Consider the following 57,198-nt stretch of genomic DNA (forward strand, 5'->3'; position numbering starts at 1 on the left):
CGGGGTCACCGAGTTGATCGAGACCTTCGGCCGGATCGGCCACCGCTGCACCGTCGAACTCTACGACCCGGACAGCGGCGAACTGCTCGCCGAACGCCCGGTCCGCCCGCCCGCTGGATCTTGATCAGCTGGAGCGGCAGCAGCGGTTGCCCGATGCCTGCCCGGTGTTCGGGGAGGTGGCGGTGGACGGCGTCGATCACGCCCCAGTCTCCGGTGCGGGAATCGGGCCGCTCGCCCCGCCGGCCCTCCGGCCCGTCGGCGTCCACGCTGTCGTAGCCGGCGTGGCCGCTCTCGTCGCGTGCGGTGGTGTCGTTGATCAACTCGCCCTCCGTGGCACGGTTTCGGCGCCCGGTGCGGGCGGACGGCGGTAAGGGTGCCACCGGGCGGGCCGGTTGAACCCTCACCCGGGTGGCCGGTGGCAGGGCGGGCGGCACGCGCCGCCCGTCCGGAGGTTTCCGGCAGGCAGCGGGGGGTCTCGGCGCCTAGGGTCTGTGGTGCGTCGACCGGGCCGCGCGCCGGGCGTACGCCGTCCCCGCCACGCGCCCGCCGCACGCCGGGGTGACCGGCCGACCCGAGAGGTGGACCCGCCCCATGTACACCGTCGTCCGTGGCGCCGGAGCGCTCGGCCTGACCGCGCTGCTGCTCACCGCCGCCACCGGCTGCCAGGGCGACGGTTCGTCCGCCGCCGAGCCCGCGCCCACCTCCCCGGCCTCCGGCACCTCCCCGGCTACCGGCACCTCCTCGGCCTCCGGCACCACCGCGATCGCCACCGGGGTGGGCGCCCAGAAGCTGAACTGGCATGCCTGCCCCGCGCCCAACACCGCCCAGGGCAGCGGCACCGCGCCCGCCGCCGACTGGCAGTGCGCCACCCTCAAGGCGCCGCTGGACCACGGCAAGCCGGACGGCGCGACGATCGACCTCGCGCTGATCCGCAGCAAGGCCAAGGACGAGCAGCACCGGATCGGCTCGCTGCTCTTCAACTTCGGTGGCCCCGGCGCCTCCGGCGTGGCCGCCCTGCCGGCTTTCGCCCCGCTCTACACCTCCCTCAACACCCGCTACGACCTGGTGAGTTTCGATCCGCGCGGGGTCGGTGCCAGCGCCGGGGTGGAGTGCCTGGACGACCAGGCGATGGACGCCACCGCCGCCGTCGACAGCACCCCGGACAACCCGGCCGCCGTGAAGTCCCTGGACGACACCAACGCCCGGTTCGTCGCCGCCTGCGAGCACAACTCGGGTGCGGTGCTGCCGTACGTGGACACCGAGAGCGCCGCCCGGGACATGGACCTCATGCGGCAGGTGCTGGGCGACCAGAAGCTCTCCTACTTCGGCATCAGCTACGGCACCCAGCTCGGTGGCGTGTACGCGCACCTGTTCCCGCAGCAGGTCGGACGGCTCGTGCTGGACTCGGTCGTCGATCCGACCAAGGACCCGCAGCAGTCCGCGCTCGGCCAGGCCCAGGGCTTCCAACTCGCCCTCGACGACTTCATGAAGGCCTGCGCCACACAGGCCGGCACCTCCTGCCCGACCGGCGCCGGCGGCGACGAGGGCACCGCGAAGGTCGCCGCCCTGGTGCAGAAGCTGGAGCAGTCGCCGCTGCCCACGAAGGACGGGCGGCAGCTCACCGAGACCCAGGCGGTCACCGGCATCGCCGGTGCCCTCTACAGCCAGGAGACCTGGCCCGTGCTGGCCGCCGGCCTCACCGAGGCGATGGAGCAGGGCACGGGCACCACGCTGCTCCAGCTCGCCGACGGGCTGAACGGGCGCGACGCGCAGGGGCACTACAGCAACCTGAACGCCGCGAACCGGGCGATCAGCTGCGTGGACGCGCGGCAGCGGTACTCCGACCAGGACGTCCAGCAGCAACTGCCGCAGTTCCAGGCCGCCTCCCCGGTGTTCGGCGCCTACACTGCCTGGGGCCTGACCGGCTGCACCGGCTGGCCCGTCCCGGGCAAGGGTGACCACCCGGAGGTCGCCGCCGCGGGCGCGGCGCCGATCCTGGTGGTCGGCACCACCGGCGACCCGGCCACCCCGGTCGAGGGAGCACACGCGATGGCGCAGCAGCTCGGTGCGGGCGTCGGCGTTACCGTCACGCTGCAGGGAGAGGGGCACGGCGGCTACAACACCGGCAACCCCTGCCTGAAGCAGACCGTGGACGCCTACCTGTTGGACGGCACGGTGCCGGCGGATGGGACGACCTGCAGCTGAGAGCGGGTCGCGTTCCGAAGTGGCCCAATGGAAACGGGGAAGATTGGCTCTGTCGGGCGGTCCACTTGACCGTTAGGCTCGTCGACGTGACGAACACCATGACGAACAGTGCGACCGACAACGCGACCGACAACGCGACCGCCACCGTGACTGCCAACGCGACCGACACCTCGACGAAGGCCACCAAGGTCGACTTCTACTTCGACCCCGTCTGCCCGTTCGCCTGGATCACCTCCCGGTGGATCCTGGAGGTCGATCGCCACCGCGAGCTCGACCTCACCTTCCGGGTGATGAGCCTGTCGGTCCTCAACGAGGGCCGTACCGACCTGCCCGAGCGCTACCAGCGGCTGATGACCACCGGCTGGGGCCCCGTCCGGGTCTGCATCGCGGCCGCCGAGAAGCACGGCCAGCACGTGCTGAGAGACCTGTACACCGAGCTCGGCACCCGCTTCCACGACCAGGACCGGCCCGCCGATGACGCCGTCATCCGGGAGGCCCTGGTCGCGGCCGGCCTGCCCGAGGAGCTGGCCGACGCGGCGAACAGCACCGAGTACGACATCGCGCTGCGCAAGAGCCACCACGAGGGCATGGACCCGGTCGGCGAGGAGGTCGGCACCCCGACCATCCACGTGGACGGCGTCGCCTTCTTCGGCCCGGTGCTGTCCGCGATACCGCGCGGGGAGGACGCCGTGCGGGTCTTCGAGGGCGTCCGGCTGCTGTCCGGCTACCCGAACTTCTTCGAGCTCAAGCGCACCCGGACGGGCTCGCTCGACTTCTCCTGACCCCGTCGGGGGCCGCGGTCCCGGCGCCCCCGAGCGGGCGGGCGCCGGGACCGGGGTGAGGACGGCGGGCCTTCGGGGTCCCATCCGGGCGCGGAGCGACCGACCATGGAGACGGAGGCTCGGTTGCCCCCGAGAGGCGGTGAGTGCGGATGATCGTACGAATCCGGCTGCGCGCTGCTTGGCACCCCGCGACACCACCGCACTCCGAGCCGCATTCGGAGCCGCACCCCGAGCCGCACTCGGTGCCGCACCCCGAGCCGGGGCCCGGCTCCGGGCAAGCGGCGAAGCGCGGCCCCGGTCAAGGCCCGCGCTGGGGCCCGGACCCAGGCCCGGGCCCCAGTCAGGGCTCCGGTCAGGGCTCCGGCTGGACCCCGCGCCCAGGCCAAGGCCAAGGCCCGGGCCAGGGCCCAGGATCAGGCCAGGGCCCCGGCCGGCGCCCGGGCCCAGGAGGCCCGCCCAAGCCCCCGCCGCCCTCGTGGCGCCGCTGGCTGCTCCCCGTCGCCGTCCTGGTGACACTGCTCCTGCTCGTGCTGTTCTCCAACCCCGGCACGCCCGGCACCCGCTACGGCTACACCGACTTCCTGAACCGGGTCGACACCGGCCAGGTGCAGACGGTGGACGTCAGTGACAACGGCGGGGTGAGCGGCACGCTCAAGAACGGCACCCACTTCACCACCCAGATCCCCACCGCCCTGGACACCTCCCAGCTCAGCCGGGCGCTCAGCGACCAGCACGTGACCGTCACCGGCAGCCGCGCCGGCGGCAGCTCGATCTGGTCCACGCTGCTGCTGTTCCTGCCGCTGCTGCTGTTCGGCGGGCTCTTCCTCTGGTCGGGCCGGATGGCCGCCCGGTCGCTGGGCGGTGGACTGAGTGCGATCGGCCGCTCCCGGGCCAAGATCATCGAGGCCGAGCGGCCGGCCACCGGGTTCGCCGACGTCGCCGGGTACGAAGGGGTGAAGCAGGAGGTCAGCGAGGTGGTCGACTACCTGCGAAGCCCGGAGCGCTACGCCGCCGCCGGGGCGAAGGGGCCGCGCGGGGTGATCATGGTGGGTCCGCCGGGCACCGGCAAGACCCTGCTGGCCCGGGCCGTCGCGGGGGAGGCCGAGGTGCCGTTCCTGTCCGTGACCGGCTCCGGGTTCGTCGAGATGTTCGTCGGCGTCGGCGCGTCCCGGGTCCGCGACCTCTTCGACGAGGCCCGCAAACGCGCGCCGTCGATCATCTTCATCGACGAGATCGACGCCGTCGGCGCCCGCCGGGCGGGCGGCACCCGGATCGGCGGCAACGACGAGCGCGAGCAGACCCTGAACCAGCTGCTCGCCGAGATGGACGGCTTCGACCAGACCACCGGCATCGTCGTCATCGCCGCCACCAACCGGCCCGACGCCCTCGACCCGGCCCTGCTGCGCCCCGGCCGCTTCGACCGGCAGGTCACCGTGCCGCTGCCCAACCAGGCCGAGCGGGCGGCCATCCTCGCCGTGCACACCCAGGGCAAGACCCTCGCCCCGGACGCCGACCTGGACCGGATCGCCCGCGGTACCCCCGGCTTCTCCGGCGCCGACCTCGCCAACCTGGTCAACGAGGCCGCCATCAACGCCGTCCGCGCCGGGCGCGCCACCCTCACCGCCGACGACCTCGACACCGCCCGGGACCGTGTGCTGCTCGGCCGTCGGGAGTCCTCCAACGCGCTGCTGCCCGAAGAACGGCACGCCGTCGCCGTGCACGAGTCCGGGCACGCGCTGATGGCCGCGCTGTGCGAGCACGCCGACCCGGTCGCCAAGGTGACCATCCTCCCGGCCGGCGTCTCGCTCGGCGCCACCGAGCAGCTGCCCGAGGCCGAGCGGCACCTCTACAGCGAGGGCTACCTGACCGACCTGCTTACCGTCCAACTCGGCGGGCGGGCAGCAGAGTTGGTGGTCTTCGGTGAGGGCTCCACGGGCGCCGCCAACGACCTGGCCAACGCCACCTCGGTGGCCACCCGGATGGTCCGCGAGTTCGGCCTCTCTCCGGAGATCGGCCCGGTCGGCTACTCCAGTGGCAGCCCGCACTACCTCGGCGACAGCCCCGAGGACCTGCTTCGCCGCCCGTACTCCGAGCAGACCCAGCGTGCCGTGGACGAGGCGGTCGCGGCCCTGCTGCGGCAGGCCGAGCGACGGGCCGTCGGCCTGCTGACGGAACACCGGCACCACCTGGACGAGTTGGCGAGCCTGCTGGTCGCGCAGGAGACCGTGGACGGCGGCTTGGTCCTCGGCATCCTGACGCACCCGGGGCCGTCGGACAGCCCGGGGCCGTCGCACAGCCCGGTGTCGCTGACCAAGGGGGACGGGTCCGGGGCGGCGGAGGCCTGAGTGGGCGTTCCTCGACCACGGCCTCCTTGAACTCGCCGGCCCGATCATCTGCCCGTGACGCCTTCGAAGGGCTGTGTGAAACGATCAGTCATGCCCCGCGGGTAGACCAGGCTCGGCGCCGAGGCCTCCCGCGCCGCTTCCTGCCCAGGCCGAGGACCCCCTATTGTCGGCGGCGGCTGAGAGGCTGCCAGGACAGGGGCGTTGCCCGATGCCCTGACAGACAGAGCTGACAGACAGAGGGAGACTCGGATGGATTTCGCCAAGGCATTGTTTGACCACCTCGCGGATGGGCCGCGGAGGAGCGGACAGCGTGATTCCTGGAGCTTCCACTACCTGGGTGAACTTGCGGTCCCATCGGGTGTGGCGAGCGTCTACGACCCCACGTCGGGCGAGGCGGACGACCTGGAGGTTCCTCCCGGCGATCACCCTGTGTATGCCGTGATGGACGCTTCCTCGCAAACGGCGCCGGTGGCGCTCGGAATCCTGCTGTGGTTCGGCGAGGCGCCGCCGGTGGAACTCGGCGAGTTCTCCGGGGTCGGCGTGCTGACGCACTGCGGCGTGGTCTGTCTGACCGGGTCGCAGGACAGTGACGATGCCTCGGTGGGCAGTCTGATGAGGCTGGCCGGGCAGGAGATTCGCCGTCGCGCAGCGAGCGGCCAGGACCGCGGCCTTCTGCCGGTTTTCGAGGACGCCTGCCGACTGTCCTGGCCGGATGCCCTTCAGATGCCCGACCGCGCCGTTCCCGACGCGTTCCGTACCGGATGGTGCGTTCTGCCGGACGAGGGGGCCCGGAAGAACGTCATCGCCCTGCTGGACAACGGCGAGGGCGGCGGCATCCACCCCTGCCTTGACGCGCACGGGCGCGAGGTTGCTCACCTCGTGCAGTTCGAGACGGAGTGACGACGCGCCGGTGCGACGTCCGGTGTCGCGCTCCTCGGCGCAGGCCCACGGCCCCGCGACGGCTGGGAAACTGGCCGTGACACCGGAACAGCCACGCTCTGCGCGGGCACGTTGTGTCAGACAACACCGGTCCGCAGCACGACGCCCGAAGAACGATCGCCTGTTCATCACCGCCACCACCTCGCTGAACTCGCCGGTGACGACGATGACGGGCCCCCACCACGTCACCTGCCCCAAGGAGTCGGAATGACCGAGCCCCTCACCGCCGATCTTCAGCGGGAGATCGCCCAAGCCCTCGGGGTCGCGCCCGTCCCCGACCCCCTGCGGGAGGCCGAGCGCCGGGTGGCGTTCCTGGCCGAGCAGGTCCGGGCCGCGGGCGCCCGCACCCTGGTGCTCGGCATCAGCGGCGGCGTGGACTCCACCACCGCCGGGCGGCTCTGCCGGCTCGCCGTCGACCGGCTGCGCGCCGACGGCCACCAGGCGGCCTTCTGCGCGATGCGACTGCCCTACGGGGTGCAGGCGGACGAGGACGACGCCCGGCGGGCGGTCGCCTTCATCGAGCCGGACGAGCTGCTGACCGTCGACGTCAAGCCCGCGACCGACGCCGCCCTGTCCGCCCTGCTGACCGCCGGCCTGGCCTTCACCAGCCCCGCTCAGGAGGACTTCGTCCGCGGCAACGTCAAGGCCCGCCAGCGCATGGTGGTCCAGTACGCGGCGGCGGGCGCCAACGGGGGCCTGGTCGTCGGCACCGACCACGCGGCGGAGGCGGCCGTCGGCTTCTTCACCAAGTACGGCGACGGCGCGGCCGACGTGATGCCGCTGTCCGGCCTGACGAAGGGTCAGGTCAGGTCGATCGCCGAGGCGCTGGGGGCGCCGGCCGAGCTGGTCAAGAAGACCCCGACCGCCGACCTGGAGAACCTCGCCCCCGGCCGCCCCGACGAGGAGGCCCTCGGCGTCACCTACGACGCCCTGGACGACTTCCTGGAGGGCCGCCCGGTCAGCGAGGAGGCCTTTGCCACCATCCTCGGCCACTACCGCCGCACCGAGCACAAGCGCAGCCTGCCGATCGTCCCGGGCCGGGACTGATGACCCCGGACACGGGCACCAGCACCGGCACGGACTCGGGCCCGGCCTGGCGTGACCGCGCGGCCGGGGCCGTCCTCGGCGCGGCGGTGGGCGACGCCCTCGGCGCCCCGTACGAGTTCGGCCCGGCCGGGGCCTACACCGCCCGCTTTCCTGCCGGTACCCCCGGCGAGATGGTCGCCGGCGGCGGCTGGGAGCGCGGCGAGGCCACCGACGACACCCAGATGGCCGTCCTTGTCGCCGAATCCCTGGTCGAGCAGGGCGGGTTGGACCTCCCGGACCTCTTCGACCGGTTCCGCCGCTGGGCCGCCGCCGACCCCAAGGACATCGGCATCCAGACCGAGGCCGTGCTCACAAGCGACCTCCCCTGGGACCTCGCCGCCGCCGTCCACTTCAACACCACCCTGCGCGCCGCCGGCAACGGCGCCCTGATGCGCGCCTCGACCTCCGCCGTGGCCTTCGCCGCGCCGGTCGGCGGGCCACCATGGACGCCGGCCGCCGGATCGCCGCCCTCACCCACGGGGACCGGGCCGCCTGGGAGGGCACGGCGATCTTCCACGAGCTGGTCCGCCTCGCCCTCGACGGTACCGACCCGCTCGACGGAATCCCCGAGGCCCTGGCCCACGCCGACCCCGACAGCCGCGAGCGCTACGCCACCGTCCTCGCCCCCGACTGGCACCCCGACCGCGCCACCGAGGCCAACGGCGCCGTCTGGCCCTGCCTGGGCTCGGCGGTCTGGGCGCTGCGCACCACCGACGGGTTCGAGCCCGCGCTCCGGGCCGCGATCGACCTCGGCGGCGACACCGACACCGTGGCGGCCGTCACCGGCGGCCTGGCCGGGGCGCGGTACGGCTCGGCGGCGGTGCCCGCGCGCTGGACCGAGCCGTTGCACCTGACGCTGCCCGGGTTCGGCGACCGGGTGTGGCGTGCGGCCGAACTGCGCAGCCTGGTAGATCGGTTGACGGCGTAGCGGGCTCCGGCGGCTCACCAGGGGATGGTGATGTCCGGCGGGTGGATCAGGAAGGTGATGGCCAGGATCGCCGGCAGCGCGCCAGGTGGCCCAGGAGCACGCCGAGCATCGCGCAGCGCCAACGGCGGTCCGGTGCTCGCCCGCTCGTGTGCCTCGCTACGGTACCGGGGAGCGGTTCGGAACCGAAGGGGCGGAAGTGCCCGGGCCGAGCCGCGCCGAGCGATGCGCAGGGGTGCGAGGGGGATGAAGTGACGGGGGAACAGCTCGCGGTGGTGTCCGGCGGCGGCACCGGGATCGGCCGGGCGATCGCGGCCCGGCTGGCCGGGGACGGGCACCGGGTGGTGATCATCGGGCGCCGGGCGGACGTGCTGGAGCAGGCCCGGGAGGAGATCGAGTGGACGGTGGGTTCGGGCCGGATCGTCCCGGTGGCGGTCGACCTGACCGACCCGGAGGCGGTCGAGGCGGCGGCTGCCCGGATCACCGAACTCGGCCCGGTGGACGCGCTGGTGAACAACGCGGGTGCCATCATCACCCCGCCCGAGGACGACGGCCTGGCCGCCCTGGCCCGCTCCTGGCGGCACGACCTGGACATCAACCTGCTCACCGCGGTGCTGCTGACCACCGCCCTGCAGGGCGCGCTGCGCCGCCCCGGCGGGCGGCTGGTCGTGATCAGCTCGGCGGCGGCCCAGCGCGGCGGCGCGGGCCCGCACTCGGCCGGCTCCTACGCTGCCGCGAAGGCCGCCCTGCACGGCTGGGCCTTCGGCCTGGCTCGGCAGTTGGGGCCGGACGGGATCACGGTCAACGTGCTCGCGCCCGGTTACATCGAGGAGACCGAGATCTTCGGTTCGGGGTGGAGCGAGGAGTTCCACGCCCGGAAGGTCGCCGACACCCTGGTCGGCCGGGCCGGCACCCCCGCCGACGTGGCGGACGCGGTCGCCTACCTCGTCTCCCCGGCCGCCGGGTACGTCACCGGGCAGGTCATCGGCGTCAACGGTGGTGCGGTCCTCGGGCGCTGACGCGTTCATCGATTGTCAATCGGGCGTGCCTACCGTGATGTCCGACCACGAACCGCGTTCGACCTCGGGAGCCTCCGCTGTCCAGGATCATCACCACCGCCGTGCCCGCCCACGGCCACACCAGCCCGCTGCTGGCCGTCTCCGCCGACCTCGTCGCCCGCGGCCACCAGGTGGTGTTCCTCGGCGGCTCGCGGTTCGCCGGCGCGGCGGAGCGGGCGGGGGCGCGGTTCGTCGCGCTGCCGGCCGGGGCGGACTTCGACGACCGCGACCTCGACGCGAGCTTCCCGGGGCGGTCGAGTCTGCCGCCCGGTCCGGAGCGGCTCGCCTTCGACGCGCAGCACGTGTTCCTCGACCCGATCCCCGTCCAGTACCGGGCGCTGCTCGCACTGCTGGCCGAGTTCCCGGCGGACGCCGTGATCGCGGACGCCTTCCTGCAGGGCGCGCTGCCGCTGGCGCTGAGCCGTCCTCGGCCGGAGCGTCCGGCGCTGATCGGCATCGGGGTGACCCCGTCGATGCTGCCGAGCGTGGACACCGCGCCCTTCGGGCCCGGGCTGCCGCCCCTGCCGGGGGAGGAGGGCCGGGCCCGCAACCGGGCGCTGCGGGAGGAGGCGTACCGGCGCGGCGAGCCGCTGCGCCGGTACGCCGAGAAGGTGTACGCGGAGCTGGGCGTCCGGCTGCCGGAGGGGCCGCGCGGGCTGGCCATGGTGACCGTGCCGGACCACTTCCTGCAGCTGACCGTGCCGGGCTTCGAGTACCCGCGCAGCGACGCCCCGCCCGGCTACCGGCTGATCGGCGCGCTGCCGGGCCTGGTCGGCAGTGAGCAGCCGCTGCCGTCGTGGTGGGGCGAGGTGACGGGCGAGCGGCCGGTCGTCGTGGTGACCCAGGGGACCCTGGCCAACGCCGACCTCGGGGAGCTGGTCGCGCCGACCGTCGCCGCCCTGGCGGAGCGGGACGTGCTGGTGGTGGCCGCCACCGGCCGTCCGGACGGGCCTCGGGCGCTCGCCGACCTGTTCGGCGGCGGCCTGCCGGGGAACGTGCGCGCCGTCGACTACGTCCCGTTCGAGCGGCTGCTGCCGCACACCGACGTGCTGGTCAGCAACGGCGGCTACGGCGGGGTGCAGACCGCGCTGCGGTACGGGGTGCCGCTGGTGGTGGCCGGAGCCGGCGAGGACAAGCCGGAGGTGGCGGCCCGGGTGCAGTGGTCGGGCGCTGGGCTGGACCTGCGGACGGGCCGTCCGGCGCCGGAGGAGGTCGGCCGGGCGGTCGACCAGGTGCTCGGCGAGGGCCGGTTCCGCGAGCGGGCCCGCGCGCTGGGCGCGGAGCTCGCGGAGTACCGGCCGTTCGACACCATCGCCGAGCTGGTGGAGACGCTCGGGGAGCCGGTGGAGTCGCCCGGGCGCTGAGCTGCCCCACGTCTCGGGCGGAATGCTCGGCTGCCGGAACGGTCTGCTGCCGAAACGGTCCGCTGCCGGAGCGGTCTGCAGCCGGAACGGTCCGCTGCCGAAACGATCCGTCAGTCCCCGTCGGCGTCGGCCTCGGCGGTCGGCGTGCCGCCGGACCTGATGCCGAGCTTGACCTCGGCCGTGGTCCAGTCGGTGGCGATCGCCTGCTGGGCGGCGGCGAGGGTGACCTGGCCCTTGCAGATCGCGGTGTGCAGGTGGGTCTCCACCGAGTCCTTGGGATTGTTCGGACCCTTGCCCGGGACGTGGCCGGGGGAGGGCGGCTGGATCCAGAGGTTGCGCGCGTCGTTGGGATCGCCGCCGAGCTGGAGGCTGATCAGATGGTCATACTCGGCGTCGCCCATCGGGCCGGTGTAGCCGTAGGACTTGGCGTTCTCGGCCTTCTCCTTGCCGGTGAGGTTCGCCGGCGGGCGGATGGTCGAGGTGTAGCCGCCCGGCTTGCAGATGGTGTCCTTGAGGCTGTCCTGGTTGACCGCCGGGCTGATCGCGCCCGGGGTGCAGCTCGGGTCGGGCAGCGGCTGCTTGTCCGCGGCGTAGCGGTAGTGGCAGCTGCCCGGCGCGGGCTGCGGCTGGACCTCGTAGGAGCTCTTCGGGCCGGGGCCGGTCACGATCGCGGCCGGGGCGGGCTGGGCTGCGTCCCCGCCCGGGGCGGAGCTGTGGCCGGCGGTCGCCTTGGTGGTGTGGCCACCGCCGGACGAGCAGCCTGCGGCTGCGGCGAGCAGGACGGCCGCGGCCACGGCCAGGGCGCGGCGGGCGGGAGCCGGCACGGGTTCCTCCATCTGGGTGTGCGTGAGCGGCGGTCACCCGGATGGCGGGGACCGCGCCAGCGGACACTACCGTGTCGACAGGCCCGAACGAGTGACGCCACGTCCGGGCGGGCGAAGCCTTTGCCGGGCGTGCGGAACCGTTTCAGCACCCGTACGCCCTGTACGCCCTGTACGGCCGCGCGGGCGCACGGCCGTACAGGGCGTACAGGCGGCGGTGTAGGCGGTACAGGGCGTACGGCCGTGCGCTACTGCGCCGCGATCCAGTCCGAGACCAGATCGTCCAGCACCCCCAGCGGCAGGCTGCCGTGCCCGATCAGCTGGTGGTGGAACTCCCGGACGTCGAACCGGGCGCCGAGCGCGGCCTGGGCCCGCTCACGGTGGCGGACCAGCTCCCGACGGCCGATCAGGTACGAGGTGGCCTGGCCCGGCCAGGAGATGTAGCGGTCGATCTCGTTGCGGACGTTGGCCTCGGGGGTCGCGGTGTTCTCCCGCATGAACGCCATTGCCCGCTCCCGGGACCAGCCGTAGTGGTGCATCCCGGTGTCCACCACCAGGCGCACCGCCCGCAGCGCGTCCATCGAGAGCATGCCGAAGCGGGTGAGGTCCGAGCTGTACAGCCCCATCTCGTCCGCGAGCCGCTCGGTGTACAGGCCCCAGCCCTCGACGTGGGCGGTCAGCTGGCTGCTCGGCTTCTGCCGGAACTGCGGCAGGTGGTGCAGGGTCTGTGCGACGGCGAGCTGCAGGTGGTGGCCGGGCACGCTCTCGTGGAAGGCGATCGCCTCGTACTCGTAGGTGAACCGGGTCTCCGGGCGCAGGGTGTTGATCCAGTGGGTGCCGGGCAGCCCGCCGGGGCCCGGCGGCTGGTAGTAGGCCAGCGGCGCGGTCTCCGCCTCGATCGGGTCGATCTCCTTGGTCACGCAGTCGGCGATCGGGTACGGGCGGAACCAGTCGGCCGAGGCGCGGCGGGCCCGCTCCAGAGCGGCGTCCACCAGGGCGATGATCTCGGCCGCGCTGCCGAAGCGCAGCGAGCGGTCCTCGCGCAGCGCGGTCAGCACGCCCTCGGGGTCGGTGATGCCGAGCACCTTGCCGCCGAGCTCGGCGAACTCCTCGCGCAGCGCCGCGACCGCGTCCAGGCCGGTCCGGTGGACCTCCTCCGGGGTGAGCCCGGGCCGGGTGAAGCGGGCGACGGCGTCGGCGTAGCCCTCGGTGCCGCCCGGCACATGGCAGACGCCGGCCCGGTCGTCGGGGCGGGCCTCCGGTGCCAACTGCTGGGCCAGCCCGGCCCGGTAGCGGGCCAGCGCCGGGCGGACGGTCTCGCGCACGATCGCCAGGGCGCGCTCGTACTCCGGGCGGCCCCGCAGCGGGCGCAGCAGCGAGTCCTCGTCCGGGGCGGTCGCGAGGTGGGTGTCCAGCTGGGCGACGGCGGCATCGACCCCGCTGCGCAGCGGGTGGCGGCCCTCGGCGGCGGCGTCCAGGGCACGGCGCAGGGCGGCGTCGAAGTAGCCGGGCAGGCCGGCGAGTCGTTCCAGGTAGGCGTCGGGGCCCTCGTGGTCGACGGGGACCATCGCGAGCGAGCTGAAGACCTCGTTGTGCGGGGCGACGATGGTTGCCGAGATGCTGAACTCGTGCAGCCCGTGGGTGAGTCGGCCGATGCCGTTGTCGATCAGCCGGGCCAGGAGCCGGTGGGTGATCCGGTCCTCGGTGTTCAGGCCGTCGAGCGGGATCGCGGCGTGCCGGGTGCCGAAGCCCCGCAGGGTCTCGCGGTACCGCTGATCGGCGGCGCGGGAGGGGTCGGGCAGCAGGTGTGCGTAGCCCTCGACGCCGCCGAGGGTCGCGTCGAACGGGTTGTGGGTGTTCTCGGCGTCGAAGTACTCGTCGGCCAGTGCGGCCAGTGCGGCGGGTTGCGGCTGCTCGATCATGGATCCCCCTGGTGTGGCGCGGTCGGTGCGACACGGGTTCCCTGTGGGGCGCCCCGATCCCGCCGATTATTCGGAGTGATCGGCGGCGCGGTCAACACACGGCGGAGGGAGGGAGTTCCGGCCGCCACCGGGTGCCGATCACGCCGCCGACGAGGGCCGACGAGGGCCTGCGAGGGCCGACGCGGATCGGCGATGGTCGGAGCGGCCGGAGTCACGCGGAACGTCAGCGGTAGGCCTCCGGGGCGGCCGGCTTGCCCCCGTCCATCACCTCGACCAGGTAGCGCCAGCAGTCCGGTCGGCTGCCGTCCCGGTCGGTGAAGCCGTACTCCCGGGCGAGCTGCCCACTGGACGTCGAGCGGCCGTTCCAGCGGGCGGCCTCGCCGTCGGCGGCCAGGGCGGCGACCGCCCGGCCGACGAAGTACGGGGACTCGGAGATGCCGAAGTGCGGCTCCCGGGCCACGGCGTCGCGCCAGTTCTCCTCGGTGACGCCGAAGTTCTCCAGCATGATCTCGGAGCGCATCCAGCCCGGGGTGAGCGCGACCGCGGTGGCGCCGCGCGGGCCCAGTTCGTGGCCGAGCGCGAAGGCCATCCGCAGCACCGAGGTCTTGGCCAGATCGTAGAAGAACGAGTTGCGGTAGGTGTCGCGGTTGTACTCGGCGGTGCCGTCCGTCATCTCCACGACCAGGCCGCCCGGGTGCTTCAGCAGCAGCGGGAGGAGGTGGTGGCTGGTGACGGCGTGCGTCTCCACCGCCAGGCGCAGCAGCCGCAGGCCGTCGTCCAGGTCGTGCTCCCAGACCGGGATGTTCCAGCCGAACAGCTTCTCCGCGCCCCAGATGTCGTTGACCAGGACGTCCAGCCGGCCCTGCTCGGCGTCGATCCGCTCCGCCAGGGCGGCCACCTGGGACGGGACCAGGTGGTCCGTCGGCACCGCGATGCCCCGGCCGCCCGCCGCGGTGACCAGGTCGGCGGTGTCCTCGATCGTCTCGGGACGGTCGTACTCCGAGCGGTGCTCCCGGGTGCTGCGGCCGGTGACGTACACCGTCGCGCCGGCCGCGCCGAGCTCGACCGCGATACCCCGCCCGGCGCCCCGCGTCGCCCCCGCGACCAGGGCGATCCGCCCCTCCAGTGCCCCTGCCACCTGTCGGCCTCCCTGTCTGCTGACCCCGTGCTGATCCCGTGCTGACCCCTGCGTACGACTGTGCCGACGCCCGTGGGAACGGACGTCGGCACCATCGTTGCGCAGGGGTCTGACAATCGCCGCCGCCGGAGCCCGGAAGGGCCCGAAGTCCGGAGCACCAGGGACTCCGGAGCACCAGGGGTCCGGAGCAGCAGGGAACCGGGGAGTGTCAGGGGCCGGGGAGGGCCGGGGCGGGGTCAGCGGGCCTGGGCGGCCTTCGCCTCCTTGGCGGCCTTGGCGGCGGCGTCCTTCTCCTGCTTCTCCTTGATCCGCACGGCTTCCTTGCGGGCGTCGACCTGGTTGGCGCGCTCGTGCTGCAGCCAGAGCGGGTTCTCGGCCTTGATCGCCTCGATCTGCTCGGTGGTGACCGCCTCGGTCACGCCGCCGCGGGCCAGGCCCGCGATCGAGATGCCGAGCTTGGCGGCGACCACCGGGCGCGGGTGCGGGCCGTCCTTGCGCAGGTCCTGGAGCCACTGCGGCGGCTCGGCCTGCAGCGCGTTGAGCTCCTCGCGGGAGACCACGCCCTCCTGGAAGTCGGTCGGCGCCGCGGCGAGGTAAATCCCCAGCTTCTTGGCCGCCGTGGCCGGCTTCATGGTCTGGCTGGTCTTCTGCTTGAGCGATGTCATGGTGACAAGGGTAAGGGAGCGCGCGGCCTCCTCCGGTCACGGTCGGTAGCCTTGCCCTGTGACAGACATGCAGGTGAACCCCTCCTTCCGGCTCGTGTACGTCCCGGGCGTGACCCCCGGCAAATGGGTCCGGGTCTGGGAGGAGCGGCTTCCGGACGTCCCGCTCGACCTCCTCGCGCTCCCGGTCGGCGACGGCGAGCGGACCCTGCGCGAGGGCGGCGCGGACGCCGGGCTGGTCCGGCTGCCGGTCGACAAGGACGTGCTCAGCGCGATCCCGCTGTACACCGAGACCACCGTCGTGGTCTTCCCCAAGGACCACTGGCTCGCCGCCGCCGAGGAGGTCACGCCCGACGACCTCGCCGAGGAGGTGGTCTTCCACCCGCTCGACGACACCCTGGGCCTCACCACCGACACCCTGCCCGGGCGACCCGCCATCGCCCGCCCGGACACCACGGCGGACGCGATCGAGCTGGTCGCGGCCAACGTCGGCGTGCTCCTGGTGCCGCAGTCCCTCGCCCGGCTGCACCACCGTCGGGACCTCACCTTCCGGCCGGTGACGGAGGTGCCGCAGTCGCAGGTGGCGCTGTCCTGGCCGCAGGAGCGGACGACCGACCTGGTGGAGGAGTTCATCGGGATCGTCCGCGGCCGTACGGTCAACAGCTCGCGCGGGCGCGGGGCCGGGCAGGCGCCGGCCGAGGAGCAGCCGAAGAAGGCGGCGGCGGGCCAGCGCAAGCCGCAGCAGAAGGCGGGCGGGGCCAAGGCGGGAGCGTCGAAGGCCGGCGGGCAGAAGGCGGGAGCGTCGAAGGCCGGCGGGCAGAAGCCGAAGCCGTCGGCTGGTGGCCGGGGTGCGGCGGCGGCCCGGCGCGGCAAGCCGAAGCGGCGCTCGTAGCCTCCCGTGGCGTAGCGTCGGCCCCGTTCCGTCGAGTGCTGGTGGGAGGAGCGGGGCCATGTGGCATGACCTGGCGGTCGTCCAGATTCCGATCGTCGAGAAGATCCTGCGTACGGTCGCGGTCTACGCGCTGGTCCTGGTCCTGTTCCGGATCGCCGGGAAGCGCGGGCTGGCGCAGCTGAACACCTTCGACATGGTGGTCATCTTCCTGCTCTCCAACGTGGTGCAGAACGCCATCATCGGCGACGACAACAGCCTGTTCGGCGGCGCGATCGGGGCGGCCACCCTGATCGCGGTGAACGCCGTCGTCACCCGCTGGCTCGCCCGGGACCCGAGGGCCGCCCGGATCCTGGAGGGCACGCCCACCACCGTCGTCGAGGGCGGCAAGCTGGTGCCCGGCGCGCTGCACGACCTGGCGCTGCGCCCGTCCGAGCTGGAGCACGCCATCCGGGTCCAGAACGGCGACAAGCTGACCGATGTCGCCAAGGCCCGGCTGGAGCCGGACGGGCAGCTGCTGGTCACCCTGAAGGCGAGCGAGCAGAGCGCCACCCGCGGCGACGTGGAGGACCTGCGGCGGCGGTTGGAGACGATCGAGCGGCTGCTCGCCGAGATCGCCGACGGGCGGGGGCCGTCGAGCTGACGGGGCAGCGGCGGCGGTGTCGCGAGCCTGCGTGGCGCAGGTGCAGCGTCAGTGCGGCCGGGCGGCGCCCGGGTTGCTCATCGGTGGATGATCACGGGTGGGCGTCCGCCGTGGCAAGCGCATCGGCCCGGCGGCGGCGCGAGGCCAGGGCGGCCGCGGTGCCGGCCAGGGCGAAGCCGAGGGCGGCCGAGAGCAGGTGGCCGACAGTGGTGAAGTCCGGTAGCGGGCCGGGCCATTCGCCGTCGCCGGAGAGCGGCCAGGCGACCACGAAGGCGGCCCAGGGGAGGCGGGCCCAGCGGGGCAGGGCGAGGGTGGCGAACGCGAGGGAGGTCTGGGCGCCGTAGCTGATGCCGTAGTCCGAGTCCTGGCGCACGCTCTCCGGGTACCAGCCGTGCCGCAGGGCGACCAGGATGACGGCTGCGGTGATCAGGGTGGCGCCGATGTGGCCGCCGAGGAGGACGGCGGCGGCGCGCAGTCTGCCGAAGCGGCGCTCCGCCCAGGCGAGGCAGCAGCAGATGCCGAGGCCGAGGGTGATCAGGGTGCCGCCGAAGCCGGTGGAGGCGATGTCGGTGAGCGTGCCGTCGAAGAGCAGCGCGCTGCCGAACAGTGCGGTGACCGGATGGTCGTGCAGGTTGTCGAGGTTGGTGCTGATGTAGGCGCGGAGGGCGTCCGCCCGGTCCGCGGAGAGCCGGTCCTCGACCCAGATGTGTCCGAGGACGAGCAGGCCGACGTAGCAGAGTGTCAGCGGCGAGCGGCGCGGATACGTCCGGACGGCGCGGAGCAGCCGGGCCGGGAGCCCCCGCGGTGATCGAGCGTTCATGTTTCTGATGCTGCCCCAGTCGAGCCGATAGTCCGACCGGCACAACCCCGCCGGCCCCCGCGCGACAGTACCGTCCCGGAGCCGCCACCCCCGCACTTCGCCCCACCCCAGCTCCCACCCGGCTCCAATCGGGCCCAGCCGGGCTCCTACCGGCGGGTCAGGGTCGCCGTGAAGGGGCGCGGGGACAGGGAGGAGCTGCGGGTGGGGCGGATGGGACGGCCGGGGGTGGGAGTGATGGTCCAGCGGGCCGCGATGGTGGCGATGGCGAGGACGGCCTCGGTGGTGCCGAAGGTGTCGCCGATGCAGCGGCGGGCGCCGAGGCCGAAGGGGGCGTAGGTGCCGGGGGCGGGGCGGGCGGTGGTGAGCCAGCGGTCGGGGTCGAAGCGGTCGGGGCAGGTGAAGACGTCGGCCCGGCGGTGCAGCAGGTACGGGCTGAAGAGGACGGTGGCGCCCGCCGGGACGTGGTGGCCGCCGAGCCGGGTGTCGGCGGTGACGGTGCGGCTGAGGATCCAGACCGGCGGGTAGAGCCGCAGGGTCTCGCTGACGATCCGGGCGGTGAGCGGGAGGGCGGGCAGGTCCTCGTGGCGGGCGGGGCGGCCGTCGAGGACGGCGTCGAGTTCGGCGTGCAGGCGCTCGCGGACGGCCGGGTTGGCGGCGAGCAGGGTCCACGCCCAGGAGAGGGTGGCGGCGGTGGTCTCCGTGCCGGCCAGCAGGAAGGTGACCACCTGGTCGTGGATCTCGGCGTCGGTGAGGCCCTGTCCGTCCTCGTCCACGGCGCTGAGCAGGGTGGAGAGCAGGTCGTGGTGGTCGGTGCCGGCGGCGCGGTAGTCGGCGATCAGCCGGCGGGTGATCTCCTTGAGGTCCTGCCGGGCGCGCCGGAAGCGGCGGTTGCCGGGGGTGGGGATGCGGTCGGCGCCGGGCAGCGGCATCATGACGCGCCGGCCGACGCCGCGGGTGATGACGTCCATGCACGCGTGCACCGGCAGCGAGCCGGCCCGTTCGTGGGCGGCGAACAGGCAGCGGGCGGTGACGGCGGTGGTGAGGCGGTACATAGCGGCGGGGACGTCGACCACCTCGCCGTCGCGCCAGGCGGCCGTGGTGCCGGCGATTTCCTCGGCCATCATCGCGGCGTAGCCGGGCAGCCGGTCGCGGTGGAACGCGGGCTGGAGCATGCGGCGTTGGCGCCGGTGGGCGGCGGCGGGGCAGGTGGCGAGGCCGTCGCCGAAGACCTCGCGGGCCTTGTCGAGGACGAGTCCGCCCTTGTCGTACGTACGGTCCTCGGTGAGCAGCCGGCGGACGAGTTCGGGGTGGCAGGCGACGTACGCGTCGAGCGGGCCGAGCCGCAGCCGGACGAGGTCGCCGTGGGCGGGCAGGCCGGCCACGAAGTCGAACGGGCGGCGGATGAAGGCGGGGGCGTGGCCGAGCAGGGGGAGGCCGCCGGGGGCGGTGGCGGCGGTGAACCGGGTGGTCGGGAAGAAGTGGATCGGCACGGGCGTCACCTTGGGTCGGGTGGGAAGGACCGGAACGGTTCGTGTTCGGGATCTTTCCCGGCGGCAGCCCGTGAAACGATCGTGGACGGGCGGGTGGGGTGAACACGGGGGCGCATGCCGAACGCTCGTGCGCCCTTGAAGATTTGACGGATCGTTTACCTGCTGACCGTGGCGGCGGGCCCGGTATCGCTGACGGACGCATACACTCGATGTCTTGTGCGACTACCGGTCAGTAGAATTGGGCAGTACTACCTGCCGGTGCGGAGCCGACGCGATGACCGGACGGCCGAAAGTCCGGCAGGGAGTGGGGAGTTCGGATGACCGACGAGAAGGTTCACGCGTTCGCCGACGACGCCCTCGGCCGGTACGACGCGGTGGCACTGGCCGCCCTGGTCCGGGCCGGCGCGGTCAACCCCCGGGAGCTGGTCGGCGCGGCCGTCGCCCGTGCCGCACGGGTGGACGGCAGGCTGCTACCGGTCGCCCACGCCTCGTACGACAAGCCGCAGATCAGCCGGGAAGGCATCGGCGGGCCGCTCTGGGGCGTGCCGACCTACCTCAAGGACAACGTCGACCTGCGCGGGCTGCCGACCTCGATGGGCAGCGAGGCCTTCCGTGCCCAACCGGCCCGCCGCAACGCTCGCTTCACCGACCAGTTCCTCTCCACCGGCCTCGCCGTCCTCGGCAAGACCCGGCTGCCCGAGTTCGGCCTCAACGCCTCCACCGAATTCGCCACTGCCCAGCCGGTGCGCAACCCGTGGAAGCCCTCGCACTCGGCCGGCGCCTCCTCGGGCGGCGCGGCGGCCCTGGTGGCCTCCGGCGTGGTGCCGATCGCGCACGCCAACGACGGCGGCGGCTCGATCCGCATCCCGGCCGCCTGTTGCGGCCTGGTCGGACTCAAACCCACCCGGGGCCGGCTGGTCGCCAACTCCCAGGGCGCCAAACTGCCGATCGACCTGGTCACCGACGGTGTGCTGACCCGCTCGGTGCGCGACACCGCCGCCTTTTTCGCCGCCGCCGAGCGGCACCGCCGCAACCCCAAGCTGCCCCCGCTCGGCCTGGTCGAGGGCCCCGGCGAGCAGCGGTTGCGGATCGGCCTGGTCGTCGACTCGCCGATCGCCAAGACCGACGAAGCGACCCGCCGGGTGGTCGAGGAGACCGCCGCGCGACTCGAGGCGATGGGCCACTGGGTCGAGCCGACCGCCCTGCCCTTCGGTGAGGAGTTCTCCCGGGACTTCGTCTCCTACTGGGGCTACATCGCCTGGGCGATCGCCTTCACCGGCCGGCTGCTGATCGACCCCAGCTTCCGCGCCGACAGGCTGGACGGCCTGACCACCGGGCTGCGCCGGCAGTTCCAGGCGGAGTTCCCGCACACCCCGGGCGTGCTACGGCGGCTGCGCCGGGCCGAGGGGGTGTACAAGCGGGTCTTCCGCAACCACGACGTGATCCTCTCCCCGGTGCTCGCCCACACCGCCCCGCCGATCGGGCACCTCAGCCCGAACGTCGACTTCGAGGAGCTGATGGACCGGCTGCTGCGCTACGTCGCCTTCACCCCGGTCAACAACGTGACCGGCGGCCCGGGCATCGCCCTGCCGGCGGGCTCGGCGCTCAGCGGGCTGCCGGTCGGCGTGCACCTGTCGGCGGCGCACGGGCAGGAGCGGGTACTCCTGGAGCTGGCCTTCGCACTGGAGGCGGATCGGCCCTGGCGGCGGATCGAGGACTGACCGGCGGCGAGGACCGGCCGGGCGCCCGGACCGGCCGGGGGGGTAGCGCTCACGACGCCGGCGCGGCCACCGACCGGGCCGCGTGCACCTCGTGGTGCAGCCGGGCCAGCGCGCAGTCCGGCGCCGGCGCGTCCGGCCCCGCCTCCGGCAGCGGCCGGCCGGTGCGCAGCGCCTCGGCGAGGTCGGCCAGCTCCCTGGTCACGGCGCCGACCTCGGCCGCCGTCGGGACGGGCGCGCCGTGCTCGATCCGCACCCGGGTGGCGGTGGTGGCGTCCACGATCCGCTCGACCGCGATCACCACCGGCCACCAGGCCTCCGCCCGGGCCCCGACCGGCGGCGGCTCGGTGAGCGCCCGCTGGAACTCGCTGCGGACGGCCGACAGGTCCCGGTAGAGCCGCCGCCGGTACCGGGCGCGGGCCGGCTCGTCCCCTCCCGGCCCGGTGGTGAACGCCAGCGACACGTACGAGGCGGTGTCCTGGACGGCTTCGGCGAGGCGGTCGCCGATCCGGGTGTGCCAGGACTCCGGCCACAGCAGGTAGCCGGCCAGCAGGGTGATGCCGCAGCCGATCAGCGAGTCGTAGAGCCGGGGGAGCACCAGGTGGAAGCCCTGGTGGTTGAGCAGGTCGGAGAGCAGCAGGATCACCGGGGTGATCGCCGCGGTCTGGAAGGCGTACCCCTTGGCGGACAGCGCGGGGATCAGCGTCGCCAACGCCGCCATCACCGGCACGTCCCACCAGCCGTGCGGCACCTCGGCGAGCACCGGAATGGCGATCAGCAGTCCGGCCGCGGTGCCGAGCGCGCGCAGCACGGCGCGGGAGAACACCGAGCCGAAGTCGGGCTTCATCACGAAGGTCACGGTCAGCGCCACCCAGTACGAGCGCGGCACCGCGATCACCGAGACCAGCACCTGCGCGGTGCCGATGCACAGCGCCAGCCGCAGCCCGTACCGCCAGGACGCGCCGGACAGCAGCAGCGCCCGGGTCGCCCGCCGGGCCCGGACCTCCAGGCCGGCGGGCCGGCCGAGCCGGTCGTCGACGGCGTACGGGTCCGGCGCGGCCTCGTGCACGACGGTGGCGGCGTGCCCGATCGCCTCGGCCAGCGCCCGGGTGGACGGCCCGGCGGGCACGGGCAGGTCGGGCGAGGGGGCGGGGCCGGTGCGGCCCTGCTCGACGGCGTCGGCCAGGGCGCGGACGGCGGCCGGGTAGGCGGCGGGCAGCGGGCCGTACTCGGGCGGGCGCAGGTGCGCCGCCGCGGCCCCCTCGACCACCGGGATCACCGCGTTGAGCTGGGCGAGCAGCCGCACCAGGGTGGGGGAGCGGCCGTGTCGGCGGGCCCGCCGGGCGAGCAGCAGGTCGTAGGAGTGGTTGAGCGACTGGGTGAGCTCGTGGCGCCGGCCGTCGTACCCGGGCGTGCCGGCGGCCGCGAGCAGGTCGGCGACGGAGCGGTAGGTCCCGGCGACCACCGCGCGTTCGGGGACGCCGATGCGCAGCGGCCAGGCGAGCAGGGTCAGGGCGAGCACCACCAGGCCGCCGAGCAGCAGCAGCCCGGGCGGCAGCCACCAGGGGGAGGGCAGCGGCAGGCCCGCCCCGACCACCGCGTTGAGCAGCAGGAGCAGTCCGGAGACGGAGGCGACCGCGCCGATCGAGGAGATCATGCCGGAGACCAGTGCGACGACGGTCAGCGCCAGGACGGCCGTCCAGCCGGTGCCGTACACCAGGGTGCCGAGCAGCACGCCGAGGGCGCCGAACAGCTGCGGCACGGCGATGTTGAAGATCCGCATCCGGTAGGCGTCGGCGGTGTCCCCGATGACCGCGGACAGCGCGCCCATCGACACCAGTGCGCCGTAGGAGGGCCGGCCGGTGGCGGTGCCCACCGCGAGCGGGGCGGCGAGCGCGACCGAGGCGCGGGCCACCGCCGCCCAGGGGATCGGGGCGGCCCGGGGCCGCAGGCTCTCGGTCAGCCAGTCGGGCGGGGCGAGTCGGGCGGCTCCTGGGCGCGGCACGCCCCCAACCTACGGCGGGCGGACTCCGCGGGCCCGGTCTAACACGCGGGGACAACGGGTCCTGGGGCGGGTGGGGTTCACCGCTCGCGCTTATGTCAATTTTCGAAACATACCCCGTCTTATGTCCGTCCCCGAAACATAAAGCGAACCGCGAGAGGCGGCGTGAGCTGCGCCGACTTTCCCAATCGGTAACCCACGGGAAAGGGTTGACACCATTAGTTGGTCTAGTCCAATGTGTGGAGGGCGTGGTTCGGCAAAGCCTGAGGCGAGGTGAGAGACCTTGCCGAGCAGGCGAGTTGAACCCCTGGCGTGGTGCCGAGGCGCGGTCGGGGGTCGAGCCGAGAAGGAGCGTGTGCGGACCGCAGATGGTCCGCGGGAGGAATTCCCGACCCGGCCGGGAACCGGTCGAGCAGCCCGCCGTGCCCGCGCCGCCCGCCGAATCAAGCGCTGCGCCGACTACGAACCATGGAGTGACTGCCCATGCCGAGCCCAGACGGACAGGCCGACGAGTATCTCTACCGCGCCGCCTCGCAGCGCCCCTACTTCAGCGCGGACACCGAGAGCTACCTGGCCCGCACCGCGCTGCGCGAGATCCGCAAGAAGCACCCGCTGCGCGTCCTCTCCGAGGAGGACTACGCGCACTGGCAGACCTACGGCTACACCGTCGTCAAGCAGGCCATCCCCGCCGAGGCCGCGCGGTGCCTGCTCGACTTCACCTGGGACTTCCAGGGCCTGTCGCCCGACCGCCCCGAGGACTGGTACCGCGAGCGCGACTACCGCGACGAACTCGACCAGCACCTGCACATCTACGGCTTCGTCGAGGCCTACCACCACCAACTCATCTGGGACAGCCGCCAGTCGCAGCGCGTCTACGACGCCTTCGTGGACGTGTGGGACTGCGAGGAGCTCTGGGTCACCCTCGACCGGCTCAACCTCAACCCGCCGAACATCCGCAACCGCGACCGCGCGCTCATCGAACCCACCGACCGCGGCTTCGACATCGAACTGCACTGGGACGTCGACACCACCCAGGGCATCCTGCCGCAACGCGTCCAGGGCATCATCGCGCTCAACGACACCGCCCCCGACCACGGCGGCTTCCAGTGCGACCCGGAGCTGTTCCGCCGCTTCAACACCTGGCAGGCCGCCCAGCCGGCCGACCGCGACCCGATCCGCCCGACCGTCGACCGGGAGGAATTCCCCGTCGTGCGGCCCGAGTTGAAGGCCGGCGACCTGCTGATCTGGAACGGCCTGCTCGCCCACGGCGTCGCGCCCAACACCTCCGAGCGCGGCGTGCGCTCGGTGCAGTACCTGTCGATGATGCCCGCGCTGGAGGAGGCCGAGCAGCTGCGCCGCTCCCGGGTGGAATCCTGGCGCACGCTCGCCACCCCGGACTGGAACCGCACCCTGGTCGGCGACGCCACCCGGCCCGAGTCGCTGCGCTACGGTCGCGCCGAACTCACCGAGCTGGGGGAGAAGTTGCTCGGCCTGCGGTCCTGGAGCGGCAAGGACTTCGACCGGCAGCAAGCCGACCCTCGGCAAGCCGAAGGGCAGCAAGCCGACCCTCGGCAAGCTGATCTGCAGGACACCACGGGGGAGCGGGAATGCGCGACATCTGCCTGACCCTGCCCACCAACCGCGAGTGCGCCGACACCATCACCGCCGTCGGCGCCGAAGCCGCCTACGCCGTACGGCGGTTCGGCGTCCGGGTGCACCTGCTGGTGCTGGACTCCGCCGACCCCGCCGCGCGCGCCCGGCACGCCGCCGCGGCCGCCGCCCTGCCCGCCGCCGAGAACCTCCTCGTCCACCACCTGGACGAGGACGCCCAACGCGCCTTCCTGCGCGAGGTCATCGACCGCTCCGGCGCCGCGGGCCCCGACAAACTGCTCGAGCTGATGCTGCCCGACGCCGTCTGCTACGGCGCCTGCACCAACCGGGCGTTCCTGCTCGCCGCCGCGCTCGGCTGCGCCTCGGTGCACCGCCGCGACTCCGACAGCCGCTACCAATGGCTCGACGGCGAACCGGTGTTCCCCATCGAGCACGAGCTGGCCACCCTCGGGCTGAAGGCCGCCGACGCGGCCGCCGCCGTCACCGAGAACACCCTCGACCCGGCGCACGCGGACAAGCCCGTCGCCCTGGTCGGTGCCTCCTTCGTCGGCGAACTCTCCGTCGACCTCGGCGAGATCCTCGACATCGACCCCGAGGTCTACCACGACGTGGTCGCCCTCTGGGCACCCACCGGTGCCGCCGAACACGACACACGCGAACTCGTCGCCGAATCCTTCACCGGTGGCGGAAGCGAACCGTTCACCACCGACCGCGCCGTACTCGACCGACCCGACATCTGGCACATCGACATGTGCAACATCGGCCTCGACCACCACGTGTACGAGCGCGTGCCGCTGCCTCCCGCCACCGACACCATCGGCAGCGACTACTTCCTGCACCACCTCGTGTACGACGCCACCCTGCCCGGCGTCACCCACAACCGGCACATCGTCAACTACTACACACCGGAACGGCGCACCGGCCCCGGCTTCACCGCCTACCAACTGCGCTACGCCAAGTTCCTGCTCTCCATGCTCTACCTCTACCCGGTCTACACCGAGATGGAGGCCGCCGGCGACGCCCTGCTGGACGAGCACCACCACGTGCGCCCCGAGCCGATCGCCGAAGCCGCCCGCCGCAGCGCAGCGACCGACCGCGCGGAGAACCACCGCAGACTCGCCGAACTCGACCGCTGCTACCGGCGACTGGGCGGCAAGTACGCCGAGTTCGCCGACCACCTGGCGCCCCGGCGGGCGCGCCTGCTCGACCAGGCGCAGTCGGACATCGAGGACTACGCCCTGCTGATCGACGCGTGGGGCCCGCTGGTGCGGGCGAGCAAGACCACCCCCGCCGACCGGCTGCCGCACTAGCCGGAAGACCGGGAGCTCTCCGTGACACGCCAGACCGCACACCAGGCACCGAACCCCACACCCAGCCACCGCGCCCCGACCGAGACCGCGGTCCACACCGGCGCACCCGGCCCCGACCGGCCCGACCACACCGCGCTCCGCGCCGCCCTCGCCGCCGCCACCGACGACCGGATCATCTACGACCTCGACGGCATCGGCCGCCAGTACGCCACCCTGCTCGACGAACTGCCGGGCGTCGCCGTACGGTTCGCCATGAAGGCCTGCCCCGTGGACGAGGTGCTGGACCACCTCGCCGCCCTCGGCTCCGGCTTCGACGCGGCCAGCCCCCAGGAGATCGACCAGGCGCTGCGCACCGGCGTCGCCCCCGAGCTCATCCACTACGGCAACACCGTCAAATCCGACCGCAACATCGCCGAGGCCTACCGGCTGGGCGTACGCGACTTCGCCACCGACAGCGTGGAAGACGTCGCCGCGATCGCCGAACACGCCCCCGGAGCACGGGTGTTCTGCCGGATCGCGACCACCGGCGAAGGCGCGCTGTGGGGCCTGAGCCACAAGTTCGGCTGCTCACCCGAGGACGCCCTGCGGGTGCTCGGCGAAGCCCGCACCGCCGGACTCGTGCCGTCCGGCCTGTCGGTGCACGTCGGCTCGCAGCAGATGACCGCCGAAGCCTGGGGCGCCGCCGTCGACTCGCTGGCCGCCGTACTGGAAGCACTCAACTGGCGCGGCATCACCCCCGATCGGATCAACCTCGGCGGCGGACTGCCCGCCCTCGGCGTCCTCGACCGGCGCGGCCGGCCCCTCGACCCGCCGCTGGACAAGATGTTCGCGGTGATCCGCGACGGCATGGACCGGCTGCGCGCCGTCAACACCGGACCGCTCGAGTTCCTGCTGGAACCCGGGCGCCACCTGGTCGCCGACCACGGCGCGATCCGCGCGCACGTCGCCCGCCTCACCTCCCGCCACCGCCTCGACGGCACCCGCGAGGACTGGCTCTACCTCAGCTGCGGCAAGTTCAACGGCCTCTACGAGATGGACCAGCTGCAGTACCGGCTGGAGTTCCCCACCCACCCCGGCGGCCAGTTCGTCCACGCCGTGGTGGCCGGCCCGACCTGCGACAGCGACGACGCGTACGCCCAGGAGGACGGCCTGGTGCGGGTCCCCCGCGCGGCCGGCTCCGGCGACCCGGTCTGGATCCACTCCTGCGGCGCGTACGCCACCGCCTACGCGACCCGCGGGTTCAACGGCTTCGAACCGCTGCCGCACACCTGCATCGGCGGGAGCAGCGAGGGAAACGAGGGAGACGACGCATGAGTGAGTCCCGTATCAGGCTGCTCCGGGAGGACGACTGGGACGAGGTGGTCGCGCTGGAGGAGCGCGCCTACGCGGCCAGCGGCCTGTCCGAGGGCCGCGAGGCGCTGCGGTCCCGGCACCGCGCCTCGCCGGACACCTGCTTCGTCCTCGAGCACACGAGTCGCCTCGGCGGCTACCTGCTGGCCCTGCCGTACCCGCTGTTCCGCTGCCCCGACCTCAGCCGCAGCGAGCACGAGCACGGGGACGGGGAGGGGGGAGAGTCCACCAACCTGCACGCCCACGACCTGGTCATCGCCGAGGAACTGCGCGGTGCGGGCCGGTCCCACCGGATGCTGCGCCACCTCGAGCAGACCGCCCGGGCGGCCGGCTACCGGACCCTCTCCCTGGTCGCCGTCCGCGGCTCCCACGTGCTGTGGACCCCCCTGGGCTACCGCGCCCGGCCCGAGATCGAGCTGCCCGCGAGCTACGGCACCCGGGCGGTCTACATGGCGATGCCGCTGGACCCCGTCCCGGCCCGGCCGCTGCCGAACCCCACCGACCCGATCCCCGGGCCCCGACCCAGAGCCGAAGTGGGCTGATCCGCATGTCTCCCGTTCGCGACGACTTCCGCCGCTCCCAACTGTCCACCGGCGCACTGTTCTTCGTCCTCGGCTTCCAGTACGCGACCTGGGTCTCCCGGGTGCCCGCGCTCAAGGCCAGGCTCGACCTCGGCGAGGCCCAGATCGGCCTGCTGCTGATGACCTGCGGGATCGGCGCGGCGGTGTCCTTCCCGCTGGTGGCGGTGCTGATGCGGCGGCTCGGCTCGCGCCCGCTGTCGGTGCTGTCCGCGCTCGCCCTCGGCCTGATCCTGCTCGCCCTGTCGGTGGTGCCGAACTACCCCGTCACGCTGCTGGTGCTGTTCTGCGACGGCGTCGCCGTCGGCTGCCTGAACGTCGCGATGAACGCCCAGGGCGCCGCGCTGGAAGCCCGCTTCGAACGGACCACGATGTCCCGGCTGCACGCCACCTTCAGCGCCGGCTCACTCCTCGCCGCCCTGCTGGCCTCCGGCGTCAACGCCTTCACCGGCGCCCTGGCCGTGCACTTCGGGCTGGCCGCCGTCCTCCTCGCGGCACTCGTCGCCGCCGCCCGGCCGGGGCTGCTGCCCGACGAGCCGCGGCAAAGCCCGGAAACGGCCACCGAGGAACGCCGCGGCTTCACCCTGCCGACCGTCGCGACACTCTGGATGGGCCTCGCGATGGTGTTCGGCACCGTCACCGAAGGTGCCATGAACGACTGGTCGGCGCTCTACCTCAAGGACGTCGTGAACGCGGGCGCCGGACTCGCCCCGATGGGCATCGCCGTCGTCTCGGTCATGATGGTGTGCGCCCGGATCTTCGCCGACGGCTGGCGCACCCGCTTCGGCGACGGCCGCATCGTCCGCACCGGCAGCCTGCTGGCCGGCCTCGGCCTCGCCCTCGCCCTGCTGGCCGGCGGCACGGTACCGACCCTGCTCGGCTTCGCCTGCGTCGGCCTCGGCGTCGCGGCCGTCACCCCCTGCGTCTACGTCGCCGCCGCCCGCCAGGGCGCCGACGCACTCTCCCTGGTCGCCGCGATGGGCACCACCGGCCTCCTGGCCGGCCCCGCCGTGATCGGCTTCATCGCCGGTGCCACCAGCCTCCTCTGGGGCATGGCCGCCGTCGCCGCCTCCGCCGCCGTCGTCTCCCTCTGCGCCACCCGCATCACCTGGCCCGGCCGGGAAGCCCCAGCCGCCGACACCCGCCCCACCCCCGAAGCAAGTTGACGATCCATCAGGATCCGACCGGCAGGTCCGCACCCCCCGAGGCGACGTGCCGGGCGAGCCTGTTCCGCAGCTCGGTGAGGCGGGCGATCTCGGCGTCCAGGGCGGCGAGGTGGGCGGCGCCGCCGCGGGATGCCCGGACGCTGACCCCTGACCCTTGCGTCAGGGGCAAGGCCGTTCAGTGGAGGAGTGTCTGACGGGGCATGAGGGACACGGGTCTTCTAGAGTCGCCTGCGGTACGTCCGTACGTCCGTACGACCGTGAGCCGCACCGAGAGGGAAGAGCATGACCGAGCAGGCCCCCGCGCCCTTCGAGCACGTGGACGAGGACTGGCAGACCGCGCTGGCGATCGTCGCCCACCCCGACGACATGGAGTACGGCGGGGCCGCGGCCGTCGCCCGGTGGACCTCCCAGGGCAAGAAGGTCGTCTACGTGATGGTGACCAGCGGCGAAGCGGGCATCGACTCGCTGGACCCGGCCGAGTGCGGGCCGTTGCGGGAGGCCGAGCAGGTCGCCTCGGCGCGGGTGGTCGGCGTGGACACCGTCGAGTTCCTCGGCTACCCGGACGGCGTGGTGGAGTACGGGCTGCCGCTGCGCCGGGACATCGCCCGCGTGGTGCGCCGCCACCGCCCGGACATCGTGATCACCAGCAACTTCCGGGAGACGTACGGCGGGGTGTTCCTCAACCAGGCCGACCACGTCGCGGTCGGCCGGGCCACCCTGGACGGCGTCCGGGACGCCGGGAACCGCTGGGTGTTCCGCGAGCTGGTGGCGGAGGGGCACGAGCCGTGGAACGGCGTGCGGCAGATCTGGGCGGCGGCCTCGCCGGAGTCGGGGCACGCGGTGGACACCAGTGACCACTTCGACCTGGGCGTTGCCTCGCTGGAGGAGCACAAGGCGTACCTGGCCGGGCTCGGTGGGGCGATGGGGAATGCCCGGGAGTTCCTGGAGGGCTTCGGCCGGGAGGTGGGCAGCCGGCTGGGGACGCGCTTCGCGGTGCCGTTCGAGGTGTTCCCGCTGCGCTAGTCCGATGGCTTGTCGATGTCGGACCCGGAGCCGGACCCGGAGCCGGTGTCGGAGCCGGTGTCGGAGCCGGACCCGGCGTCGGAGCCGGTGTCGGCGTCGGTGCCGGACCCGGACCCGGAGCCGGAGCCGGAGCCGGTGTCGGAGTCGCTGTCGGGCCCGGTGTCGGAGCCGGACCCGGGCCCGGTGTCGGCGCCCTCGCGGCGCCGGCGCCGGTACCGCAGCACCTGGCGGAGCAGGAAGGCGGCGACCAGCGCTCCGAGGCCGATCGCGAACCGGAGCTGGTAGCGGATCGCGGTCCGGTACACGGTGCCGATGTTGGCTCCGGCGACATAGCCGAAGGTGCCCCAGACGCCCGTCCACAGCACGGCGCCGAGCACGTTGAACGGCAGGAACCGGCGCCAGGGCATCCCGGTGGTCCCGGCGATGATGCCGTTGGTCTGGCGCAGCACGTCCACGAAGCGGGCGACCGCGACGACCTTGCCGCCGTGCCGTTCGAAGAAGCCGTCGGCGCGTTCCATCCGGGCCGGGGTGAGCAGGACGTACCGGCCCCAGCGGTGGACGAAGGCGCGTCCGCCGGTGCGGCCGATCAGGTAGCCGAGGCTGTTGCCGAGGATGGCGGCGCAGGCCGCGATCAGCAGGACGGCGGCGAGGCTGAGGCGCCCGGTGCCGGCGTACACCGAGGCGAGGACCAGGATGGTCTGCCCGGGCACCGGGATGCCGCAGTTGTCGAGCAGCACGAGCAGCGCCACCGCGAGGTACCCGTAGTGGTCCAGCAGTGGCGCGAGCCCGGCGAGCGCCCCGGGCAGCGGGGTCGTGGGGGCGGACACCGCTCCTCACCACCTCGCGCGGGTCTGCGGACAGGCCGCGCGCCGTGGGGTGGTGGGGGCGTCGGTCAGCGTCCCGCCTGGCGCTGTTCGATGTTGCAGTCGGGGCCGGGGTAGATCAGACCCTCGTGGCCGTCCTCGAAGCGGACCATGTACGGCGGCTGGCCGTCGGCGCCGCGCACCTCGATGATCTCGCCCTTCTGGTCCACCATGCCCACCGACCTGCTGTGGATGTGGAGCTGGTCACCTACCGCTGCGTGCATGGTCTGCTCCCTGGGTCCTCGGGGTCGTGGCGGCCGCTTCCGCGGCCGTTCCGCTATCCACTGTGCTGCGGGGGCGGCGGGCTCGCAACGCCTCGGGCGGACGGGACGCGGGGGATGGGCGGGGATTCCCGGGGGATGCGCGCGGGATTCGCGTGGGGATTCGCACGCGGATGGGCGTGGGATCTGCGCCGGGATGGGCGCGGGATTCGCGGGTCGGACGTCAGCGGGCGGGCAGCCGTTGCGCGAGGTAGCCGCGGACCAACCGCTTGCACTCGGCGATGAGCGTCGGATCGCCGTTCGGGTCGGCGCGGAAGGCCAGCTTGAGCACCGCGTCGGCCGCCTCCAGGGCGACCCGCAGGGTCAGCGTGGTGGCCGCCGGGTCGCTCGCCCGGAACACCTCGCCGCCGAGCGCCTGCAGGCGCAGCGCGACGGCGGTGTTGTTGTCCACGCCCGCGTCCAGCAGGTGCCGGTCGTCCCGGACCCCGGCGGGGACGACCGGGCCGGCCAGGCCGAAGTCGACCTGGCCGAAGCCGGGCACCGAGCGTTTCATCGCCACGAACTCCTCCACCGCGAGGTCGGTGAAGGCGGCCGGGTCGACCGGGGCGGCGGCGGCCAGCCGGGCGTCGAGGCGTTGGAGGTACCGGTCGAGGTTGCGGCCGGCGAGAGCGGCCAGCAGGTCCTCCTTGCCGGCGAAGAACTGGTACAGGGTGCCGATCGGCACCTGGGCGCGGTGGGCGACCTCCTTGGTGGTGAGCGCGGTCGCCCCGACCTCGTCCAGCAGCCCGGCACAGGCGTCCAGGACGCGGCCGTACCGCTCCTGGCTGCGCTGTTGGACCGGGCGTCGACGGACCGACGGGCTGGTCCGGTCGACGGTCTCGGAACTCCGGGTCTCCGCACTCCTCATGGGCTCACTCTGCCGCATCCGCTGTTCCGGCGGCGAATCACCGGGGCGGGAGCGGCCCGGAGTTCCTTGTGGGAAGGGAATCGACTGGTGGCCGGAGCTGAACGGCACGGTGGCGGGAAGGTGTCCATGAGCCGGCAATGGTCTTGTCGTGGACGCGAAGACCGGTTCATACTCCTGGGGCGGACTACCTTGCGTGATCGCCGCGTGTCTCTTCGTGGTGATCGCGATTCAGTCGTGGCGGCCGTGGCGACCGTGACGGACGTTCCGTCGCCACCAGAAGTCTGGATGATCCCGTGCGCCTCCTTGCTCGTGCCACGTCCCGTTGTTCGTCCCGCAGAACGGAAGGAGGGGGTTCGGTTCGGTGACACTGTCCTACGGAGGGCGTGAGGCCCTCCACATCGAGTACCACCGGCAGTTCCTGGAGTCCGGGTACCTGGTGCTGCCCGGCCTGCTGGCGGAGTCACTGCGCGAACGGCTCGTCCCCGAGGTGGACCGGTGGGTGGACGAGGGCCTGCGGGCCCGGTCGATCGCCTCCTGCGCCGATCCCGTCCGGAACGGGCCGCCCCCGCTGCTGGAACTGGAGCTGCCGGCCCACGGCCAACTCCTCACCCACCCACCACTGATGCGGACGCTGACCCGCCTGCTCGGGCCGTCGTTCGTCTTCCACCACCTGCACAGCGACCGCCAGTCCCCCGGAATCCCGGGAAAGCCCTGGCACCACGACTGCGAGCCCAACGACCGCTCCGACCCGTCGCTGCTGATGGTCCACGCGCTGCACTACCTCGGCGGACTGGACGAGAAGGTCGGCAGTCTGGCCGTGCTGCCGGGCTCGCACCACAGCACCGTCGGCAAGTCCGCGTTCGCCCACCACGGCACCGCGGAACTGCCCGGCGAGGTGGTCATCGACCGGCTGCCGCCCGGCTCGACCGTGCTGCTCAACTCGGCGCTGTTCCACACCCGCCGGCCGGCGCCCGACGGGCCGGGCCGGGTGCGGTACTTCATCGACGCCTCCTACTGCCAGGTGGGCGCGCGCTGGCGCCCGGTGAAGCCGTACTGGCGGCAGATGCTCGCCCGCGCCCGCGAACTCGACCTGGCCGACGGCCAGTGGCCCGAGCTGTTCGCGGAACGGCACTTCACCGAGTACACCGGAACCGTCTGAGGAGAGCACTGCCGTGGAGATCGTCACCGCCGTCGCCTACGCCGAGGTCCACGACGCCTACCTGCGGGACCATCCGGTGGAGCGGGCCCACGAGGCGAACAGCAACACGTACGGCGAGGAGAACCTCGAACGCGCCGACCGCATTTCCGGCGGCTGGTGGCGGGTCCGGCTCGCGCGGACGGACGTCCTGGGCGTCGTCCTGCCCTGGCACCTCAGCGAGGGCGGGGCGCTCGAACTGGTACCGCGCTCCGGGCTGACGGTGGGCGAGGCGGCCGAGCGCGTCCGCTCCGGCGGGGCCGCCTGGGCGGCCGCCAACCCGGTCTGCGCGGCGAAGCTGCGGCTGCTGCGCCGGACCCCGTTCACGCCGGTCTTCCTCAGCACCGCCCCGGTCGACCACTCCGACTACGGGGACCTGTCGGTCCGGGCCGGGCTGATCCACCTCGACGGCCTGCACCGCATGCTGGCCTGGGAGTTGGCCGGGAGACTACCCGACCGGCCGGTCCTGGGCGGGTACCTGGTGGGCGACCCCGGGGTGCCGGCCGGGCCGGCCCGCGCGCGCCTGACGGGGGACGAGTCGGCGTGACCCCCGCGACGCAGCACCTGCGGTCCACGCCGTCCGCCCGGTCCGCCCGCTCGTTACCCTCGCTGCTCGCCCACCTCGCCCGGACCCACCCGGACCGGCCCGCGCTGAGCGACGGCGTCCGCACCTTCGACTACCGCACACTGGACGCCGCGGCGGGCCGGGTCGCCGCCCGGCTGGCCGGCGGCGGCACCGGACGGGGCGACCGGGTCGCCCTGGTCGGACCCCGGGACGCCCGGATGCTGGTCCTCCTGCACGGGGTGCTGCGCTCGGGCGCGGCGGCGGTGCTGGCCGACCCGGACTGGTCGCCGGCCGACCTCGCCCGGCGGCTGGCGGCCGTCCGGGTCGCCCGGGTGCTCGGGACGGAGGGCGGGCTCGGCGGAGAGGTGGTGGACGTCGAGGCGCCGGGCGTGCGGCCCGAGGTGCCGGGCGGGAAGCACGAGGCGCCGGGCGAGATGCCCGTGCCGCAGCACGAGGTGCTGGGCGAGGACCTCGCGTACCTCTCCTTCACCTCCGGGTCGAGCGGCGAGCCCAAGGCCGTCGCCGTCACCCACGCCAACGCCGTGCACTACGCGCAGGAGCTGGCCGGGCGGCTCGCCTACACCGAGGCCGACGCGCCGCGCACCGCGCACGTCACCACGCTGGCCGCCGACCTCGGCCACACCGCCTGGCTGCTCGCCCTCGCCACCGGCGGCTCGGTGCACGTCGTCCCGGACCGCGAGGTGCGCGACCCGGAGGCCTTCTGGGCATCGCTGGCACGCGCGGGGGTGACCGTGCTGAAGACCACCCCCTCGCACCTGACCGCCCTGCTGGAGGGCCGCCCGGTCGACTCCCCGCCGCTGCACACCGTGCTGCTCGGCGGCGAGCCGCTGCCCCGCCCGCTTGCCGCCGCCCTGCTCGACGGCGGCACCACCGCACGGCTGGCCAACCACTACGGCCCGACCGAGACCACCGTCGGCGCCACCTGCCTACTGGCCACCGACACCCGCCAACTCCCCGCCGAGGAGCCGACCGTACCGATCGGCACCGCGATCGGCGAGGTGCTGCTCACCGTGGTGGACGGCGCCGGGCGGGCGGTGCCGGACGGCGCGGTGGGGGAGCTGCTCATCGGCGGCCGCGGTGTCACCGCCGGGTACTTCGGGCGGCCGGCCGAGACGGCCCGCGGCTTCGTCCACCGGGACGGCCGACCGATGTACCGGACAGGCGACCTGTGCCGCCGGCGGGCGGACGGGAACCTGGTCTTCCTGGGCCGGGTGGACCGTCAGGTGAAGGTGCGCGGCTACCGGGTGGACCTCGCCGAGGTCGAGCGCGCCATGGACGGGTACCCGGGCGTCGTCCGCTCGGCGGCGCTGCTGCGGGAGACCGCCGTCGGCAGTCAACTGCTGGGCGCGGTACGGCTGTCGGGCGGTTCGCAGGACGTGGAGGGCCTCGGAGCGTACCTACGGGACCGGCTGCCCGGCTACTCCGTGCCGCAGCCGATCCTGGTACTGCCGGAATTCCCCGTCGGGCCGAACGGCAAGCTCGACCGGCCGAGGCTGGGCGAGCTGGTCGCCGAACTGGTCGAGACCCGAGCGGAGTTGTCGGGCGCCACCGGATCCGGCCTGGCCGGGGAGATCGCCCGGTTCTGGGCGGGCGCGCTCGGACTGCCGGCCGTCGGGCCGCGGGCCGACGTGCTGGGCCTCGGCGGGGACTCCATCCTCGCCATGCGCACCATCGCCTTCCTGCGGCGCTCGGGCCTGCGGGTCGCCTACGAGGACTTCTACCGGCACCCGACGGCGGAGGGCCTGGCGGCCGCCGCCGTCCCGGCCGCACCCTCCGTTCCGGCACCGCGCACCGGGGACGACGCCGGTCGACTCGCCCCGGCACAGCGCTGGTTGTACCGCCAGCGCTCCGTGCGGGACGTGCGGCACTGGAACCAGTCCGTCCTGCTGCGCTGCCGTGCGGCGGTGGACCCGGCGGCGCTCTCGGGGGCGGTCGCGGCCGTCCTGGAACGCCACCCGGCGCTGCGCCGGCCGATCTCCCCGGACGGGTGCGGCGAGCCCCGGCCGGTGCCCGACCTCGATCCCGTCTCCTTCTCCCGGATCCCACGCGCGGACGGGCCGGTCGCCGACCCGATCGCCGAGCCGACGGCCGACACGATCGCCGGGGTCTGCACCGAACTCCACCGCAGCCTCGACCCGTTGGCCGGCCGACTGCTGCGCGTCCACCTGTTCTCGGGCCCGCCCGGGACGGACGACCGTCTCGCGCTGGTCGCTCACCACCTGGTGGTCGACGGGCTGTCCTGGCGGATCCTGCTGGACGACCTGGCGCACGCGTACCGGGCGGTGCTCGACCAGAAGCCGGCCGACCTGCCGCCGACGGCGGACTTCTACGCGTGGGCGGCGGCCGCCCCGGCGGCGCCCGCTCCGGACACCGCCGCGGAGTCCGTCACAGCGTCCGCCACGGCGTCCACCACGGCGTCCGTCGCGGAGCCGACCGACGAACCGGCCGCGCTCAGTTGGACGCTCGACGCGGACGCCACCACCCGGCTGGTCGCGCGGCACGGCGGCGGGGCCGGGCTGGAGGCGGCGCTGCTCGCCGCCTTCGCCGGGGCCGTCACCGCCTGGAGCGGCAGTCCCCGGTTCGCGGTGGAGGTCGAGACCCACGGCCGGGACACCGCGGGCGATCCGGGCGAATTCCTGGACACCGTCGGCTGGTTCACCGCCGTCAGGCACGTCGACCTGCCGGCCGGGGCCGATCCGGAGACGGTGGCGCGGAGCCTGCGCGAGACGCCCGTCCGGCCGATGGACGCCCCCGGGGATCGGCCCGCCGCCGGGTTCAACTTCCTCGGCACCTTCCGGCTGCCCGAGGAGCCCGCGCTGGACTGGACGGTCGCCGAGGAGCAGGCCGGGGTGGCCCGCTGCGCCGGGGGCGATCCGCTGTACGAACTGCGGCTCACCGCGCGGATCGTGGAGCAGCGACTGGTCGCCGACCTGGTGTACGGGTGGCCCGCGCTGTCGCACCGCGCCGCCGAGCGGATCACCGGCGCGTTCGCCGGGGCCGTGGCCGCCGAGGCGGGAGGTGCCGAGGCGAGGGTTCCTGGCACGACGGTGCGCCCCGCCCGCGCCCCGCTCTCCACCTCCGGCCAGCTGTTGCACCCGGGCGTCCCGCCGACCGCCGGGGCGGTGGTGCGCCAACCCGCCCGGGCGGCGGTGCGCGAACCCGCCCGGGTGCTGCTCACCGGCGCCACCGGCTATCTCGGGCGGCACCTGCTGGACGCCTTCCTCCGGCGCGGCGCCGACGTCACCTGCCTGGTGCGGGCCTCCGACGACGCCGAGGCCCTGAAACGGCTGGGGGCCCACGCGGCCCACGCCGTCGCCGGGGACGTCGACCGGGACGGCCTCGGCCTTTCCCCGGCCGGGCTGGAGCAGGCCCGGGGCGCTCGGATCGTCGTGCACGCGGCGGCGGACGTCCGACTGGTGGCCTCGCCCGACGAGCTGGAGCGCACCAACCACACGGCGGTGCGCCGCCTGCTCGGCTGGGTCGGGGAGCACGCCCCGGCCGCCCGCGTCCACCACGTCTCCACGCTCACCGTCTCGGGCGGCGTGGACGGCCCGCCGCGCCGCTTCAGCGAGGCGGACCTGGCGATCGGCCAGCACTTCCGCACCCCGTACGAGCGGACCAAGTACCGTGCCGAGCAGGCCGTCCGGGCCTGGGCCGCCACCGGGCACGCCGCCTACCTGCACCGCAGCGGCCACATCGCGGCGCACAGCCGGACCGGCGCGTTCCAGGCCAACATCGGCGACAACCGGATCTACCAGCTGATCCGTGGCTACCTGCTGGCCGGAGCCGCGCCCAGCCGGCCGGACACCGCGTTCGCGTTCTCGCACGTGGACACGGTGGCCGCCGGGATCGCCGCGATCGCCCTCGACCCGTACGCCGCGCCCGGCGCGTACCACGTCGAGTCGCCGTACCAGGTCCCGCACGACGAACTGGTGGGCTGGCTCGCCGGGCTCGGCCACCGGGTGCGGCTCACCGACGACGAGACCTTCGCGGCCGCGATCGCCGGGGCCGAGTGGCGGCACCCGACGGCCGCCCGGCTGGCCGCCGCCTGGGCACAGCAGGAGGAACGCAACGTCCGGGTGGACAGCGCGTACACCACCGCCGTGCTCGACCGGCTCGGGGTCCGCTTCACCGCCCCGACCGCGCAGTGGTGGTCGGCCGCGCTCGCCTGGGCCGCCGAGGCCGGCTTCCTGCCGCCCGCCGACCCGTCCCGACCCGTCCCCGACCCTTCGACCGGCCCCGCCCCCGGCCCCTCCACCGATCGTGCCCCCGAACTCTCCCCCGAAGGCAGGACTCACCCGTGAAGGCAGCATCCAGCGTGACAGCAGGTTCGGTGTCCCGGCTCTCCCCGGCGCTCAAGCAGGCCACCCCGGTCGTCGCCGTGCGCGGCGAGGGTCTCCACCTCTACGACGCCGAGGGCCGCCGCTACCTCGACTTCACCTCCGGTGTGGGGGTGACCAGTACCGGCCACTGCCACCCGCGGGTGGTCGAGGCCGTCCGCGAGCAGGCCGGCCGGCTGATCCACGGCCAGTACACCACCGTGCTGCACGACCAGCTGCTCACCCTCACCGAGCGGCTCGGCGAGGTGCTGCCGCCCGGCCTGGACTCGCTGTTCTACGCCACGGCCGGCACCGAGGCGGTGGAGGCGGCGCTGCGGCTCGCCCGGCACGCCACCGGGCGGCAGAACGTGATCGTCTTCGAGGGCTCCTTCCACGGCCGCACGATGGGCGCGGCCTCCCTCACCACGGCCGGCACCCGGTTCCGGGCCGGCATCGGCCCGCTGATGTCCGGGGTCGCGGTGGCGCCCTTCCCGGCCGCGTTCCGGCTCGGGATGTCGGAGGCCGAGGCGGTGCAACACGCGCTGCGCGGACTCGACGAGGTGCTCGCCACCGTCTCCGCGCCCGCCGAGACGGCGGCGATGTTCGTCGAGCCGGTGCTCGGCGAGGGTGGCTACGTTCCCGCCCCGCCCGGCTTCCTGGCCGGGCTGCGCGAACGTGCCGACCGGCACGGCATCCTGCTGGTCGTGGACGAGGTGCAGACCGGCTTCGGCCGCACCGGCCGGTTCTGGGCCCACCAGCACGAGGACACCCACCAGCACGAGGACGCCCACCCGCACGAGGGCGGGGTGTGCCCGGACGTCCTGATCACCGCCAAGGGCCTGGCCAGCGGCTTCCCGCTGTCCGCGATCGCCGCGCCCGCCGAGCTGATGGGCCGCGCCTGGCCCGGCTCGCAGGGCGGCACGTACGGCGGGAACCCGGTGGCCTGCGCGGCCGCCCTGGCCACCCTGGACGTGCTGCGCGAGGAGCGGCTGGTCGAGAACGCCGCCGAGCAGGGCGCGCGACTGCTGGCCGGGCTGCGGGCGGTCGCCGCCGAGGCGCCCGGGATCGCCGACGTCCGCGGGCTCGGGCTGATGGCCGCCAGTGAGTTCTGCCGCCGCGACGGCTCCCCGGACCCGGAGGCCGCCCGGCGTGCCCAGCAGGCGGCCGGTGAGCACGGCCTGCTGCTGTTGCTCTGCGGGATCCACCTCAACGTGGTCCGGATGATCCCCGCGCTGGTGGTCACGGCCGGGCAGATCGACGAGGCGCTGGAACTCTGGACGAAGGCCGTCGCGGCCGGAAGCCGGTAGGAAGGAGATGCGAATGGACGCGATGACGGAAATCGGCTGGAGCAGCCTGGAGTTGGAGGCCCGGCGGGAGCTCTGGTCGCTCCCGCTGGAGGAGGAGGAACGGCGGCTGCTGTGGGCCGACGCGCGGGCCGAACGGTGGGGCGCGGCCGAGCCGGTGCGCGCCCGGCTGCGGGACTTCGTCCGGGACGCCGTCGCCTCCGTCGGCATCACCCACGTCAGCGGCCTGGTGGACCCGGCGCACCCGGAGAAGGAGATCACCGAGGCGCTCTCCTTCCTGCTGCGGGACTACGGCCGGATCGTCCCGCAGAACGGGCGCGGCGACCTCACCTCGGTGCTGCGCGACCAGGACGGCGACGGCAACACCGAGCTCGGCTTCCATTGCGACACCTGCGACCTGCTGGTTCTGCTGTGCCTTCGGCCCGCCTTCGACGGCGGCGGTTTGACCAAGCTGGCGAGCGCGCGGCACGTCCGCGACCTGATCGAGCGGGAGCGCCCGGACGCCCTGGCCACCCTCTGTGAGGACTGGACCTTCGACCGGACCGGCCGGGCGGGCCCGCAGGTGGTGGTCACCCCGATCCTCTACCACCAGAAGGAGGGGACGGTCGGCTGCTACTACCAGACCCGCACCGTCCGCTCCTCCCCGGACCGCGGCGGGCCGGAACTGACGGACCGTCAGTGGGAGGCGCTGGGCGTGCTGGACGAGGTGCTGTACCGGCCGGAGATCGCCTTCGGGCTGCCGATGGCCGCCGGTGACCTGCTGATCATCCGCAACAGCCGGGTGCTGCACGGGCGTTCGCCGTTCATCGACGAACCCGGCGGGTACGCCCGGCGGATGCTGCGGATCTGGGTGAACGAGGGGGAGGAATGGGCGCGTTGACCGCACCGAACGACGCCGCGGACGCACCGCAGGACGCCGTGGCCGCACCGAACGACGCCGCGACCGCACCGCACGGACGGGTGGCGATCGTCACCGGCGGGGGCAGCGGCCTCGGCCGGGCCTCGGCACTGGCCCTGCTGGAGGCCGGCTGGACCGTCGCCGTCGCCGGACGGCGCAAGGACGCGCTGGAGGAGACCGCCGCGCTCGCCGGCCCGGCCGCCGCCCGGGTGCTGCCCGTCCCGACCGACATCCGCAGCCCGGAGGAGGTCGCCCGGCTCTTCGACACCGTCCACGACCGTTACGGCCGGCTGGACCTGCTGTTCAACAACGCGGGCGCCGCCGCCCCGCGCCGGCCGATCACCGAGACCCCGTTCGAGGACTGGAACCGGGTGCTCGACACCATCGTCACCGGCAGCTTCCTCTGCGCCCGCGAGGCCTTCCGGGTGATGAGCGCCCAGACCCCGCAGGGCGGGCGGATCATCAACAACGGCGCGCCCTCGGCGTACGTGCCGCGCCCCCACTCCATCGCGTACACGGCCGCCAAGCACGCCGTCCTCGGCCTCACCAAGGTGCTCGCCCTGGACGGCCGCCCGTACGGCATCTCCTGCGGGCAGATCGACGTCGGCAACGTCACCCCCGTCGACGGCGGACCGCAGCCGGCCGCGATGCAGGCCGACGGGACGATGGCGGTGGAGGCGACCATCCCGGTGGAGCGCTTCACGGAGGCGCTGGTGCTGATGGCCGCGCAGCCGCCGGACACCGTCATCCAGTCCCTGGTGATCCTGCCGACCACCATGCCGTTCGTCGGGAGGGGGTGAACCGTGCTGGTCAGCGCACGCTCCTTCGAGGAGTACCGGGCGATGTTCGCGCTCACCGAACGCGACCTGGAGCAACGGATCCTGGACTGTCCGGGCGGGGCGGCGAGCTTCGTCGCCGAGGCCGGGCGGCGGGGCATCGACGCCGTCGCCGTGGACCGCCAGTACGCCCACCACCGCGAGGAGTTGGGCCTGCTGGTGGAGCGGGAGACCGCCTTCAAGCGCGACCTGCTGGAGAAGGAGACGGCGGGCTACGCCCGGACCTGGTACGCCGACGCGGACGACATGGTCCGACAGTGGACCGCGAACGCCCGGGACTTCCGGGCCGACATCGCGGCCCGCCCGGATCGCTACGTGGCCGGCTCGCTGCCCGAACTCCCCTTCGCCGACGACTCCTTCGACCTGGTGCTCAGCTCGCACCTGATCTTCTCGTACGGCAACCGGCTCGACGAGGACTTCCACCGGGCGGCGCTGCTGGAACTCGCGCGGGTGGCCCGCCGGGAGGTCCGGCTGTTCCCACTGATGGTGTACGACACGGGAGTTCGCTACCCGGGGCTGGAACCGTTGCGCCGGGAGCTGGCGGGGCTCGGGGTCCCGAGCCGGGTCGAGCGGGTGGCGTACGAGTTCCAGCCGGGGGACAACGAGATGCTGGTGCTCGCCTGCGCGGACCACCGGCCCCCGGTGCGGGCCGAGCGGTGGGCCGCCGCCGGGGACCGGGTCCGGTGGCGGCACCAGGAGGCGCTGCCGGGGGCTTGATCAAGCGCGGCCCTGGCCGAGAGGGGCCCTGGCCGGGAGGGCCCTGGTCAAGCGGAGCTCTGGCCGAGCGGGGTGGTCGGTCAGTTGACGTCGACCGCCGGCCCGCCCGGCTGGGAGGTGTCGGCGACCGGGCCGTACGCCGCGGAGAAGTACCCGTCGGCGGGGCAGAGCCCGGAGCCGCCGCTCTTGGCGAAGTGCTCGTTGCGGAAGGCCAGGCTGTGCGCGGTGTTGTCGGCGTTGCCGGCGAACGTGCCGCTGAGCTGGTAGGTGCAGGTGATGGTGCCGAACCAGCTGTTGAGCACCGCGGTGGCCTGGATCGCCCCGGCCGACCCGCCACCGAGAGTGACCGGGAGCCCCGGGCCGTCGGAGACGGTCAGGCCGTACGGGAGGTTGCCGACGGTCAGGCTGCGCACCGAGGTGACGCCGGTGACGTTGCTGGTGCACGAGCCGAAGGTGAGCCCGGTCAGTGACTCGGTGGCCGAGCCCGGGGCCGCCGGGTTGGTCAGCACCTTCGCGGCGAGCTGCGAGACGGCGCAGGTCACACCGGTGGTGCTGGTCGCGGTCGAGTAGAAGGTGGCGGCGCCCCCGGCGAGCGGCGCGGCGAGCGTGTCGCCCGGTACGACGGCGGTGCCGCCCGCGCCGCCGACGGTGAGGACGGGGACGGCGGCGACGGGCTCGGGCGCCGCGGACGCGGGCACCGCGACCACGGCGAGCGCGGCGGTGGCGGCGAGGGCCGCGACGGCGGCGGCGGGGACGGCAAGGTGACGGCTGAAGCGCATGGGAAAGCCTCTTCCTCGGTGAGGGGCGAGAAGACGACCTTTCGCGGCTCCCGGGCCGTGGGGGACCGGGGAGCTCACTACGTTCTAGGACCGTGACCGAGTGCCGTCAAGGCGATGGACGGAACTTGCTGACTATTCGTCAACAACGGGCGGAGGTTTGGACTCTGTCGTCGCCTGCGAGAATCCCGGTAGGGCTGAGCACGACAAAGCGGGCGTCGTCTCGAGGGCCGCGGCGGAGAGGGGACGGACACGGCATGACCGAGGACGAGGTGGAGGAGCGGCTGCGCGCGCTGTGTCTGGGCCTGCCCGAGGTGGTCGAGGTGGCCAACCACCACGGTGAGCCGTCGTGGCGGATCCGGCGGCGGACGCTGGCCCAGCTCTCGGAGCACCACCCGCGCGGTCGGCGGAGCTTCTGGGTACCGGCCCCGGTCGGCGCCAAGGAGGCGATGGTCGCCGCCGAACCCGACCGGTTCTTCTCGCCGCCCTACGGTGGACGCGACTGGGTCGGGGTCTACCTCGACGTGCCGGTCGACTGGACGGAGGTGCGCGAGCTCGTCGTCGACGCGTACCGGCTCATCGCGCCCGGAAATCTGGTGGCCGGGCTGGGGGAGGCGTGACGTCCGCCACCGGTGGCCGCTCGGCGGGCCTCAGACGCGCCGGATGAGCGTGACCCCGTCCCGTACGGTGAGCATCACGACCTCGCTCCGCGGATCGGCGGCGACGGCGTCGTTGAACTGCCGGAGCGCCAGGACGTCCGGGTCGGTGGTGTCCGCGTCGATGATCTCCCCGCGCCACATCGTGTTGTCGCACGCGATCAGCCCCCGGGGGGAGAGCTTGGGCAGCGTCGCGGAGTAGTAGGCGTGGTAGCTCGGCTTGTCCGCGTCGATGAAGACCAGGTCCAGCGGCTCCTCGATCTCGGAGATCGTGTCGAGCGCGGGACCGACCCGCACGCTGATGACGTCGGCGTAGCCGGCTTCGGCGATGTGCTTGCGGGCGACCTCGGCCCGCTCCGGGTCGATCTCACAACTGATCACCCGGGCGCCCTCGGGCAGGGCGACGGCCATGGCCAGCGCCGAGTAACCGGTGAACGTGCCGATGTCGAGGACCACCTTCGGCTGCAGCGTGTGGATGACCATGCGCAGGAGCCCGCCGACGACCTGGCCGCTGATCAGGTGGCCCATGCCCAGGTCGTTCCCGTTGACGCCGGCCAACTGGGCCGGGTCCGGGGTCGAGTGGGCCTCCGCGTAGTCGTCGATGCCGGGCAGGGTGATGGGCGGCAGGGTGAACATCTCTTCCTCCTGGGTGGGTGGTGGACGTCGTTCCTACGGGTCAGGTCGGGTCGTACGCGCTCTGCCAGCCGTGCGTGTTCGCGTGCAGCCAGGACTCGAAGTCCGCCGGAGTGAGGGCGGACCAGTCCGGGGACTCCTCGACGCGCATCCTTCCGAGGTGCCGGCCGAGTCGGGTGAGGGCGTTGCCGGCGCCTCGCCGCGCGGTGTCGAAGGCGGCCAGCGCCTCCGGCCACGTCTCGTGTTCCCGGCAGGCGAGTTCGAGGGCGCAGGCGTCCTGGATCGCCTTCACCGCGCCGGCACCGGTGTGCGGGCGGGCGATCGCCCCGGCGTCGCCGGCCAGCAGCAGGGCGCCCTTGGCGTAGCGGGAGACCGTGGTGTCGTACATCGGGTTGATGGACAGTTCGTGCCGCTCGGTGCGCCGCACCACGTCGGCCCACACGGGCGGCAGTTCGCGGGTGATGAGCTCGTCCAGGTAGCCGGCGGCGGTCTCGGTGACCTGCCCCCGGGGGACCGGGGCGGCCTCGGCCGGGTAGAGGTCGTGCGGCACGCTGCCGTACAGCGCCCAGTTCTGCCGGAAGCCGCCGGAACCGGCGTCGGGAATACGGTAGAACACGGCGTGGCCGCCGCGGAAGCCGACCGCGACGAAGTCGTCGAGCAGCGGGGACTGCGGGCCGGCCGCCCCCCGGTCGGCGGGGTGGTCGCCGCGCCAGAGGCCGTACCCGCCGTACTGCACGGCGGCCTCGGGTGCGACCGCCGGCCGCACCGTGGAACGGTAGCCGTCGGCGCCGACGACGGCGGCGAACGTCCCGGCGGGGCGGCCGTCGACCAGGAGCCGGACGCCGTCGTCCCCCTGCCGGACGTCGGTGACCGTCGCGCCCTCGTGGTAGTCGCGGTCCGGCACCCGGGCGCGCAGCCCCTGCCAGACCAGCGCCCAGCTCGCCATGATCGCTGGGTACGGCTGACGGCCGACCACGCGGCCCTCGGCCGACCGCTCCGCGCGGGTGAGCCAGATCAGCTCGGGACGCCGCAGCACCCGCATGTCGGAACCGAGGTATCCCGCGTCGAGCAACTCGCCGTAGAGCGACGCCGGGAGGGTGATCCCGGCGCCGCGGTCGCGCAGACCGCCCCGGCTGCGCTCGAACACGGTGACCTTGCAGCCTGCCCGCGCCAGGGCGACGGCCGTGGCGCAGCCGGCGATGCTGCCGCCCACGACGGCGACCCGACTTCCTCGTATGCGCATGGTTGCCCTCTCCTCAGTGGGGCCGGGCCGGGCCGGCTCGGTCTCCCGGGCCGGCCCGGTCTCACGGGCCGGTGTCGGTGTTCACGGGGTGTCCGGTGCGGTGCCAGCGGGTGAAGCCGCCCACGAGGTGACGTGCGTGCCGGTTCTGCGCCCGGAGCAGCCGGACGCTTTCGGCCGAGGTCACGCAGAAGGGCCCGTGGCAGTAGGCGATGATCTCGGCGTCGGCCGGGAGTTCGTCGAGCCTGCTCAGCAGTTGGTCGTGGGGGAGGGAGACGGCGCCGGGCACGTGCCCCATCGCGTAGTCGTCGGTCGGGCGGACGTCGATGACCAGCGCCCCGCCGCCGACCCGGCTGGTCAGCTCGTCAACGGTCACCGGTTCCAGCTCGCTCAGGTCGCCGAGCTGGTCGTTGATGACGCTGCGCAGGTCGGCCAGGCGCCGCTCGGCGAACTCCTGGAACACGCCGAGGAATCGGGCCACGTCGTCGTCGGCCAGGCGGTACCGCACGCTGGTGCCGTCCTTCCGGCTGTCGACCAGGTGGGCCGAACGGAGCTGCTGCAACTGGGCCGAGGTGTTCTTGAACGGGATCCCGGAGTCCTGGGAGAGCTGCTCGACGGTGAGTTCACGCCCGTCGAGCAGATCGAGCAGGCGGAGCCGGAGCGGGTTGGCGAGCACCTTTCCGACCCGGGACAGCTCCGCGTAGATCGGGAGGCTCAGTTTCGGCGTGTTCAGTTCGGACATGACGGACCTATCGTGTGGTGCCGGGCCGGGGCACGGCCGGTTCGAGGACGTGACGGTTGCGCCCGGCGCCCAGGCCCGCCATCATCTCGCCGGCCGTGACGACCAGCATCAGGACGAGCGCTGCCGGGAGGCCTCCGGAGGCGGTGACCAGCATCCCGCCGGCCAGCGGCCCCAGGATGGCGATGAGGTAGCCGACGCCCTGGACCATACCCGAGAGGCCGACGGCCGTATCGGCGTCCTTGGCGCGCATCCCGATGAGGGTCAGCGCCAGGGCGAACCCGGAGCCCTGGGCCAGGCCGAGCAGCAGCGCGGCGATCCAGGCACCGAAGGAGATCGGCGCCAGCATGAGCGCGATCAACCCGCCCGCGTTGAGCACGCCGACGACGACGGCGACGATCCGCTGGTCGGGAAGCCGCCGGATCAGCAGCGGAACCCCGAGCGAGCCGGCCACCTGGATCAGGGAGGTGACCGCCTGCACGAGGCCGCCCTCGTCGAGCGTCATGCCCCGCTGGTGGCAGATCGTCGGCAGCCAGCCCAGGACGAAGTAGAAGGACAGGCCCATGAATCCGAAGAAGGCGGTGACCTGCCAGGCCAGTGCGTCCCGCCACAGCGCGGCGGGGATCCGGGCCCGCCCGACGCCCAGGGTGCGCTGCCGCAGGACGGGCAGCCAGATCACGCAGGCGACCACGGCGACCGGGACGGTGATCCAGGCGAGGGAGGCCAGCCAGTCCGTGCCCTGACTGCCGCTCAGCCGGGGGGCGAGCGCCGAGGCGCCGGCCGCGCCCACCGTGAGGGCGATCGTGTAGAGCGCCATCATCGGTGCGATCCGGCTGCTGAACTTCCGTTTGATCATGCCGGGAATGGCGCCGTTGATCGCCCCGATCGCGGCGACGACCAGCAGCGTGCCGAGGAAGAGTGCGCTCTCGCTCCGCACCGTGCGGACGAGGTCGCCGACGAGCAGCACGATCACGGAGGTCGCCACCAGGCGTTCCTCGCCCATCCGCCGGACCAGCGCGGGGCCGGTGAAGGCGAACAGGGCGAGACAGACCGTGGGCAGCACGGTCAGCAGGGTCTGGCTCGGTCCGGACAGGCCCAGCCCGGACTTGATGGGGGTCAGGAGCGCCGACACCGCCGCGATCGGGGCCCGCAGATTGAGGGAGACCACGACCAGCGCGGCCAGTAACCACCAGGTCGGCCGACGCGACGCGGATTCCTCCGACGCCGGCGGGGCGATGGTCGACGGTTGAGTTCGGGATGCCACGGCGACCCACTCCCAAGTTCCAAAGGACTTTAGAATAAGAGAATGATACCCCTCGGGTGATGTTCGAGCGCGTGGTTTCGTAGTTCCGCACTGGTGCGCTCCTGAATGCTCCCCGGACTGCTGATTGCTCCCCGGGCTGCGCCGCCTGTTTCCTGTTCGATTGCCTTGCACCTATGGGCAGTGCTGTGCGCCCTGATTTGGTACCGTGATCATTGGTATGCGAGCTGCTACCAGGGGAGGAGCGGCATGTCCGACCAAGTGGCCCTGAAGTCTGCCTGCGCAGAATCCGTCGCCGTGTTGATCGCCGCCGACCGTTTGGTATACAGATCGAGTCTGCGAAGTCTGCTCGACGGTGTCGAGGCACTGGAAGTGGTCGGGGACGTCGACACCGGGCCCGATGCCGTGAAGGCGATCCACCGCTTATGCCCTGACGTGGTGTTACTGCACGCGGCCCCGTCGAGCGCCGCCACCGTCGACCTGATCACCTCCATTACGGAACGCTTTCCCGACACGGCCGTGCTGGTCGTGAGCATCGCCCACGACCGAGAGGTCTTTCTCGCCGCCATGCGTGCCGGTGTCCGCGGCTACCTCTCCCGGGGCGCACCCTCCCAGGACCTCGTGCTGGCCATCAGGATCGTCCGGTCCGGAGGCCTGGTCTTCGACTCCAGTACGTCGGGGTGGGTGACCGACCACCTGGCCCAGCCGGCGGGGGTGGCCAAGCCCTTCCCGGAGCTGACGGACCGGGAGCTGGAAGTGCTGGAACTCGTCGCGGACGGTCTGGGCACGGCGGTGATCGCCCATCAACTCGGCCTCTCCGTCAAGACGGTGCGCAACTACCTGTCCCGGATATTCGCCAAGTTGCACCTGGTCGACCGCACCGAAGCCGCGGTCCGGGCCAGACAGGCCGGTCTCGGCCACTGACCCGGACGGCGAGTGGTGGGGTGCCCGCCGGTCACGCCCACCACCGCGCCCGGCCCGTCAGGACCTCGCGCGCGGCGCCTTCCGTGCCACGATCACCCGGTTGTAGAGCTCCTCGGGCGGGGTGGCGATGATCTCGGCCCGGTCGAAGCCCGCGTCGAGCAGGCGGTCGCGCCAGAACTCCGGCGTGGTGAGGATCTCCCCGTCCTCCCGTAGGAACCGGGGCAGCAGGTCGAGTTGGAGCAGCATGCGTTCGAAGCCGGCCTCCCGCAGGTAGTACTTGGCCTTGTCGGTCAGCAGCTCCAGGACGTCGGTGGCCCGCGCCTTGCTGCCGGCCGGCCCCATCACCCGGCAGAACTGGTCGGCGTTGATGAACACCCCGCCCGGGCGCAGCACGCGCAGCACTTCCGCCGCGGCCTTCGGGTAGGTGTCGAGTTCGAGGTGATGCAGCGCGAAGCTGCTGATGGCCACGTCGAAGCTCTCGTCGGGGATGTCCGACAGGTCCTCGGCCACCCCGGCCTGGAACGAGGTCAGCGGATCGGCGGCGAACTTGGCCGTCGCCTCCTTGACCATGGTCGGGGCGGGGTCGACCCCGAGGATCCTGGCCTGGGGCAGTGCCGTGCGGCACAGCGAGGTGAGCCGGCCGGTGCCCGAGCCGATGTCGAGGATGTCGGCGGTGTCCGCCGGCAGGCGGTCCACGGCCGCGGACAGCAGGGCCACGTTGGAGGCGTCGGTGTTCAGTACCTTGTCATAGTCGATCTTGACGTTGTTCCAGTGAGTCGTGCCCGATTCCATGACGGTCCACCCTTCGTTCGTCCGGTGCTTGTCCGTATCGATCCGTGCTGTTCCGTGCTGTTCCGTGCTGTTCCGTGCTGTTCCGTGCTGTTCCGTGCTGTTCCGTACTGATCCATTCCGATCCGTACGGATCCGGTCCGGTCCGGTCGCTGTGTCACTCGGCGGCGAGGCCGAACTCCGCGCGCCAGCCGAACAGATCGGTCAGGTCCTTGTCGTGCGTGCTGAACTCGCCCCGCTCGCCGCGGACGACGTGATCGCGTTGCCGCGACTGGTTGACGACGACGGCGGTCCGCGGTGCGCGTTGCCCGGCGTAACGGCGCAGCGCCTCGGGGATGTCGGCGGTGCGGGACAGCAGTCCGCCCAGGACGGCCGCGTCCTCCAGGGCCATGCCCGCCCCCTGCCCGGCGCCCGGTGACATCGGGTGCGCGGCGTCGCCGAGCAGACTGACCCGGCCCCGGCTCCAGTCGGCGACGGGTTCCCGGTCGTTGATGTCGGTGACCACGGCCGGCGCGTCGGGATCGGTGCGGCGCACCACGTCCACCAGCGCCGGGTGCCAACCGGCCATCAGCGCCAGGAGATCGGCCATCGCCTCCGGCGGGGCCTTGGCGGTCCAGACACCGGCCGGTGCGGCCACCTTGGCCGCCCAGTACAGCTGTCCGGGACCGACCGGGGCGGCGAAGAGGCCCATGCCGTCCGCGGTCACGATGAACCCGTTCGGGAACTCGGGCGGTGCGGGGGAGCGGCCCCGCAGGGTCGTGTATCCGCAGTAGCGGGGAGGTTCCGCGCCGAGGAGGTGCCGCCGCACCACGGAATGCAGGCCGTCGGCGCCGATCAGGGCCGCCGCCGCCGTCGTCGTCGGGTTCCCGTCGGACAGAGCGATCTCGACCTCGTCACCGTGGTCGGTGCAGCCGGTCACGCTGATGCCGTGCCGCATCCGCACTCCGGCGTCGCCGGCGTACCGGAGCAGCAGGGACTGCAACGACGTGCGCAGGAGCGACACTTGCGGCGCGCCGAACCTGCGGCTCAGCTCGCCCACCCGGTCGGTGGCGACGACCGCGCCGTCGGTGCCGACGATCGGGCGGACCTCGTCCGCCTCCGGGACGTGCCCGGCGGCTCGCACCGCCGAGGCGAGCGAGGTGTCGATCTCCGCCAGTGCGTGCAGCGCGTTCGGATACAGCACGAGACCGGCCCCCGCGTCCCGCAGGGTCGCGGTCCGCTCGATGACCGTCACGGGAATCCCCGTGCGGCGCAGGGCGATGCCGAGAGCGAGGCCGCCGATGCCGCCGCCCGCGACGGCCACGGTCCGTTCACTCATGGCCGGTGCCCTCCCGCTCGTGGTCGAGCGGCGACAGCCAGCGGCCCACGGGGGCGCCGAACGTGCCCTGCTCCCGGTCGTAGGCGATCCGCCCGGACTTGACCGTCACCTGCACCCGGCCGGTGAAGGTCCAGCCCTCGTAGGCGGACCAGCCGCACTTGGCCTCGACGTCCGACGCCGACAGCATCCAGCGGTGGTCCGGGTCGAAGACCACCAGGTCGGCGTCGGCCCCGGCGACCAGCCGTCCCTTGCCGGTCAGCCCGAACAGGTCCGCCGGCGTCTCCCCCAGGTGGCGCACCAGCCGGCGGACCGCGGTGTCCTGGTCCTCGTCCGGCCAGCGCCGGCGCATCCCGGTCCACACCGCGGTGGCCAGCTCCTGCACGCCGGGCAGCCCCGGTGGCGCGTCGGCGACCGGACGCTCCTTCTCGTCCTTGGTGTGCGGCGCGTGGTCGCTGCCCAACGTGGCGACCTCGCCCGCCCGCAGGGCCGCCCACAGCCGGTCCTGGTCCCGGCGGCCGCGGATCGCCGGGGCCAGCCGGGTCCGCGCGCCGCCGCGCACGGTGTCGGCATCGGTGAACGACAGGTGGTGGGCGGTGAGTTCGAAGGTGACCGGCAGTCCGTCGGCGGCGGCCGCCGCGACCAGGTCGGCCTCCTCCGTACTCGACAGGTGCAGGATGTGCGCCTTGGTGCCGTGCCGGCGGACCAGTTCCAGCACCTGGACGACCGCCGAGATGGGACTGCTGCGCGGCCGCCACCGCTCGTAGTCCCGGTAGGAGCCGGGGGGACCGCCCCGCCAGGCGTCCAGCAGGTCGTGCAGCCGCTGGTTCTCGGCGTGCAGGACGAGCCGCACCCCGGAGGCGGCCGCGGCGGCGAACACCTTGTCGAGGACCTCGGGATCACTGAGGACGGTGGGCGCGGTGTGGTGCCCGGCCATGAACACCTTGGCGCTGCGGGCGATCGCCGGATCGAGGTCGACCAGGACCTCGGGGTGCAGCGGGTCCGCGCCGATGTGGAAGGCGTAGTCGACCAGCGAACGGCCGGCGATCTGCCGGGCCTTGGCGACCACGGCGTCCGGGTGGAGGGTCGGGGGCACCGTGTTCGGCATGTCCATCACGGTGGTCACGCCACCGGCGACGGCGGCGCGACTGCCGTGCTCCCAGTCCTCCTTGTGCTCCAGACCGGGGGTGCGGAAGTGGACGTGCGAGTCGATCAGCCCGGGGAGCACGTACCGGCCCGCCGCGTCCAGGACGGGGACGTGGTCGGGCGCGGAGTCGGCGAGCCCGACGATCCGTCCGTCCGCGACGAGCACCACGCCCGGGCGGACACCGGCCGGGGTCACCAGCCGCCCGTTGACCACCGCGAGCTGCACGTTCACCCGAGCCATGTGGCGCTCACCAGCTCTCGGCACAGGTCGTTGGTGGGGCCCATGTGCGCGACCGCGCGGGCGTCGGCCATCAGCCCGTTGATGCGGTTGGCGACCACGTACCCCCCGGAGCCCAGCAGGCGCGCCACCTCGACGCCCACCTGCTCGGCCGTCTCCGTGGCGAACAGCTTGCTGTGCAGGGTGGCCAGGCCCGGATCGGCCGCGTCCCGGCGGCCGGCCCGGTCGATGACGGCGCGCGTCGCCTCGATCCGGGTGGCCAGGTCGACGAGCCGGAAGCGGGTGACCGCGTCGGGTGGCTGCCGACGGCGGTGGACCTGCTCGACCGCGAGGTCCAGCAGCGCCGACGCGATGCCGAGGGAGACCGCGCCGAGCGTCGCACCCGTCCGGCGGACCGAGGCGATGATGCGGGTGGCCTCACCGACCGGGCCGAGCCGGTCCCGGTCGTCGACGACGCAGCCGTGCAGGGACACGAACCCGGTCGCCGAGCCGCGCATGCCGACCAGGTCGAGGCTCAGGTCGGGGCGTAGGCCCTCGTCCTCGGCGGGGACGAGGAAGAACGTCTGACCGGTGGAGCCGTAGCCGTCGCTCGACTCCTCCACGCTGTCGGAGGTCCGCGCGAGGATGAGGTAGAGCCCGGCCACGCCCGCACTGGTGGTGAAGGACTTGGCGCCGTCGATCCGCCAGCGGCCGTCCGGCAGCCGTTCCGCGGTGGTGTTCAGGCGCTTCTTTGCCGCGCCCACGCCGGGTTCGCTCCACCCGGACGCGGCGAGCAGATCGCCCTTGGCCAGCGCGGGCAGCAACCGGGCGTGCTGTGCCGGGTCGCCCCATTCGGCGATGCGCGCGCTGACCGCGTAGTGCTGGAACAACATGATCGCGGCGGACGGATTGGCCCGGGCCACCTGGGCGACGACGTGGTTGACGAGCCTGGCGTCCCCGTCGAACCCGCCGTACGCGGCGGGAACGGCGACGCCGAACAGGCCGGCCTGCCCGAGCTCGGCCAGCAGCGTCTCGTCGGGCCGGCCGGTGGACGCGCTGCGCGCCGCCGCCGCGTCGAGGCGCTCGACGAGAGCGGCCGGCAGCCCGCCTCCGGGGTCGATCACCTGGAGAGCGACAGACATGCGGTGATCTCCTTCGGCTGGAGGCGGGCGAGGGGTTCGATCGGGAACGACCCGAGGGTGGTGGTGCGCTTGCCGCGGACCGTGATCCAGGTGAGCTCCGGCTCGTAGGCGCCGTTGCGCACCGTGGCGCTGACGCTCGACCGCCCACCGGAGGTGACGATGTCGACCGTGCCGTCGGGCACGCCCGCCTGCTGCGCCGCGATCCAGGGCGTGGTGCCCTTGATCCGGACGGCCGCGGCGACGCAGGCGGCCCCGGTCAGCGCGATCGTCGGGTGCCAGGTGGGCACCGAGATCGCGCGGACGGCGATCCGGCCGCTCTCCGCGGCCATCACCGCGGCCACCTTGGGGAAGGCCCCGTCGACGGGCCAGCCGAGCACGGCCGCGGCCGCCCGCCGGATCCGCACCAGCCGGTCGAACAGCCGTTGGTCGTCGGCGAACAGGTCCTCCGGGCGGGACAGTCCCAGGGTGGAGGCCGCCACGAAGGCGTAGGGATTGCCCATGGACACCAGAGAGAGCGGCACCGGCTTGCCGTCCACCTCGACCGTCGTGGTGGCCGCGCCGGCCAGCAGCAGCTGGCTCAGCGGTTTCGGTGCCGGCTGGACGAAATGGATGTCGAACAGTGCGGAATCCCGGCGGGCCTCGGCGATCTCGCACACGATGTGGTCGCCGTTGTTGCGGACCATGACGCGCACCCGCATCCCCGGGGAGAGCCGGGGCAGCGACCCCGACTCGGCACTGGCGACGACGGACCCCAGGATGGAGTGCCCGCACGAGCCGCGCAGGTCGAAGGCGGTCGGCCCGGACGGAAGCGCCTGCACGAACCGGTAGTCCAGGTCGAACAGCGGGTGCTCGGCGGGCTCGACCAGCGCGATCTTCAGGATGTGCCCGGCGCCGACGTCATCGAGCCACTTGCGGGCCACGGCGAGCCGGTCGAGCAACGACCCCTCGCTGCGCGGCAGACGGCGGGCGTCGAGGACGAGGGTGGGGCACGGACTCCCGTGCGCGTAGACGACGTGCCCGATCATGACGCCACGTCCTTGGGCTCCCGGAACGGTGGGACCGACGGCGCGACGCTGAACTGCTCGCGCCAGATCTCGTAGACCAGCAGGGCCCAGAGGGCGAGGGCGGTGGCGTTGCCCGGCCGGGCGGCCTGGTCCGCGAAGAGCCGGTCCACCGCGCCGGGGTCGAGTTCGCCGGCCCGCCGCAACCGGTCGGTGGCCAGCAGATCCCTGGCGTAGTCCCAGAGCGGCCAGCCGGGCGTCAGCATGGCGGCGATCGGCAGGGTGAACGGCTGCTTCTCGCGGGCCAGTACGGCCTGGGGGAGGAGGCCGCGCGCGGCGGCGTACAGGGCGCGCTTGACCTCCCCGCCGTGGATGCGGTCCCGGTCGGGCAGCCGCACCGCGTGCCGGACGACGCTCTGCTGGCAGAACGGCAGTCGGACCTCGACGGAGCTGGCCATGCTGAGGTGGTCGACCCGCCGCAGGTGGTAGGCCGGGAGCCGGTAGCCGATCTCGAACGCGGTGATCCGGTCGAGCACGGTGCCCGGCCCGGACCGCAGCGCGTCGGTCGCCGACTCGGGCAGCGCCCGCGCGGAACCGACCGCCGCGGCGTAGTCCGCGGTGTAGAGCCGCTTGCGCCGTGCGGCCGGCAGGACGGCCAACTCGTCGAGGTACGGCTGGTACCAGGGCCTGCCCGCCTCGGCGGCCTCCGCCGCCGCGCGCATGCGCCCGTACCCGCCGAACACCTCGTCCGCGCCGTCGCCGGTCAGGGCCACGGTGAAACCGGCCTCCCGCACCGCGGCGAACAGGGCGTAGCTGCTCACGGTGATCGGATCCGCGTTGGGCTGGCCCAGGTGCCACACGACCCGCGGCAGCAGGTCGGGCAACTCCTTGGGATCCAGCTCGACCTGGTGGTAGCTGGTCCCGGCGTGGTCGGAGACCTGGCGCCCGAAGTGCCGCTCGTCGTCGGGCCATGTGCCGGTGTAGGCGATGTTGAAGGTGTGCAGCCCCGGCGCCCGGCCGGTGGCGAGCGTGGTCACCAGGCTGGAGTCCAGGCCCCCGGAGGTGATCGACGCGAGCGGCACGTCCGCGTCCAGCAGCGCCTCGACCTCTCCGTGCAGGAGCGCGCGCAGATCGCCGTTCCGGGCGCCGGCCTGCGGCGCGGGCGACGGCCGGCGCCGGACGCGCAGCCCTCCGGCGCGGTCGAGGACCGCCGTGACGGCCGGCGGCAGCACCGCGACGTCCCGGAACATGGTCTGCTCGCCGAACGGCGTCTTGGTCGCGAGGTAGGACTCCAGTCCGGGCGTCCAGACGCTGGTCGACACGTCCGGGAACGCGAGGAGCGCCGGGATCTCGGAGGAGAAGTACAGTGCGCCGCGGCGCTCGTCCCAGTGGTGGTACAGGGGCTTCATGCCCAGGTGGTCGGTGGCCAGCACCAGCCGCGGTTCGGCGCGCAGGTCCAGGACGGCGATGGCGTACATGCCGTCGAGGTGGTCGACGAACGCGTCCCCGTACTGCTCGTAGAGCGCGGGGAGCACCGATCCGTCGCAGTGGTCGGTGAACCGGTGGCCGAACGCGCCCAGTCTGGCGCGCAGTTCGGCGTGGTTGTAGATCTCGCCGTTGAGGACGACGTGAACGGCCCCGGACCCGGAGCGGTAGGGCTGGCGTCCGCCGGCGGGATCCATGACGGCGAGTCGGTTGCTGCCCAACGACCAGGTGGGGCCGACCGAGCAGCCCTGATCGTCGGGGCCGCCGTGACGTTGCAGTTCGCTGACCCGGGCGAGGTCGTCCGGCGGCACCACGGCGTTGAAATGGCCGTAGATACGGCACATTCCGCTACCTCCTATTTGGTAGGCACAGCGGTCATCGAACCCGGCGGGGCGCCGCGGTGTCGTGAGTCATCTGGCCCGGACGGCATGGGAACTCCGGGCCGGCCACGATTCCCATCCGAGACGGGAAGGGTCGGGATATCTGACTCATGCCGGTAGGACTCTCACCTGGCAGCGTGCGGGAAGGTCGGCGACGAACAGGCAGCTCGTCGCCGACCGACGGGCACCGCCGCCCGTCGGTGCACCGGCTATCCCGGGGCGGGCGCACCGGGCGAACCGATCGGAGAGTCGAGGCGCATCGGAGGGCGCATCAGAAGGCACATCAACAGGCACAGCACCGCTCATCGAGACAGGAAGTCCGCAGGACGAGCTGCATCAGCAGCGACGGTCGCTTCGAGCAGGAAGGTGGCATTGTGAACCCTCAGCCCGTTGGTGGCGTGATCGAGAGGACTGACGACGGGAGGTCCGCGCCTCCGGCGGCCCTGACCCGCCTGCCGCTCACCGACATCGTGCAGCCCGATTCACCCCGCCTGTCCGGGCCCAACCACGAGCACGCCCGTCTGCTGGCGAACTCCGACGCCGCGCTGCCGCCCATCCTCGTCAACCGCCGCACGATGCGCGTGGTCGACGGCGCCCACCGCCTCCTGGCGGCGAAACTGCGCGGTCAGGAGGCCATCGACGTCGACTTCTGTGACTGCGACAGCGACGAGGCGTTCGTGCTCGCGGTCGAGAAGAACGTCACGCACGGGCTGCCGCTGTCGCGGGCCGAACGGACGGCGGCCACCGAGCGGATCCTCGGCGCCTACCCGGAGTGGTCCGACCGGGCGATCGCCGCGGTCGTGGGACTCTCGCACAAGACGGTGGGGTCGATCCGCCGGCGTTCCGGCCAGGACGCCGAACCGATCACCCACCGCCGCGGCCGGGACGGCAGGATGCGGCCGGTCAACGGTGCCGCGGCCCGGGCCAGGGTGAGCAGCCTGCTCGCGGACCGGCAGGACGCGTCGCTGCGCGAGATCGCCCGGGAGGCCGGGGTCAGCCCGGACACCGTGCGCAACGTCCGGGACGACTCGCGCCGTGCCGAGGCCCTGACGGCGTCCGAACCGCCGGGCCTGCCGGACCAGGACCAGGACCAGGACCGCGACCAGGACCGAGAGCGGCGCGCGGCGTCCGGGCGGGCCACCGTCTGCGTCCGGATCCAGGCGTCCGGGCCGGCCGACCGGTCCGCGTTGATGCGCAGCCTGCGCAGCGATCCTTCGCTGCGGTTCTCCGAATCGGGGCGTCTTTTGCTGCGCTTGCTTGACATGTATGCGCTAAACGCGGATGCCTGGGCCCGGGTCAGCGGGGACGTACCCGCCCACCGGGCGGCCGACATCGTGCAACTGGCCCAGGAGTGCGGCCGGATGTGGCAGAACTTCGCGGCCGCCGTGGAGCAGCGACAGCGGGACGCGGAGAAGGAGTAGCGGAGAAGGAGGAGGGACCGACCCCGCATGTGCATCTTGGCGGTACGGACCGCCCGCGGTCCACCGCCGCGACGAAGGACTTTCCCGGGTGCGACGGTCGGCAACGGTGCGGACCGCCGCGTGAGCAGCCGAATCGCGGACGGATCCGAGAGACCCGAGAGACCCGATGGATCCGATGGATCCGATGGATCCGATGGATCCGATGGATCCGATAGGCCGGACAGGTTGGACAGGTTGGACGGAGAGGAACCGGACATGCCCCTGGTACAGGTGAACTGGTGGAAGGGTGTGGGAGTGGCCGAGCGCCGCCAGCTCGTCGAGGAGGTGACGGCGACGGTCGCGCGGATCGTGAAGTGCCCCGAGGCCGCCGTCACCGTGAT

50 protein-coding genes and 1 pseudogene (2 of these 51 cut by a window edge) are annotated in these 57,198 nt (G+C 73.4%); 29 read left to right on the top strand and 22 right to left on the bottom strand.

Going from position 1 to position 57,198, the window contains the following annotated elements:
- The 9 genes and pseudogenes from ACZ52R_RS18860 to ACZ52R_RS18900 form a co-directional block, all read left to right on the top strand.
- Positions 1–124 carry the 3' portion of a hypothetical protein gene (locus ACZ52R_RS18860; protein WP_465624803.1) on the top strand. The gene continues 239 nt to the left of window position 1, outside the view, so only the last 124 of its 363 coding nucleotides appear in the window; its start codon lies off the left edge, out of view; its stop codon occupies positions 122–124.
- Between the two features lie 467 nt (positions 125–591).
- The gene (locus ACZ52R_RS18865; RefSeq protein WP_465753763.1) at positions 592–2,205 is read left to right on the top strand and encodes an alpha/beta hydrolase; all 1,614 of its coding nucleotides are present in this window, start codon (positions 592–594) and stop codon (positions 2,203–2,205) included.
- 98 nt (positions 2,206–2,303) lie between these two features.
- Complete coding sequence (locus ACZ52R_RS18870) at positions 2,304–2,987, top strand: mycothiol-dependent nitroreductase Rv2466c family protein (protein ID WP_465624833.1); 684 nt, start codon at positions 2,304–2,306, stop codon at positions 2,985–2,987.
- A 509-nt stretch (positions 2,988–3,496) separates the two neighbouring features.
- Positions 3,497–5,332, top strand: coding sequence for an ATP-dependent zinc metalloprotease FtsH (gene ftsH, locus ACZ52R_RS18875; protein WP_465624807.1), 1,836 nt, complete (start codon positions 3,497–3,499; stop codon positions 5,330–5,332).
- Positions 5,333–5,581: 249 nt separating this feature from the next.
- Positions 5,582–6,232: a hypothetical protein gene (locus ACZ52R_RS18880; RefSeq protein ID WP_465663912.1), complete on the top strand. Its 651-nt coding sequence runs from the start codon at positions 5,582–5,584 to the stop codon at positions 6,230–6,232.
- Positions 6,233–6,478: 246 nt separating this feature from the next.
- The gene (nadE, locus tag ACZ52R_RS18885; RefSeq protein ID WP_465624811.1) at positions 6,479–7,318 is read left to right on the top strand and encodes an ammonia-dependent NAD(+) synthetase; all 840 of its coding nucleotides are present in this window, start codon (positions 6,479–6,481) and stop codon (positions 7,316–7,318) included.
- Positions 7,318–8,285 (top strand): annotated as a pseudogene (locus tag ACZ52R_RS18890) (ADP-ribosylglycohydrolase family protein). Before nadE ends, ACZ52R_RS18890 begins: the two are co-directional and overlap by 1 nt.
- Before the next feature lie 248 nt (positions 8,286–8,533).
- A complete protein-coding gene (locus ACZ52R_RS18895; RefSeq protein WP_465624813.1) occupies positions 8,534–9,301 on the top strand; it encodes an SDR family NAD(P)-dependent oxidoreductase in 768 nt (255 codons plus the stop codon).
- A 101-nt stretch (positions 9,302–9,402) separates the two neighbouring features.
- Positions 9,403–10,704 (top strand): nucleotide disphospho-sugar-binding domain-containing protein, encoded by a 1,302-nt coding sequence (locus ACZ52R_RS18900; protein ID WP_465663915.1) that lies wholly within the window; start codon positions 9,403–9,405, stop codon positions 10,702–10,704.
- 110 nt (positions 10,705–10,814) lie between these two features.
- Here ACZ52R_RS18900 and ACZ52R_RS18905 read toward each other — a convergent pair whose 3' ends face one another.
- The 4 genes from ACZ52R_RS18905 to ACZ52R_RS18920 all read right to left on the bottom strand — a co-directional run bounded on the left by ACZ52R_RS18905 (position 10,815) and on the right by ACZ52R_RS18920 (position 15,250).
- Positions 10,815–11,540 carry a hypothetical protein gene (locus tag ACZ52R_RS18905; RefSeq protein WP_465663916.1) on the bottom strand — a complete coding sequence of 242 codons (726 nt, stop codon included), beginning with the start codon at positions 11,538–11,540 and terminating at the stop codon, positions 10,815–10,817.
- A gap of 233 nt (positions 11,541–11,773) precedes the next feature.
- The gene (locus ACZ52R_RS18910) at positions 11,774–13,447 is read right to left on the bottom strand and encodes a DUF885 domain-containing protein (RefSeq protein ID WP_465663917.1); all 1,674 of its coding nucleotides are present in this window, start codon (positions 13,445–13,447) and stop codon (positions 11,774–11,776) included.
- Between the two features lie 223 nt (positions 13,448–13,670).
- Complete coding sequence (locus tag ACZ52R_RS18915; protein WP_465624821.1) at positions 13,671–14,585, bottom strand: SDR family oxidoreductase; 915 nt, start codon at positions 14,583–14,585, stop codon at positions 13,671–13,673.
- A 236-nt stretch (positions 14,586–14,821) separates the two neighbouring features.
- Positions 14,822–15,250: a DUF5997 family protein gene (locus ACZ52R_RS18920; RefSeq protein WP_360502145.1), complete on the bottom strand. Its 429-nt coding sequence runs from the start codon at positions 15,248–15,250 to the stop codon at positions 14,822–14,824.
- Positions 15,251–15,308: 58 nt separating this feature from the next.
- Here ACZ52R_RS18920 and ACZ52R_RS18925 point away from each other — a divergent pair, with 58 nt between their 5' ends.
- The gene (locus ACZ52R_RS18925) at positions 15,309–16,139 is read left to right on the top strand and encodes a LysR family substrate-binding domain-containing protein (RefSeq protein ID WP_465624823.1); all 831 of its coding nucleotides are present in this window, start codon (positions 15,309–15,311) and stop codon (positions 16,137–16,139) included.
- 58 nt (positions 16,140–16,197) lie between these two features.
- Positions 16,198–16,779, top strand: coding sequence for a DUF421 domain-containing protein (locus tag ACZ52R_RS18930; protein WP_360502140.1), 582 nt, complete (start codon positions 16,198–16,200; stop codon positions 16,777–16,779).
- Between the two features lie 91 nt (positions 16,780–16,870).
- Here the strand turns inward: ACZ52R_RS18930 and ACZ52R_RS18935 are convergent, their stop codons facing one another.
- Both ACZ52R_RS18935 and ACZ52R_RS18940 read right to left on the bottom strand, forming a co-directional pair.
- Entirely contained in the window at positions 16,871–17,599 is a 729-nt protein-coding gene (locus tag ACZ52R_RS18935) for a rhomboid-like protein (RefSeq protein ID WP_360502138.1), read from the bottom strand.
- A gap of 146 nt (positions 17,600–17,745) precedes the next feature.
- Positions 17,746–19,089 carry a cytochrome P450 gene (locus tag ACZ52R_RS18940; RefSeq protein ID WP_465753764.1) on the bottom strand — a complete coding sequence of 448 codons (1,344 nt, stop codon included), beginning with the start codon at positions 19,087–19,089 and terminating at the stop codon, positions 17,746–17,748.
- A gap of 317 nt (positions 19,090–19,406) precedes the next feature.
- Between ACZ52R_RS18940 and ACZ52R_RS18945 the strand changes: the two genes are divergently transcribed.
- Positions 19,407–20,810, top strand: coding sequence for an amidase (locus tag ACZ52R_RS18945; protein ID WP_360502133.1), 1,404 nt, complete (start codon positions 19,407–19,409; stop codon positions 20,808–20,810).
- Positions 20,811–20,859: 49 nt separating this feature from the next.
- Here ACZ52R_RS18945 and ACZ52R_RS18950 read toward each other — a convergent pair whose 3' ends face one another.
- Positions 20,860–22,812: an FUSC family protein gene (locus ACZ52R_RS18950; RefSeq protein WP_465624828.1), complete on the bottom strand. Its 1,953-nt coding sequence runs from the start codon at positions 22,810–22,812 to the stop codon at positions 20,860–20,862.
- Between the two features lie 480 nt (positions 22,813–23,292).
- Here ACZ52R_RS18950 and ACZ52R_RS18955 point away from each other — a divergent pair, with 480 nt between their 5' ends.
- From ACZ52R_RS18955 to ACZ52R_RS18975, 5 genes are all read left to right on the top strand, one after another.
- Positions 23,293–24,435 carry a phytanoyl-CoA dioxygenase family protein gene (locus tag ACZ52R_RS18955; RefSeq protein WP_465623559.1) on the top strand — a complete coding sequence of 381 codons (1,143 nt, stop codon included), beginning with the start codon at positions 23,293–23,295 and terminating at the stop codon, positions 24,433–24,435.
- Positions 24,417–25,730 carry a DUF6271 family protein gene (locus ACZ52R_RS18960; protein ID WP_465753765.1) on the top strand — a complete coding sequence of 438 codons (1,314 nt, stop codon included), beginning with the start codon at positions 24,417–24,419 and terminating at the stop codon, positions 25,728–25,730. The genes ACZ52R_RS18955 and ACZ52R_RS18960 overlap by 19 nt, the downstream gene beginning before the upstream one ends.
- Positions 25,731–25,901: 171 nt before the next feature.
- Positions 25,902–27,044, top strand: a complete 1,143-nt coding sequence (locus tag ACZ52R_RS18965; RefSeq protein ID WP_465623566.1) for a type III PLP-dependent enzyme — start codon at positions 25,902–25,904, stop codon at positions 27,042–27,044.
- Entirely contained in the window at positions 27,041–27,622 is a 582-nt protein-coding gene (locus tag ACZ52R_RS18970; protein WP_465623556.1) for a GNAT family N-acetyltransferase, read from the top strand. Before ACZ52R_RS18965 ends, ACZ52R_RS18970 begins: the two co-directional genes overlap by 4 nt.
- A gap of 5 nt (positions 27,623–27,627) precedes the next feature.
- The gene (locus tag ACZ52R_RS18975) at positions 27,628–28,824 is read left to right on the top strand and encodes an MFS transporter (RefSeq protein ID WP_465753766.1); all 1,197 of its coding nucleotides are present in this window, start codon (positions 27,628–27,630) and stop codon (positions 28,822–28,824) included.
- Between the two features lie 7 nt (positions 28,825–28,831).
- Here ACZ52R_RS18975 and ACZ52R_RS18980 read toward each other — a convergent pair whose 3' ends face one another.
- On the bottom strand, positions 28,832–28,993 hold the full coding sequence (locus ACZ52R_RS18980) for a hypothetical protein (protein WP_465753767.1): 162 nt from the start codon (positions 28,991–28,993) through the stop codon (positions 28,832–28,834).
- A 113-nt stretch (positions 28,994–29,106) separates the two neighbouring features.
- Here ACZ52R_RS18980 and ACZ52R_RS18985 point away from each other — a divergent pair, with 113 nt between their 5' ends.
- On the top strand, positions 29,107–29,847 hold the full coding sequence (locus ACZ52R_RS18985; protein WP_465623554.1) for a PIG-L deacetylase family protein: 741 nt from the start codon (positions 29,107–29,109) through the stop codon (positions 29,845–29,847).
- On the opposite strand, the gene ACZ52R_RS18990 is transcribed toward ACZ52R_RS18985, so the two are convergent.
- The 3 genes from ACZ52R_RS18990 to ACZ52R_RS19000 form a co-directional block, all read right to left on the bottom strand.
- A complete protein-coding gene (locus ACZ52R_RS18990) occupies positions 29,844–30,674 on the bottom strand; it encodes a DedA family protein (RefSeq protein ID WP_465753768.1) in 831 nt (276 codons plus the stop codon). The two genes, ACZ52R_RS18985 and ACZ52R_RS18990, sit on opposite strands and share 4 nt — an antisense overlap.
- Before the next feature lie 65 nt (positions 30,675–30,739).
- Positions 30,740–30,934, bottom strand: a complete 195-nt coding sequence (locus tag ACZ52R_RS18995) for a DUF1918 domain-containing protein (protein WP_360502118.1) — start codon at positions 30,932–30,934, stop codon at positions 30,740–30,742.
- A gap of 220 nt (positions 30,935–31,154) precedes the next feature.
- Positions 31,155–31,838, bottom strand: coding sequence for a TetR/AcrR family transcriptional regulator (locus ACZ52R_RS19000; protein ID WP_360502115.1), 684 nt, complete (start codon positions 31,836–31,838; stop codon positions 31,155–31,157).
- Between the two features lie 361 nt (positions 31,839–32,199).
- Between ACZ52R_RS19000 and ACZ52R_RS19005 the strand changes: the two genes are divergently transcribed.
- The 7 genes from ACZ52R_RS19005 to ACZ52R_RS19035 are packed head-to-tail and all read left to right on the top strand — an operon-like array spanning position 32,200 to position 41,693.
- Positions 32,200–32,997 (top strand): phytanoyl-CoA dioxygenase family protein, encoded by a 798-nt coding sequence (locus ACZ52R_RS19005; RefSeq protein WP_465753769.1) that lies wholly within the window; start codon positions 32,200–32,202, stop codon positions 32,995–32,997.
- 13 nt (positions 32,998–33,010) lie between these two features.
- A complete protein-coding gene (locus ACZ52R_RS19010) occupies positions 33,011–33,580 on the top strand; it encodes a DUF6309 family protein (RefSeq protein WP_465753770.1) in 570 nt (189 codons plus the stop codon).
- Positions 33,577–37,923, top strand: a complete 4,347-nt coding sequence (locus tag ACZ52R_RS19015) for an amino acid adenylation domain-containing protein (protein WP_465753771.1) — start codon at positions 33,577–33,579, stop codon at positions 37,921–37,923. Before ACZ52R_RS19010 ends, ACZ52R_RS19015 begins: the two co-directional genes overlap by 4 nt.
- A 29-nt stretch (positions 37,924–37,952) precedes the next feature.
- Positions 37,953–39,245 carry an aspartate aminotransferase family protein gene (locus ACZ52R_RS19020; RefSeq protein ID WP_465753803.1) on the top strand — a complete coding sequence of 431 codons (1,293 nt, stop codon included), beginning with the start codon at positions 37,953–37,955 and terminating at the stop codon, positions 39,243–39,245.
- A 13-nt stretch (positions 39,246–39,258) separates the two neighbouring features.
- Complete coding sequence (locus ACZ52R_RS19025; protein WP_465663925.1) at positions 39,259–40,122, top strand: TauD/TfdA family dioxygenase; 864 nt, start codon at positions 39,259–39,261, stop codon at positions 40,120–40,122.
- On the top strand, positions 40,110–40,940 hold the full coding sequence (locus tag ACZ52R_RS19030) for an SDR family oxidoreductase (RefSeq protein WP_465753772.1): 831 nt from the start codon (positions 40,110–40,112) through the stop codon (positions 40,938–40,940). The genes ACZ52R_RS19025 and ACZ52R_RS19030 overlap by 13 nt, the downstream gene beginning before the upstream one ends.
- Before the next feature lie 3 nt (positions 40,941–40,943).
- Positions 40,944–41,693, top strand: a complete 750-nt coding sequence (locus ACZ52R_RS19035; RefSeq protein WP_465623543.1) for a methyltransferase domain-containing protein — start codon at positions 40,944–40,946, stop codon at positions 41,691–41,693.
- A gap of 80 nt (positions 41,694–41,773) precedes the next feature.
- Here the strand turns inward: ACZ52R_RS19035 and ACZ52R_RS19040 are convergent, their stop codons facing one another.
- Positions 41,774–42,472 carry a Tat pathway signal sequence domain protein gene (locus ACZ52R_RS19040; RefSeq protein ID WP_465623542.1) on the bottom strand — a complete coding sequence of 233 codons (699 nt, stop codon included), beginning with the start codon at positions 42,470–42,472 and terminating at the stop codon, positions 41,774–41,776.
- Positions 42,473–42,726: 254 nt separating this feature from the next.
- Between ACZ52R_RS19040 and ACZ52R_RS19045 the strand changes: the two genes are divergently transcribed.
- Complete coding sequence (locus ACZ52R_RS19045) at positions 42,727–43,089, top strand: MmcQ/YjbR family DNA-binding protein (RefSeq protein WP_465753773.1); 363 nt, start codon at positions 42,727–42,729, stop codon at positions 43,087–43,089.
- 30 nt (positions 43,090–43,119) lie between these two features.
- Here ACZ52R_RS19045 and ACZ52R_RS19050 read toward each other — a convergent pair whose 3' ends face one another.
- From ACZ52R_RS19050 to ACZ52R_RS19065, 4 genes are all read right to left on the bottom strand, one after another.
- Positions 43,120–43,761 carry an O-methyltransferase gene (locus ACZ52R_RS19050; RefSeq protein WP_465753774.1) on the bottom strand — a complete coding sequence of 214 codons (642 nt, stop codon included), beginning with the start codon at positions 43,759–43,761 and terminating at the stop codon, positions 43,120–43,122.
- Positions 43,762–43,801: 40 nt separating this feature from the next.
- Entirely contained in the window at positions 43,802–45,001 is a 1,200-nt protein-coding gene (locus ACZ52R_RS19055; RefSeq protein ID WP_465753775.1) for an FAD-dependent monooxygenase, read from the bottom strand.
- Between the two features lie 61 nt (positions 45,002–45,062).
- On the bottom strand, positions 45,063–45,740 hold the full coding sequence (locus ACZ52R_RS19060) for an ArsR/SmtB family transcription factor (RefSeq protein WP_465623536.1): 678 nt from the start codon (positions 45,738–45,740) through the stop codon (positions 45,063–45,065).
- Between the two features lie 7 nt (positions 45,741–45,747).
- Positions 45,748–47,001 carry an MFS transporter gene (locus ACZ52R_RS19065; protein ID WP_465623535.1) on the bottom strand — a complete coding sequence of 418 codons (1,254 nt, stop codon included), beginning with the start codon at positions 46,999–47,001 and terminating at the stop codon, positions 45,748–45,750.
- A gap of 246 nt (positions 47,002–47,247) precedes the next feature.
- Here ACZ52R_RS19065 and ACZ52R_RS19070 point away from each other — a divergent pair, with 246 nt between their 5' ends.
- Entirely contained in the window at positions 47,248–47,922 is a 675-nt protein-coding gene (locus ACZ52R_RS19070) for a response regulator transcription factor (RefSeq protein ID WP_360502084.1), read from the top strand.
- Positions 47,923–47,979: 57 nt separating this feature from the next.
- Here ACZ52R_RS19070 and ACZ52R_RS19075 read toward each other — a convergent pair whose 3' ends face one another.
- The 6 genes from ACZ52R_RS19075 to asnB form a co-directional block, all read right to left on the bottom strand.
- Positions 47,980–48,714: a class I SAM-dependent methyltransferase gene (locus tag ACZ52R_RS19075; protein WP_360502081.1), complete on the bottom strand. Its 735-nt coding sequence runs from the start codon at positions 48,712–48,714 to the stop codon at positions 47,980–47,982.
- A gap of 154 nt (positions 48,715–48,868) precedes the next feature.
- Positions 48,869–50,029: an FAD-dependent monooxygenase gene (locus tag ACZ52R_RS19080; protein WP_465753776.1), complete on the bottom strand. Its 1,161-nt coding sequence runs from the start codon at positions 50,027–50,029 to the stop codon at positions 48,869–48,871.
- The gene (locus tag ACZ52R_RS19085; RefSeq protein ID WP_465623532.1) at positions 50,022–51,413 is read right to left on the bottom strand and encodes a dihydroorotase; all 1,392 of its coding nucleotides are present in this window, start codon (positions 51,411–51,413) and stop codon (positions 50,022–50,024) included. Before ACZ52R_RS19085 ends, ACZ52R_RS19080 begins: the two co-directional genes overlap by 8 nt.
- Positions 51,401–52,531: an acyl-CoA dehydrogenase family protein gene (locus ACZ52R_RS19090; protein ID WP_465623530.1), complete on the bottom strand. Its 1,131-nt coding sequence runs from the start codon at positions 52,529–52,531 to the stop codon at positions 51,401–51,403. The genes ACZ52R_RS19085 and ACZ52R_RS19090 overlap by 13 nt, the downstream gene beginning before the upstream one ends.
- Positions 52,510–53,556: a PrpF domain-containing protein gene (locus ACZ52R_RS19095; protein WP_360502072.1), complete on the bottom strand. Its 1,047-nt coding sequence runs from the start codon at positions 53,554–53,556 to the stop codon at positions 52,510–52,512. Before ACZ52R_RS19095 ends, ACZ52R_RS19090 begins: the two co-directional genes overlap by 22 nt.
- Positions 53,553–55,361, bottom strand: a complete 1,809-nt coding sequence (gene asnB / locus ACZ52R_RS19100) for an asparagine synthase (glutamine-hydrolyzing) (protein ID WP_465623527.1) — start codon at positions 55,359–55,361, stop codon at positions 53,553–53,555. The genes ACZ52R_RS19095 and asnB overlap by 4 nt, the downstream gene beginning before the upstream one ends.
- A 434-nt stretch (positions 55,362–55,795) precedes the next feature.
- On the opposite strand from asnB, the gene ACZ52R_RS19105 reads away from it, so the two are divergent.
- Together ACZ52R_RS19105 and ACZ52R_RS19110 are read left to right on the top strand one after the other, a co-directional pair.
- The gene (locus ACZ52R_RS19105) at positions 55,796–56,818 is read left to right on the top strand and encodes a ParB/RepB/Spo0J family partition protein (protein WP_465663937.1); all 1,023 of its coding nucleotides are present in this window, start codon (positions 55,796–55,798) and stop codon (positions 56,816–56,818) included.
- 255 nt (positions 56,819–57,073) lie between these two features.
- On the top strand, positions 57,074–57,198 hold the 5' portion of the coding sequence (locus ACZ52R_RS19110) for a tautomerase family protein (protein ID WP_360502064.1). 61 nt of this gene lie beyond the right edge of the window; 125 of the gene's 186 nt are visible here — the first part of the coding sequence; its start codon is at positions 57,074–57,076; its stop codon lies beyond the right edge, outside the window.

This window comes from Kitasatospora sp. NPDC034023, from assembly GCF_055575795.1.

Coding starts and splice junctions, on each gene's coding strand:
- ACZ52R_RS18865 (WP_465753763.1), top strand. CDS start 592: ATGTACACCGTCGTCCGTGGCGCCGGAGCGCTCGGCCTGACCGCGCTG.
- ACZ52R_RS18870 (WP_465624833.1), top strand. CDS start 2,304: ATGACGAACAGTGCGACCGACAACGCGACCGACAACGCGACCGCCACC.
- ACZ52R_RS18880 (WP_465663912.1), top strand. CDS start 5,582: ATGGATTTCGCCAAGGCATTGTTTGACCACCTCGCGGATGGGCCGCGG.
- nadE (WP_465624811.1), top strand. CDS start 6,479: ATGACCGAGCCCCTCACCGCCGATCTTCAGCGGGAGATCGCCCAAGCC.
- ACZ52R_RS18905 (WP_465663916.1), bottom strand. CDS start 11,540: ATGGAGGAACCCGTGCCGGCTCCCGCCCGCCGCGCCCTGGCCGTGGCC.
- ACZ52R_RS18910 (WP_465663917.1), bottom strand. CDS start 13,447: ATGATCGAGCAGCCGCAACCCGCCGCACTGGCCGCACTGGCCGACGAG.
- ACZ52R_RS18920 (WP_360502145.1), bottom strand. CDS start 15,250: ATGACATCGCTCAAGCAGAAGACCAGCCAGACCATGAAGCCGGCCACG.
- ACZ52R_RS18930 (WP_360502140.1), top strand. CDS start 16,198: ATGTGGCATGACCTGGCGGTCGTCCAGATTCCGATCGTCGAGAAGATC.
- ACZ52R_RS18935 (WP_360502138.1), bottom strand. CDS start 17,599: ATGAACGCTCGATCACCGCGGGGGCTCCCGGCCCGGCTGCTCCGCGCC.
- ACZ52R_RS18945 (WP_360502133.1), top strand. CDS start 19,407: ATGACCGACGAGAAGGTTCACGCGTTCGCCGACGACGCCCTCGGCCGG.
- ACZ52R_RS18955 (WP_465623559.1), top strand. CDS start 23,293: ATGCCGAGCCCAGACGGACAGGCCGACGAGTATCTCTACCGCGCCGCC.
- ACZ52R_RS18960 (WP_465753765.1), top strand. CDS start 24,417: ATGCGCGACATCTGCCTGACCCTGCCCACCAACCGCGAGTGCGCCGAC.
- ACZ52R_RS18970 (WP_465623556.1), top strand. CDS start 27,041: ATGAGTGAGTCCCGTATCAGGCTGCTCCGGGAGGACGACTGGGACGAG.
- ACZ52R_RS18975 (WP_465753766.1), top strand. CDS start 27,628: ATGTCTCCCGTTCGCGACGACTTCCGCCGCTCCCAACTGTCCACCGGC.
- ACZ52R_RS18985 (WP_465623554.1), top strand. CDS start 29,107: ATGACCGAGCAGGCCCCCGCGCCCTTCGAGCACGTGGACGAGGACTGG.
- ACZ52R_RS18995 (WP_360502118.1), bottom strand. CDS start 30,934: ATGCACGCAGCGGTAGGTGACCAGCTCCACATCCACAGCAGGTCGGTG.
- ACZ52R_RS19000 (WP_360502115.1), bottom strand. CDS start 31,838: ATGAGGAGTGCGGAGACCCGGAGTTCCGAGACCGTCGACCGGACCAGC.
- ACZ52R_RS19025 (WP_465663925.1), top strand. CDS start 39,259: ATGGACGCGATGACGGAAATCGGCTGGAGCAGCCTGGAGTTGGAGGCC.
- ACZ52R_RS19030 (WP_465753772.1), top strand. CDS start 40,110: ATGGGCGCGTTGACCGCACCGAACGACGCCGCGGACGCACCGCAGGAC.
- ACZ52R_RS19040 (WP_465623542.1), bottom strand. CDS start 42,472: ATGCGCTTCAGCCGTCACCTTGCCGTCCCCGCCGCCGCCGTCGCGGCC.
- ACZ52R_RS19045 (WP_465753773.1), top strand. CDS start 42,727: ATGACCGAGGACGAGGTGGAGGAGCGGCTGCGCGCGCTGTGTCTGGGC.
- ACZ52R_RS19050 (WP_465753774.1), bottom strand. CDS start 43,761: ATGTTCACCCTGCCGCCCATCACCCTGCCCGGCATCGACGACTACGCG.
- ACZ52R_RS19055 (WP_465753775.1), bottom strand. CDS start 45,001: ATGCGCATACGAGGAAGTCGGGTCGCCGTCGTGGGCGGCAGCATCGCC.
- ACZ52R_RS19060 (WP_465623536.1), bottom strand. CDS start 45,740: ATGTCCGAACTGAACACGCCGAAACTGAGCCTCCCGATCTACGCGGAG.
- ACZ52R_RS19070 (WP_360502084.1), top strand. CDS start 47,248: ATGTCCGACCAAGTGGCCCTGAAGTCTGCCTGCGCAGAATCCGTCGCC.
- ACZ52R_RS19075 (WP_360502081.1), bottom strand. CDS start 48,714: ATGGAATCGGGCACGACTCACTGGAACAACGTCAAGATCGACTATGAC.
- ACZ52R_RS19080 (WP_465753776.1), bottom strand. CDS start 50,029: ATGAGTGAACGGACCGTGGCCGTCGCGGGCGGCGGCATCGGCGGCCTC.
- ACZ52R_RS19085 (WP_465623532.1), bottom strand. CDS start 51,413: ATGGCTCGGGTGAACGTGCAGCTCGCGGTGGTCAACGGGCGGCTGGTG.
- ACZ52R_RS19090 (WP_465623530.1), bottom strand. CDS start 52,531: ATGTCTGTCGCTCTCCAGGTGATCGACCCCGGAGGCGGGCTGCCGGCC.
- ACZ52R_RS19095 (WP_360502072.1), bottom strand. CDS start 53,556: ATGATCGGGCACGTCGTCTACGCGCACGGGAGTCCGTGCCCCACCCTC.
- asnB (WP_465623527.1), bottom strand. CDS start 55,361: ATGTGCCGTATCTACGGCCATTTCAACGCCGTGGTGCCGCCGGACGAC.